This is a genomic window from Corynebacterium sp. HS2168-gen11, assembly GCF_024834075.1.
In the GTDB taxonomy this organism is placed as follows: domain Bacteria; phylum Actinomycetota; class Actinomycetes; order Mycobacteriales; family Mycobacteriaceae; genus Corynebacterium.
The window spans coordinates 57,672-115,342 of the sequence record NZ_JANUXR010000006.1 but is presented as its reverse complement, the minus strand read 5'-3'; the positions used below and the strand labels follow the sequence as shown (position 1 = coordinate 115,342).

The 57,671-nt window shown below is 50.9% G+C and carries 55 protein-coding genes (2 of these 55 cut by a window edge); 32 read left to right on the top strand and 23 right to left on the bottom strand.

From position 1 onward, the window contains the following. Nucleotides 1-759: the beginning of a phospho-sugar mutase gene (locus NXS99_RS05875; RefSeq protein ID WP_259287726.1), read on the bottom strand. It extends 861 nt beyond the left edge of the window; only the first 759 of its 1,620 coding nucleotides appear in the window; its start codon is at nt 757-759; its stop codon lies off the left edge, out of view. A gap of 293 nt (nt 760-1,052) precedes the next feature. Here NXS99_RS05875 and NXS99_RS05870 point away from each other — a divergent pair, with 293 nt between their 5' ends. Both NXS99_RS05870 and NXS99_RS05865 read left to right on the top strand, forming a co-directional pair. After that, nucleotides 1,053-2,195 (top strand): amidohydrolase, encoded by a 1,143-nt coding sequence (locus NXS99_RS05870; RefSeq protein ID WP_259287769.1) that lies wholly within the window; start codon nt 1,053-1,055, stop codon nt 2,193-2,195. A gap of 134 nt (nt 2,196-2,329) precedes the next feature. Continuing rightward, a complete protein-coding gene (locus tag NXS99_RS05865) occupies nt 2,330-3,733 on the top strand; it encodes an NAD(P)H-quinone dehydrogenase (RefSeq protein ID WP_259287768.1) in 1,404 nt (467 codons plus the stop codon). Between the two features lie 49 nt (nt 3,734-3,782). Here NXS99_RS05865 and NXS99_RS05860 read toward each other — a convergent pair whose 3' ends face one another. The 3 genes from NXS99_RS05860 to NXS99_RS05850 form a co-directional block, all read right to left on the bottom strand. Then, nucleotides 3,783-4,136, bottom strand: a complete 354-nt coding sequence (locus NXS99_RS05860) for a hypothetical protein (protein ID WP_259287725.1) — start codon at nt 4,134-4,136, stop codon at nt 3,783-3,785. Nucleotides 4,137-4,164: 28 nt separating this feature from the next. Next, on the bottom strand, nt 4,165-5,937 hold the full coding sequence (locus NXS99_RS05855; RefSeq protein WP_259287724.1) for an acetyl/propionyl/methylcrotonyl-CoA carboxylase subunit alpha: 1,773 nt from the start codon (nt 5,935-5,937) through the stop codon (nt 4,165-4,167). A 267-nt stretch (nt 5,938-6,204) separates the two neighbouring features. Beyond that, entirely contained in the window at nt 6,205-7,086 is an 882-nt protein-coding gene (locus tag NXS99_RS05850; protein WP_259287723.1) for a sulfurtransferase, read from the bottom strand. A gap of 440 nt (nt 7,087-7,526) precedes the next feature. Here NXS99_RS05850 and NXS99_RS05845 point away from each other — a divergent pair, with 440 nt between their 5' ends. Both NXS99_RS05845 and NXS99_RS05840 read left to right on the top strand, forming a co-directional pair. After that, on the top strand, nt 7,527-8,585 hold the full coding sequence (locus NXS99_RS05845) for a Cj0069 family protein (protein WP_259287722.1): 1,059 nt from the start codon (nt 7,527-7,529) through the stop codon (nt 8,583-8,585). Between the two features lie 223 nt (nt 8,586-8,808). After that, complete coding sequence (locus tag NXS99_RS05840) at nt 8,809-11,154, top strand: acyltransferase family protein (RefSeq protein WP_396124825.1); 2,346 nt, start codon at nt 8,809-8,811, stop codon at nt 11,152-11,154. An 88-nt stretch (nt 11,155-11,242) separates the two neighbouring features. On the opposite strand, the gene NXS99_RS05835 is transcribed toward NXS99_RS05840, so the two are convergent. From NXS99_RS05835 to NXS99_RS05820, 4 genes are all read right to left on the bottom strand, one after another. Next, nucleotides 11,243-11,869, bottom strand: a complete 627-nt coding sequence (locus tag NXS99_RS05835) for a nucleoside triphosphate pyrophosphatase (protein ID WP_259287720.1) — start codon at nt 11,867-11,869, stop codon at nt 11,243-11,245. Nucleotides 11,870-11,959: 90 nt separating this feature from the next. Further along, on the bottom strand, nt 11,960-12,208 hold the full coding sequence (locus NXS99_RS05830) for an acyl-CoA carboxylase subunit epsilon (RefSeq protein ID WP_259287719.1): 249 nt from the start codon (nt 12,206-12,208) through the stop codon (nt 11,960-11,962). Between the two features lie 133 nt (nt 12,209-12,341). Continuing rightward, the gene (locus tag NXS99_RS05825) at nt 12,342-13,961 is read right to left on the bottom strand and encodes an acyl-CoA carboxylase subunit beta (RefSeq protein WP_259287718.1); all 1,620 of its coding nucleotides are present in this window, start codon (nt 13,959-13,961) and stop codon (nt 12,342-12,344) included. Nucleotides 13,962-14,212: 251 nt separating this feature from the next. Beyond that, on the bottom strand, nt 14,213-15,850 hold the full coding sequence (locus NXS99_RS05820) for an acyl-CoA carboxylase subunit beta (protein ID WP_259287717.1): 1,638 nt from the start codon (nt 15,848-15,850) through the stop codon (nt 14,213-14,215). A gap of 291 nt (nt 15,851-16,141) precedes the next feature. Between NXS99_RS05820 and NXS99_RS05815 the strand changes: the two genes are divergently transcribed. The 4 genes from NXS99_RS05815 to purE all read left to right on the top strand — a co-directional run bounded on the left by NXS99_RS05815 (nt 16,142) and on the right by purE (nt 19,409). After that, nucleotides 16,142-16,930, top strand: coding sequence for a biotin--[acetyl-CoA-carboxylase] ligase (locus tag NXS99_RS05815; RefSeq protein WP_259287716.1), 789 nt, complete (start codon nt 16,142-16,144; stop codon nt 16,928-16,930). Between the two features lie 61 nt (nt 16,931-16,991). Then, a complete protein-coding gene (locus NXS99_RS05810) occupies nt 16,992-17,450 on the top strand; it encodes a hypothetical protein (protein WP_259287715.1) in 459 nt (152 codons plus the stop codon). Nucleotides 17,451-17,507: 57 nt separating this feature from the next. Then, entirely contained in the window at nt 17,508-18,716 is a 1,209-nt protein-coding gene (locus NXS99_RS05805; RefSeq protein WP_259287714.1) for a 5-(carboxyamino)imidazole ribonucleotide synthase, read from the top strand. 192 nt (nt 18,717-18,908) lie between these two features. Continuing rightward, on the top strand, nt 18,909-19,409 hold the full coding sequence (gene purE / locus NXS99_RS05800; RefSeq protein WP_259287713.1) for a 5-(carboxyamino)imidazole ribonucleotide mutase: 501 nt from the start codon (nt 18,909-18,911) through the stop codon (nt 19,407-19,409). Between the two features lie 390 nt (nt 19,410-19,799). Here purE and NXS99_RS05795 read toward each other — a convergent pair whose 3' ends face one another. The 6 genes from NXS99_RS05795 to NXS99_RS05770 form a co-directional block, all read right to left on the bottom strand. Further along, nucleotides 19,800-20,036 (bottom strand): hypothetical protein, encoded by a 237-nt coding sequence (locus tag NXS99_RS05795; RefSeq protein WP_259287712.1) that lies wholly within the window; start codon nt 20,034-20,036, stop codon nt 19,800-19,802. Nucleotides 20,037-20,040: 4 nt separating this feature from the next. After that, nucleotides 20,041-20,865, bottom strand: a complete 825-nt coding sequence (locus tag NXS99_RS05790; RefSeq protein WP_259287711.1) for a carbohydrate ABC transporter permease — start codon at nt 20,863-20,865, stop codon at nt 20,041-20,043. After that, entirely contained in the window at nt 20,858-21,943 is a 1,086-nt protein-coding gene (locus NXS99_RS05785) for a carbohydrate ABC transporter permease (protein WP_259287710.1), read from the bottom strand. Before NXS99_RS05785 ends, NXS99_RS05790 begins: the two co-directional genes overlap by 8 nt. 261 nt (nt 21,944-22,204) lie before the next feature. After that, nucleotides 22,205-23,494, bottom strand: coding sequence for an ABC transporter substrate-binding protein (locus tag NXS99_RS05780; RefSeq protein WP_259287709.1), 1,290 nt, complete (start codon nt 23,492-23,494; stop codon nt 22,205-22,207). A 162-nt stretch (nt 23,495-23,656) separates the two neighbouring features. Further along, complete coding sequence (locus tag NXS99_RS05775) at nt 23,657-24,361, bottom strand: TIGR03089 family protein (protein WP_259287708.1); 705 nt, start codon at nt 24,359-24,361, stop codon at nt 23,657-23,659. A 242-nt stretch (nt 24,362-24,603) separates the two neighbouring features. Beyond that, nucleotides 24,604-26,187, bottom strand: a complete 1,584-nt coding sequence (locus NXS99_RS05770) for an LCP family protein (RefSeq protein ID WP_396124824.1) — start codon at nt 26,185-26,187, stop codon at nt 24,604-24,606. A 117-nt stretch (nt 26,188-26,304) separates the two neighbouring features. Here NXS99_RS05770 and NXS99_RS05765 point away from each other — a divergent pair, with 117 nt between their 5' ends. The 3 genes from NXS99_RS05765 (at nt 26,305) to NXS99_RS05755 (ending at nt 29,444) form a co-directional block, all read left to right on the top strand. After that, entirely contained in the window at nt 26,305-27,207 is a 903-nt protein-coding gene (locus NXS99_RS05765; RefSeq protein WP_259287707.1) for a glycosyltransferase family 2 protein, read from the top strand. Nucleotides 27,208-27,561: 354 nt separating this feature from the next. Beyond that, on the top strand, nt 27,562-28,653 hold the full coding sequence (locus NXS99_RS05760; protein WP_259287766.1) for an NDP-sugar synthase: 1,092 nt from the start codon (nt 27,562-27,564) through the stop codon (nt 28,651-28,653). A gap of 491 nt (nt 28,654-29,144) precedes the next feature. After that, a complete protein-coding gene (locus tag NXS99_RS05755; RefSeq protein ID WP_259287706.1) occupies nt 29,145-29,444 on the top strand; it encodes a WhiB family transcriptional regulator in 300 nt (99 codons plus the stop codon). A gap of 115 nt (nt 29,445-29,559) precedes the next feature. On the opposite strand, the gene NXS99_RS05750 is transcribed toward NXS99_RS05755, so the two are convergent. After that, on the bottom strand, nt 29,560-30,027 hold the full coding sequence (locus NXS99_RS05750; RefSeq protein ID WP_259287705.1) for a metallopeptidase family protein: 468 nt from the start codon (nt 30,025-30,027) through the stop codon (nt 29,560-29,562). 90 nt (nt 30,028-30,117) lie between these two features. Between NXS99_RS05750 and NXS99_RS05745 the strand changes: the two genes are divergently transcribed. From NXS99_RS05745 to secA, 12 genes are all read left to right on the top strand, one after another. Then, nucleotides 30,118-30,531, top strand: coding sequence for a DUF3499 domain-containing protein (locus NXS99_RS05745; RefSeq protein ID WP_259287704.1), 414 nt, complete (start codon nt 30,118-30,120; stop codon nt 30,529-30,531). An 87-nt stretch (nt 30,532-30,618) separates the two neighbouring features. Then, a complete protein-coding gene (locus tag NXS99_RS05740) occupies nt 30,619-31,995 on the top strand; it encodes a phosphomannomutase/phosphoglucomutase (RefSeq protein WP_259287703.1) in 1,377 nt (458 codons plus the stop codon). A 20-nt stretch (nt 31,996-32,015) separates the two neighbouring features. Beyond that, nucleotides 32,016-32,999: a hypothetical protein gene (locus tag NXS99_RS05735; RefSeq protein ID WP_259287702.1), complete on the top strand. Its 984-nt coding sequence runs from the start codon at nt 32,016-32,018 to the stop codon at nt 32,997-32,999. Nucleotides 33,000-33,048: 49 nt separating this feature from the next. Further along, on the top strand, nt 33,049-34,251 hold the full coding sequence (manA, locus tag NXS99_RS05730) for a mannose-6-phosphate isomerase, class I (protein ID WP_259287701.1): 1,203 nt from the start codon (nt 33,049-33,051) through the stop codon (nt 34,249-34,251). Between the two features lie 242 nt (nt 34,252-34,493). Next, nucleotides 34,494-34,844, top strand: a complete 351-nt coding sequence (locus NXS99_RS05725) for a DUF4259 domain-containing protein (RefSeq protein ID WP_259287700.1) — start codon at nt 34,494-34,496, stop codon at nt 34,842-34,844. 48 nt (nt 34,845-34,892) lie between these two features. Beyond that, nucleotides 34,893-35,513, top strand: coding sequence for a dTMP kinase (locus NXS99_RS05720; protein ID WP_259287699.1), 621 nt, complete (start codon nt 34,893-34,895; stop codon nt 35,511-35,513). A gap of 88 nt (nt 35,514-35,601) precedes the next feature. Continuing rightward, on the top strand, nt 35,602-36,276 hold the full coding sequence (mtrA, locus tag NXS99_RS05715) for an MtrAB system response regulator MtrA (RefSeq protein WP_259287698.1): 675 nt from the start codon (nt 35,602-35,604) through the stop codon (nt 36,274-36,276). A gap of 40 nt (nt 36,277-36,316) precedes the next feature. Continuing rightward, nucleotides 36,317-38,242 carry an MtrAB system histidine kinase MtrB gene (gene mtrB / locus NXS99_RS05710; RefSeq protein ID WP_259287697.1) on the top strand — a complete coding sequence of 642 codons (1,926 nt, stop codon included), beginning with the start codon at nt 36,317-36,319 and terminating at the stop codon, nt 38,240-38,242. Continuing rightward, nucleotides 38,239-39,957, top strand: a complete 1,719-nt coding sequence (lpqB, locus tag NXS99_RS05705) for an MtrAB system accessory lipoprotein LpqB (protein ID WP_259287696.1) — start codon at nt 38,239-38,241, stop codon at nt 39,955-39,957. The genes mtrB and lpqB overlap by 4 nt, the downstream gene beginning before the upstream one ends. A 9-nt stretch (nt 39,958-39,966) precedes the next feature. Continuing rightward, nucleotides 39,967-40,584: a ComF family protein gene (locus NXS99_RS05700; RefSeq protein WP_259287695.1), complete on the top strand. Its 618-nt coding sequence runs from the start codon at nt 39,967-39,969 to the stop codon at nt 40,582-40,584. A 142-nt stretch (nt 40,585-40,726) separates the two neighbouring features. Next, on the top strand, nt 40,727-41,386 hold the full coding sequence (gene hpf, locus NXS99_RS05695; RefSeq protein WP_259287694.1) for a ribosome hibernation-promoting factor, HPF/YfiA family: 660 nt from the start codon (nt 40,727-40,729) through the stop codon (nt 41,384-41,386). Nucleotides 41,387-41,666: 280 nt separating this feature from the next. Beyond that, on the top strand, nt 41,667-44,246 hold the full coding sequence (secA, locus tag NXS99_RS05690; protein ID WP_259287693.1) for a preprotein translocase subunit SecA: 2,580 nt from the start codon (nt 41,667-41,669) through the stop codon (nt 44,244-44,246). A gap of 76 nt (nt 44,247-44,322) precedes the next feature. Here secA and NXS99_RS05685 read toward each other — a convergent pair whose 3' ends face one another. After that, the gene (locus NXS99_RS05685) at nt 44,323-44,829 is read right to left on the bottom strand and encodes a hypothetical protein (RefSeq protein WP_259287692.1); all 507 of its coding nucleotides are present in this window, start codon (nt 44,827-44,829) and stop codon (nt 44,323-44,325) included. Nucleotides 44,830-45,191: 362 nt separating this feature from the next. On the opposite strand from NXS99_RS05685, the gene NXS99_RS05680 reads away from it, so the two are divergent. Together NXS99_RS05680 and NXS99_RS05675 are read left to right on the top strand one after the other, a co-directional pair. After that, nucleotides 45,192-45,602: an HAD family hydrolase gene (locus NXS99_RS05680; RefSeq protein WP_259287765.1), complete on the top strand. Its 411-nt coding sequence runs from the start codon at nt 45,192-45,194 to the stop codon at nt 45,600-45,602. Beyond that, on the top strand, nt 45,602-46,111 hold the full coding sequence (locus tag NXS99_RS05675) for a DUF6912 family protein (RefSeq protein ID WP_259287691.1): 510 nt from the start codon (nt 45,602-45,604) through the stop codon (nt 46,109-46,111). The genes NXS99_RS05680 and NXS99_RS05675 overlap by 1 nt, the downstream gene beginning before the upstream one ends. 193 nt (nt 46,112-46,304) lie before the next feature. Here the strand turns inward: NXS99_RS05675 and rsgA are convergent, their stop codons facing one another. The 3 genes from rsgA to ybaK all read right to left on the bottom strand — a co-directional run bounded on the left by rsgA (nt 46,305) and on the right by ybaK (nt 49,443). Then, nucleotides 46,305-47,324 (bottom strand): ribosome small subunit-dependent GTPase A, encoded by a 1,020-nt coding sequence (rsgA, locus tag NXS99_RS05670; RefSeq protein ID WP_259287690.1) that lies wholly within the window; start codon nt 47,322-47,324, stop codon nt 46,305-46,307. Further along, a complete protein-coding gene (gene aroA / locus NXS99_RS05665; RefSeq protein ID WP_259287689.1) occupies nt 47,324-48,649 on the bottom strand; it encodes a 3-phosphoshikimate 1-carboxyvinyltransferase in 1,326 nt (441 codons plus the stop codon). Before aroA ends, rsgA begins: the two co-directional genes overlap by 1 nt. A 290-nt stretch (nt 48,650-48,939) precedes the next feature. Beyond that, the gene (ybaK, locus tag NXS99_RS05660) at nt 48,940-49,443 is read right to left on the bottom strand and encodes a Cys-tRNA(Pro) deacylase (protein WP_259287688.1); all 504 of its coding nucleotides are present in this window, start codon (nt 49,441-49,443) and stop codon (nt 48,940-48,942) included. Nucleotides 49,444-49,640: 197 nt separating this feature from the next. Here ybaK and NXS99_RS05655 point away from each other — a divergent pair, with 197 nt between their 5' ends. Together NXS99_RS05655 and NXS99_RS05650 are read left to right on the top strand one after the other, a co-directional pair. Beyond that, on the top strand, nt 49,641-50,228 hold the full coding sequence (locus tag NXS99_RS05655) for a sigma-70 family RNA polymerase sigma factor (protein ID WP_259287687.1): 588 nt from the start codon (nt 49,641-49,643) through the stop codon (nt 50,226-50,228). Nucleotides 50,229-50,265: 37 nt separating this feature from the next. Then, the gene (locus NXS99_RS05650) at nt 50,266-50,532 is read left to right on the top strand and encodes an anti-sigma factor (protein ID WP_259287686.1); all 267 of its coding nucleotides are present in this window, start codon (nt 50,266-50,268) and stop codon (nt 50,530-50,532) included. Between the two features lie 229 nt (nt 50,533-50,761). On the opposite strand, the gene NXS99_RS09185 is transcribed toward NXS99_RS05650, so the two are convergent. Continuing rightward, entirely contained in the window at nt 50,762-50,836 is a 75-nt protein-coding gene (locus tag NXS99_RS09185) for a 50S ribosomal protein bL37 (protein WP_096334972.1), read from the bottom strand. A 93-nt stretch (nt 50,837-50,929) separates the two neighbouring features. Further along, on the bottom strand, nt 50,930-51,190 hold the full coding sequence (locus NXS99_RS05645; RefSeq protein WP_259287685.1) for a WhiB family transcriptional regulator: 261 nt from the start codon (nt 51,188-51,190) through the stop codon (nt 50,930-50,932). Nucleotides 51,191-51,830: 640 nt separating this feature from the next. On the opposite strand from NXS99_RS05645, the gene NXS99_RS05640 reads away from it, so the two are divergent. Further along, entirely contained in the window at nt 51,831-52,265 is a 435-nt protein-coding gene (locus NXS99_RS05640; protein ID WP_259287684.1) for a hypothetical protein, read from the top strand. On the opposite strand, the gene NXS99_RS05635 is transcribed toward NXS99_RS05640, so the two are convergent. Together NXS99_RS05635 and NXS99_RS05630 are read right to left on the bottom strand one after the other, a co-directional pair. Beyond that, nucleotides 52,247-53,455, bottom strand: coding sequence for a hypothetical protein (locus NXS99_RS05635; protein WP_259287683.1), 1,209 nt, complete (start codon nt 53,453-53,455; stop codon nt 52,247-52,249). The genes NXS99_RS05640 and NXS99_RS05635 overlap by 19 nt on opposite strands. Before the next feature lie 20 nt (nt 53,456-53,475). Further along, nucleotides 53,476-54,813 carry a DEAD/DEAH box helicase gene (locus NXS99_RS05630; protein ID WP_259287682.1) on the bottom strand — a complete coding sequence of 446 codons (1,338 nt, stop codon included), beginning with the start codon at nt 54,811-54,813 and terminating at the stop codon, nt 53,476-53,478. A gap of 181 nt (nt 54,814-54,994) precedes the next feature. On the opposite strand from NXS99_RS05630, the gene NXS99_RS05625 reads away from it, so the two are divergent. The 4 genes in view from NXS99_RS05625 to NXS99_RS05610 are tightly spaced (at most 39 nt apart) and all read left to right on the top strand, a layout consistent with a single transcriptional unit that may run on beyond the window. After that, nucleotides 54,995-55,231 (top strand): DUF3107 domain-containing protein, encoded by a 237-nt coding sequence (locus NXS99_RS05625; protein ID WP_259287681.1) that lies wholly within the window; start codon nt 54,995-54,997, stop codon nt 55,229-55,231. Nucleotides 55,232-55,261: 30 nt separating this feature from the next. Next, nucleotides 55,262-56,176 carry a DUF3152 domain-containing protein gene (locus NXS99_RS05620; protein ID WP_259287680.1) on the top strand — a complete coding sequence of 305 codons (915 nt, stop codon included), beginning with the start codon at nt 55,262-55,264 and terminating at the stop codon, nt 56,174-56,176. Between the two features lie 39 nt (nt 56,177-56,215). Then, nucleotides 56,216-57,082, top strand: a complete 867-nt coding sequence (locus NXS99_RS05615; protein WP_259287679.1) for a TIGR02569 family protein — start codon at nt 56,216-56,218, stop codon at nt 57,080-57,082. Between the two features lie 2 nt (nt 57,083-57,084). Further along, a protein-coding gene (locus NXS99_RS05610) for an ATP-dependent DNA helicase (RefSeq protein ID WP_259287678.1) crosses the window boundary here: on the top strand, nt 57,085-57,671 show its 5' portion. The gene runs 2,596 nt beyond the window's last position; the window shows 587 of its 3,183 coding nt (coding positions 1-587); its start codon is at nt 57,085-57,087; its stop codon lies off the right edge, out of view.

Genomic DNA, 57,671 nt, shown 5'->3' with positions numbered 1-57,671 from the left:
CGGGTCGGGATATTGTTGCGACTGCACAGGATAAATCTGGGCAAAACCTGCCGTTTGCAGTGCCTGTAGCACCGCGCGCCCGCCAACGCCGTGTAACGCTGTTACTGCAATGGTGATCGAGGCACGTTCATTATTAATGCGCAACAAATCAGCATTATGCGGGATTACCAACTCGGCGATGTCTTCAACGTAGCGGCGCACCAAATCGGTATGCGGACGAACGGTGACGCGCGGAATGTCGACTGCAGGAGGAATCGTGGCAAGTTTTTGTTCCAAGACATGCTCAATATCGGGGGTAACTTGCCGACCATTCGGACCATAGACCTTATACCCGTTGTCGCCAGAAGGATTATGCGAAGCCGTAATCTGCACACCTCCATCTAAGCCCCACGCCCGCACCAACCATGGGATCATTGGCGTTGGGGTTGGCATTGGCATCAAAAACACCTCGAAACCGGCACCTGCGAAAACTTCTGCGGTCGTGGTGGCAAAGACATGTGAGCCATAGCGCGAGTCATACCCCACCGCCACTTTTGGTGCATGGTCATCTTCATGAAAAGCCTGCCCAATCACAAACGATTGCAGACTGTCGTAACCTCGCCGTTGTTCGTCTTGTCGTACATGCTCGGCCGCATGCTCGCGCAACCAGGACGCAACCGCCGAGGTAATCCTCGTGATCTGCCCAACATTTATCTGGTGCGCCGCTGGCCCAATTGGAGCGCGCAGACCAGCTGTGCCAAAGGAAAGTTCATCATTCATGGTGGAATCTTTCTTCAAAACAGGCAACAAGTATGCTGCTCAGTCTACGCTGGATGCTGGTAGTTGCGCTATGGGTAGACGTTTTCGCTGCTTGCTTTTCGACGCCCACCGCCGCACGCCTTGACGCTTCCAGAAACGCTACCGCCTCGCAACCTCATTGAAAATCTGCGTTTCTGCCACTAGTGCGAGTACTATTAATTTCCTTAAGAGATGATTGAGAGGATTCGCTTGTGACCAGCCACCAACTTCCAGATTCACTTCCAGAGTTTGTTGATCAGTGGTTAGCCCAGCATATGGAGCAACTGTTCCAGTGGCGTCGCAATTTTCATCAGTACCCAGAACTTTCCGACCAAGAATTCGAGACCACTGCTACGATCGCGAAGATTTTGCGCGAGCATGGATTAGAGCCACAGCTGTTTCCAGACACTGGCCTGCTTGTGGATATCGGACCACAGACCCAATCGCGTATCGGATTCCGCGCCGATATTGATGCCTTGCCAATTGAGGAGCATACGGGCGCAGCGTTTGCTTCGAAACGAGCGGGAATTATGCATGCATGTGGCCATGATGTGCATACGACGGTGGCCTTAGGGCTTGCATGCGCGCTGGCTGCTGCACATGAACAGGGACTTTTGCGTCTTGGGGTGCGAATTATTTTCCAGCCGGCAGAAGAGGCGATGGATTCCGGCGCGAAAAATATTGTGAAGCTGAATGTGCTGGAGAACGTGCGTCGGTTGTATGCGGTGCATGCCGAGCCGAAGCTGCAAACTGGCATGGTGGGCTTAAAAACTGGCCCGATTACCTCTGCTGGCGACGTCGTGGAAATTACGGTTAGTGGCCCCGGTGGACATTCTTCTCGTCCGCATTTAACCGCTGATGTGGTGTACGCCTTGGCAAAAATTGTGACAGATTTGCCAGCGTTGCTCTCGCGCCGGGTTGATCCGCGCACGGCAACGGTTATGGTCTTTGGTGCGTTGCACACTGGTTCTGCACCGAATGCGATTCCTGAAACTGGTACCGTCACCGGCACCATTCGTACTGGGGATATTCACACCTGGCGCGAGTTGGAGCCACTTTTGGAGTCCTTAATAGGGCAGATTGTGGCGCCGACTGGTTGCGAGTACTCCCTGACCTACATCAAGGGCGTGCCTCCGGTGGTCAACGACCCAACTGCGACGGCAATGCTGACGACCGCTGTGCAGCTACGTGATCCTGCGGCGGTGGTTGCGGCTTCGCAATCGTCGGGTGGCGAAGATTTTTCGTGGTTCTTGGAGCATGTTCCAGGCGCAATGGCACGTTTGGGCTGTTGGGATGGTGTTGGTCCGCAGGGGGATTTGCATAAAGCAACGATGCTTGCCGACGAGAACAGTATTCCAGTGGGTATTCAATTATTTGCTGGGGTAATTGCGGCGGAAGAAGCGTCAGCTGTCAGTTAATTCCACCTGGAGCGGGGGGATAAAATAGTGACTTTTGTAACAACGAACTAGACTAGGGGCAACCGTGGTTGCCTGCATGCGTGTGAGATACGCGTGTTTTACAGTTCTTTGGAGGATTTTTGTCTATTCAAGCGATGCGCATTGTGATTATCGGGGGTGGCCCAGCTGGCTATGAAGCTGCTCTGACAGGCGCGAAATATGGTGCGAACATTACCCTCGTTGAAAACAGTGGGTTAGGTGGTTCGGCTGTGATCCACGACTGTGTGCCTTCGAAATCGTTTATTGCTGGTGCCAATATTAAAACTGACTTGCGCCGCGCCGATGATATGGGCCTGAATAAGGGCATTGGCGAAGCGCATTTGCTTATCGACGTCCTGAATGAGCGCGTGCAGCAACTCGCTGATGAGCAGTCGGGGGATATTCGCGCTGCTGTTGCCAGTGCTGGCGTGCGCATCATTGATGGATATGGCGTGTTTGATGATTACAGCACCAAACAAACTGTGCACTATGTGAAGGTGACAAAGTCGGATGGTTCTGAAGAGACACTCGAAGCCGATCTGGTGTTGTTGGCAACAGGTGCGAGCCCACGTATTTTGCCAGGTGCACAGCCTGATGGTGAGCGAATTTTAACGTGGCGTCAGATTTATCAGATTCAGGAACTACCAGAGCATTTGATTGTGGTTGGTTCGGGTGTGACTGGTGCTGAATTTGTATCTGCATTTGCCGAGCTAGGTGTGAAGGTGACCATGGTGGCCTCGCGTGACCGCATTTTGCCACATGATGATGCTGATGCTGCCGATGTTCTGGAAACCGTGTTGGAAGAACGCGGTGTATCGCTGGAAAAGCATGCTCGTGTTGAGTCTGTCACGCGTACCGAAGATGGTGGCGTGTGCGTGCGCACGGCTGATGGTCGTGAAATCTTTGGCTCGCATGCCTTAATGACGGTTGGTTCTGTGCCGAATACGAAAAACCTAGGGTTGGAAGCAATTGGTGTGGAAACCACCGACTCTGGTCATATTATTGTTGACCGTGTTTCCCGTACATCCGTTGCTGGTGTGTATGCGGCAGGTGACTGTACTGATCAGTTCCCGCTGGCTTCGGTTGCTGCGATGCAAGGCCGTATTGCGATGTATCACGCGCTTGGTGACGGCGTTTCGCCACTGCGCCTGAAAACAGTTGCAACAGCTGTGTTTACACGCCCTGAAATTGCAGCAGTAGGTATTACGCAAAAAGAAGTCGAATCTGGCGATATTCTTGCTCGTTCCTTTACGTTGCCATTGCCGCGAAATCCACGAGCGAAGATGCGTTCCTTGCGTCATGGTTTTGTCAAGATTTTCTGCCGCAAGCATTCAGGGATTGTCATTGGCGGTGTGATTGTGGCTCCAACCGCTTCGGAGCTGATCCTGCCAATCTCGGTGGCAGTCACCAACGGCTTAACTGTCAAGCAGTTAGCTGAATCTTTCGCGGTGTATCCATCCCTTTCAGGCTCGGTAACTGAGGCTGCGCGTCAGCTCGTCCAGTCTGATGATCTCGGCTAAACGCTAGAAGCATTTAAAAACGCCACCTATTGATGCAGGTGGCGTTTTTCTATGTGCGTGGTTGTTGTGCCAGGTAGCGCTGTAATACTGCGTGTCCTTGTTCGGCTGCTTGAGCCACAGTGAGCCTGCTGAGAACCGGATCATTGGGCAGGATGCGGTTGGGATCGCCAATGGGGTAAGTGTGGATCTGCGTGCCGTCGTAAAGCGCAAGCGCGATCATTGCAACATTGGTTTGTTCGCAAATCGCCCAATAATAATCGGTGCTCGAGTGCCGCGCATGTTCGAAGAAGGCGGTTGGGTCTTTGCCAAGCTGGCGTAGTGCAGCACGATCACTAATCCGCGCGTCGTCGTGGAGGGGGCGCAAATAGACGCGCCCACCATTAATCTCCACAACATCGAGCATTGATCAGACTCCTAATATTGCGTAGGGCTTAGCAAATATCCAGAATAACTTGATTCTTTGTCACGCTATCGCCAGCAGCAATAGTTAAGCCGGTAACCACACCTGCTTTATGCGCCTTGACTGGGTTTTCCATCTTCATGGCTTCCAGGACGACAACAACATCGCCTTCGGCAACTTCTTGACCATCAGCAACATTGACTTTAATGACCGTTCCTTGCATTGGCGCGGTGACGGAATCACCAGAAATAGTTGCTTGTGTACCAGAGGAACGACGTTTCTTGGCGCGCTTGCGAGTGTGTGCTCCACCGAAACTGAGTTCGCCAGGTAAGGCAATTTCAACGCGGCGGCCATCAATTTCAACCACCACAGTTTGGCTTGGCAGAGTATCGGGATCCTCAAATGCTTCGGCTGGATCCACATATGCTGGAATTGGGTTATCCCAGGCTTCTTCGATCCACTTGGTGTACACCTCAAAGCCTGCCTGATTGCCAACAAACGCCGGGTTGGACACGATATGGCGGTGGAATGGCAGGGCGGTTGGCATGCCTTCGATGGTGTATTCATCCAGCGCGCGGCGTGCGCGTTGTAATGCTTGTTCGCGGGTTTCGCCAAAAACAATCAGCTTCGCCAGCATGGAGTCGAATTGTCCACCGATAACAGAGCCTGCCACCACGCCAGAATCAACGCGCACACCAGGGCCTGCTGGTTCTTGGTAGCGAGTGATCGTGCCAGGGGCTGGCATGAAATTCGCGCCCGCATCTTCACCGTTAATGCGGAATTCGAATGCATGGCCGCGTGGTTGTGGATCTTCTAGGAGTTTGAGTTCTAAACCTTCTGCAATGCGGAATTGCTCGCGCACCAGGTCAATGCCAGTGGTTGCTTCTGTAACAGGGTGTTCAACCTGCAAACGCGTATTGACTTCCAGGAAGGAAATCAAGCCATCGGCACCGATGAGATACTCGACGGTACCAGCACCGTAGTAGCCAGCTTCTTTACAAATGCGCTTGGCAGATTCATGCAAAGCGTGACGTTGCTCATCGGTTAAGAATGGGGCAGGGGCTTCTTCGACCAGCTTTTGGAAACGACGCTGCAAGGAGCAATCGCGAGTACCTGCCACAATGACGTTACCGTGCATATCGGCCAGCACCTGACATTCCACATGGCGGGCTTTATCGAGGTAGCGTTCGACGAAACATTCACCGCGGCCAAATGCTGCAACTGCTTCACGAGTTGCCGATTCATATAGTTCAGCAACTTCATCCATGGTGTAGGCCACCTTCATGCCACGTCCGCCGCCGCCGAAGGCTGCCTTAATAGCAATTGGTAAACCGTATTCCTCAGCAAAAGCGACGACTTCTGCAGCACTTTTGACTGGCTCTTGGGTGCCAGGGGCCATTGGTGCTTGTGCGCGTTGTGCAATTGAACGTGCGGTAACTTTGTCACCTAAATCGCGAATTGATTGTGGCGATGGGCCAATCCAGATCAATCCAGCATCAAGCACGGCTTGGGCGAAGTCGGCGTTTTCCGACAAGAAACCATAGCCAGGGTGAATGGCATCTGCACCGGATTTCGCTGCAGCATCAAGAATTTTTTCTATGACAAGATACGACTCTGCGGAATTTTTTCCACCGAGAGCAAATGCTTCATCTGCCATTGCGACGAATGGAGCATCAGCATCTGGTTCGGCGTAGACCGCCACACTGGCGATACCTGCATCGCGAGCAGCACGAATCACACGAACGGCAATTTCTCCACGGTTCGCAATCAGTACCTTGGTGATAGTTCTTGGTTCAATAGTCACGTGACGTGCTCCTCATATGGTTCAAGACGGTTCGCCTATTCGCTGTAGTGTGCGCCTGAGCATATCGCAAGTGCATTATCATGCACACGATGTAGCAAAAGATAACGGCAAGGAATCCTTGCCATATACTTTTGCATACAAAAATGCACGAAGCTGTCAGGCGCGCTGCTCCTTTAATTGTTGCACACTTGTTGGTAACACAGGTAGCGGTTGTGTACCGAGCAAGATGGTCATACGTTTATAGCGTCGGTTCAAATATATAAAGTGTTACGACTCAGCTGGCGTACCGTGCTCAATTGGCATCCGGATCATATTGCCCCACTCAGTCCATGAACCATCGTAATTACGAACTTCGTCGCGGCCGAGGAGGAATTTCAGCACAAACCAGGTGTGCGCTGCCATATGACCAAAGGTGCAATAGACCAACGTTTCCTGGGATGTTGGAATCTCGGCATAGAGTTGCTCAAGTTCGGTGAATGAACGGAACCGCGAGTTCGGATACACAGATTTATCCCACGGAATATTCAGAGCACCTGGAATATGTCCATGACGCAAGGTTTCCAGATGGGACTGATTCTCTGGCACAATGCCAGCATAATCGTTGGCATTCCGTGCGTCGAGAAGCGTTGCAGAGCTGTGCGTAATAGCTTCGAGAACTTCTTGCACAAACGCGCGATGAGGTGCATCATTGCGCGTTGGTACTGGGTAATTGGTCTTTGGATATTCAGGCACAACAAAGGAAGTGTCGCGTTCTTCGGCCATCCACGCATCGCGGCCACCATTGAGCAGGCGCACATCTTTGTGGCCAAATAAGCAAAAGACCCAGAAGGTATATGCCGCCCACCAGTTTGACTTATCGCCGTAGATCACCACAGTATCGTCAGGACCAATGCCTTTTGATTCCATCAACTTGGCAAATTCTTCCGGCTGAATAAAATCGCGTTGCAATGGTGAGTTTAAGTCACGCTTCCAGTGGATACGAACTGCTCCTGGCAGGTGTCCAATATCATAGAGCAGGGCATCTTCATCCGATTCAACCACGCGCAATCCGGGAGTACCTAAGCGCGCAGAGAGCCAAGATGCAGACACAAGACGTTCTGGGTGGGCATAGTCTTGCAATAATGGGTGTGGATCAAAAGGGATGGACATAGCGCACCTTCATGAAAATTAAGACGTCTGATTTCTGGTGATTATAGTAGTCACTTTGGAAGACAAAAGGACAACGAAACACGTGCTATCAGTATTACCCCCATATTGTGCGCTTTATTACTAAGTTGGCACTTTTGCGGTAAATGTCACTCTTTTCGGTTACCCTAGAGGTACGTGGGCACAGACGCTGTTTAAGCCTTCGGCACCACAGCTCTTACTACAATAGTGAGTGGCACAGTGACGGTAGCAAGACAGCACTGATACAACAGTTGTTGGCATACTAGCGCAATTTCGGTTTGAGACTGATCTGTTCTCACACAAGCCTGGTTGCTTACCTGAACGTAAGCCCACTGCAGTTTTAATCGCGAGTTTTAATCGCGCCACGCGGAGAACAATTCCTGTTATGGAGTTCCGTGCGGCACAAAGAAGGGAAAATCCATATGCATAAGAGCATTGTTGTATTCGAAGTTGAAGGCGGCTCAGATAAGTCTTTCGACGGACACCGCAAAGACACCATGCCGATCGTGAAGGCAATTCAGGAATCTGGCTGGCACGCAGAGGTCGTCTATTACCGCCCTGAATGGTCTGAGCAGTTGTTCGAATATGTATCTACAAAATTCGATGCATATATTTCCCGCGTGAACCCAGGTAATATCCCAGGTGGCGAAAAGGGCTATTTCGAACTGCTCACCAAGCTTTCCGACGCTGGCCTGGTAGGTATGTCTACCCCAACCGAAATGATGGCCTATGGTGCGAAAGATGCGTTGGTCAAACTCAATGACACCGACTTGGTGCCATCTGATACCCACGCATATTACGATGTCGAAACCTTCCACAACACCTTCCCAACTTCTTTGTCCTATGGCGAGCGCGTCTTAAAGCAAAACCGTGGTTCCACGGGCTCTGGTATCTGGCGTGTGCAGTTAGAAGATAAAGAACTGGCTGCATCAGTTGCACCAGGTACTGCATTGCCATTAGAGACTGTGCTGCGTTGTACCGAGGCTGTGGATAACCACACCGAGATTCGCACCCTTGGTGATTTCATGGACTTCTGTGAGCAGTACATCGTTGGCGATAACGGCATGCTTGTCGATATGCGCTTTATGCCACGTATCGTTGAAGGCGAAATCCGCATCCTGATGGTTGGCCCACACCCAGTATTCGTTGTCCACAAGAAGCCAGCCGCTGGTGGCGACAACTTCTCGGCAACCTTGTTCTCTGGCGCAAAGTACACCTACGACAAGCCAGAAGCATGGCAAGAACTGGTTGATCAGTTCGCTGCTGCCCGCCCAACCATTGCGGAAAAGCTCGGTGGCGATAATATCCCACTGATCTGGACTGCAGACTTCATGCTTGCCGATGGTGAAAACGGCGAAGACACCTACGTCTTGGGCGAAATCAACTGCTCCTGCGTGGGCTTCACCTCCGAGCTGGACATGGGCATCCAAGAGCTCGTGGCGAAGGAAGCAATCGAGCGTGTAGAAAAGAAGTTTGCATAACTGTTCATGTGCAGCTCTAGCGTCTCGAGCTGCAGCGTTTATCGCAGTTTCGAGCGCACAAGCGCCACACTTTCAGACAGATTGTGTGGCGCTTTTCTATGGCTGAGTTCGGATCCAGCTCACGGGTTGCCTACAATAGTCAAGGCGAGTTGTACTCGACTTTGGGCAGAGGCAGGCATAGCTGTGCATAAGTGATACACACTGCAGCTGACCTCTGCGCCCAATGCTTACTGAATATAGAACGTTATGTGGGGGACATTCTTTCGTGGAACAGCACAACAAGCAGCGCTATCGGCACGATCTTGACGGCTTACGCGGTCTCGCTATCGCATTCGTCGTACTCTTTCACGTATTCGTCGGCCGCGTATCCGGCGGCGTGGATGTCTTCTTATTGCTCTCGGGCTATTTTTTCCTAGGCGCGCAACTGCGCTACGCCCACAAACCAGATGCTTCCCTCAACGTCTTTTGGCCTCTCTGGCGCACAATCCGTCGCCTCGTCCCATCACTCGTGCTCGTACTAGGTGCAACCGCAGGCGCAGTGATGCTGCTGACTCCAGAGATTCGGAATCTCGACTTTGGACGACAACTTGAAGCAAGTCTCGGCTATTACCAAAACTGGGAACTTGCCCAGCAAGGTGCCGCCTATGGGGCCGCGTCGAAAAGCGTCAGCCCCTTGCAGCACCTCTGGTCAATGGCTGTGCAAGGCCAGTTTTATCTCCTCGCAATTGGGTTCGCCACCGTTATCGCCTTTGCGTATCGACGCAACCTGCGAAAGAATCGCGAATTTTCCGACACAATTTGGGTAGGCCTGCCATTAGCGACGGTGACACTTGCCAGCTTGAGCTACGCCACCTATTTACATGGCGTGGATCAGCAGCTGAACTACTATTCCACTTTCTCGCGCCTGTGGGAACTCTGCCTTGGTGCGCTGGTCGGCATGATCGCGGCGCGTGTGAACCTTGGACTGCGTCTGCGACAAGTCCTGGGGCTTACAGGTGTGGCGATGGTACTATCTACAGGCTTCATCTTTGATGGCGCGCAAGTCTTTCCAGGGCCTGCGGCACTGTATCCACTTGGTGGCGCTGCCTGCGTGATTTTCAGCTATGGTGCTGGTATTCGCTGGCTGGGAAGTGCGCCAATGCGTTGGCTCGGAAAGATTGCCTATCCGCTGTATCTGTGGCACTGGCCAATGCTGATTATCAGTGCGGTGATTCTTGACCAGCCACGCCCAAGCATCCAAACTGGTTGTGCAGTGATTGCTGTAAGCCTCGTGCTGGCGCATCTGACCCATCATGGTGTGGAGTTGCCTTTACAACAACATGCAAAACGTCCGGTCCGCGGAGAAACTCGCGTTCGTGATGCCGTGATGCAGTTACGCACCACCTGGTCTGCACCACTTCGTGCGGTTGGCGGTCTGGTTGTCATCAGCATGTTTGCTGCAATTTTGACAGTGCCTGCCACCTGGCGTACAGCCGTGGCCACCCAAGCCGCTTTTCGTCTCGACCCTGCCTTATATCCCGGCGCGCAAGCAAGCCGTCTATTGCGCGTGCCAGTTGCAGAGCCGCAGCCTGATCCATACCTATTAGCCGATCTCGTTTCGCCGGCATGGACCGATGGCTGCATGTCGTTCCTCCACGATGATCCACACGAAATTGCCAATGATCACGCTGATCACGATTGTATCTATGGCGATAAAGATGCAGATCTCCTCATGGTGGTTGTCGGTGGATCACATGCGGAGCAGTGGATGGCCCCACTGAATGCCCTCGGCAAGCTGCATCACTTTCAGGTCATACCAATTGTGCGTCAAGGCTGTCCTGCATTTATTACCGAGCGCGATGATGTGTTTAGCCCGGACTGTGAAATCTTTAATGAAGTAATGGTGGAACGCTTAGAGCAACTCCAGCCAGATATTGTGTTCTCGAATTCCACGCGTCCACTCCTTGAGGCAGGAAGCTTCTTAGATGAAGTTCCGAAATCTTATCTCACCTTGTGGGACTACCTTGATAAGCATGAAATTGCCTTTGTTGGTGTCCGCGATAATCCATGGTTCTTAAACCCAGATGGCACCGGCCAAATGGTGTCCCAGTGTTTTGCTGAAACCCAGGATCAAGAAACCTGTGGCCGCAAACGGAAAGATATTTACACGCCTGGTAACCCAGCTGCACAGTATCTTACCGATGAGGATGAAATCGCAGTGGATACCGCTGATTGGTTCTGCCCGAATGATTATTGCTCACCGGTCATTGGCAATATTTATGTCTATCGCGATGGCAACCACATGGGTGATGATTTCGCCCTATCATTAGCGCCACTGTTGTGGGAAGAAATTTCACCAGTCATCGAGGTTGCCCGCACACGCGCTGCCACGCGACCACGTTCAACTGTGAAACCTAGTGCGACAAGGTCGCCGGTTCGTCCCTCACCAGCAACAGCTACGAGCGTGACGACGCTTTCACCAGCACCTACTACAAGGAACAATCCTCGTCCTACCACTTCGGTGCCAACGTCTTCTGCAGTAAAGCCTGCACCAACCACCACCTCAGCAACCTCCAAAACCCGGACGTAGTTGTAGTCTAGAACGGTTACGAGCAGCGCATGCATAAAGCCCTTCCACAACGAGCAGATGTGGAAGGGCTTCGTGCTTCACAGGCGTATTACTTTTCTGTGGTGGAAGTTGTTGGATAGTCCACCCGATTCCAAAACTCATGGACGTTATAGCCAAATTCATACAAACTGTGGCGAATCAACGGCAGTGACAAACCGATCACACTGGAAGGATCACCTTCAATACGATCAATAAACCAGCCGCCGAGCGCTTCTAAAGTAAATGCACCAGCACACCCAAACGGCTCTTCACTGCGAGCATACGCTTCAATATCGGCATCACTGACAGCAGCAAAATGAATATCCGTGGTAGTCGTTGCTACCTTGGTGCCCCGAGGGCTAAGAATACAATGCCCAGTAATTAACTGAGCAGCTTTGCCACGCTGGTATTTCCACCGTTCTACAGTGGTTTCGAAGGTATGCGGTTTGCCTTGCAACTGTCCGTCGATAAGCAGCATCGAATCAGCACCGATCACACAATCATCGGGATAAAGTGACGCGATTGCAGTTGCTTTGGCATGTGCTAACGCCGCAACTACATCTACTGCAGGGGTATCTGCCAGATTGGCAATCAAGGCTGATTCATTAATATCAGCAGGATGAATCAGGGGAGTGATACCAGCAGATTCCAGAATCGCTTTTCTACTTGGGGAAGCGGAGGCAAGAACAATACGCATAGCAAGTCATTCTACAAGCCCACCAACAGCAAACTCCACTGCCAAATGCTGGGATAGCTGACAGCGGAGTGCAACAGTATTCTCAGAGGTTTAAGAGAAATTCACGTTTTGAAACGCGCCGGGATTATACAGCCGAGTTTGCTGGAGGCGCTCTTCGTAATTGCCCCACAAATTGCGCGTGGCAGGCCGTTTTGCCTCCTCAGCGCGGGCTTCGGCGAGCAAACCAGCTAAGACGGTGGTCAACGCGGCAACTTGCTGTGGATCAGGATTGCCTTTAATCACTTCAAACAGCGGCGCTTCGGTACCTGTTGTCACAGCGTGTGCTGATGTATTGGCCATAAGTCTTATTTACCTTTTCAATCTGGGAACACATGGCTGCGAATGATTCGCAGTTGTAGGTTGTGGCGCTTACCATCACACTTGCCATCTTGAACAGATTGGCAAATATGAGGGTATGCGTCGAAAAGCAGTATTACAGCGGAATATTTCCGTGCTTTTTCGCTGGTAAGTTCACAACTTTACGATCAAGCAAGCGTAAACCTTCAATAATATTGCCGCGGGTTTCTGCTGGTGGAATCACTGCATCAACAAACCCACGCTCAGCGGCAGTATATGGATTGACTAAAGTTTGATCATATTCTTGCTCAAATTCTGCGGTCACAGCTGCAATATCTTTGCCTTCAGCAGCGGCTTGTTCCAGCTGCTTGCGGTACAAAACGCTCACAGCACTGGATGCGCCCATAACTGCAATTTGGGCAGTTGGCCAGGCAAAGACTAGATCTGCGCCCATATCCTTCGACCCCATTACGGAATATGCTCCCCCAAAGGCTTTGCGAGTAATCACCGTGATTTTGCCAACGGTTGCTTCGGCATAAGCGTAGAGCAATTTTGCGCCGCGACGAATAATGCCGTTGTGTTCCTCGCTGGTACCAGGCAAGAAGCCAGGAACATCCACGAACTCAACGATTGGGATATTAAACGCATCACAGGTGCGGATAAACCGAGCTGCCTTTTCAGATGCGCGGGTATCCAAGCAACCAGCAAATTCAGTTGGCTGATTGGCAATAATGCCCACCGAACGGCCTTCAATATGGGCAAAACCAGCAATGATATTGCGGGCATATCCAGCTTGAACTTCAAATAATTCGCCATTATCTACCACGCGGCGGATAACTTCGTGCATATCATATGGCTGATTTGGAGAATCTGGAATCAGGGTATCGAGTTCTGCATCGGTGGCAGTAATGTTCTCGCGAATGGAACCAACCATAATTTCTGCATCCACCCGTGGTGCTTCAGAGCGGTTATTCAGTGGCAAATATCCGAATAATTCACGTGCCCAATCGAGTGCATCACGATCGTGTGCCGCAGTATAGTGCGAGGTGCCAGAGGTTTCCATATGGATCGTAGCGCCGCCGAGTGCCTCTTGGTCTACATCTTCGCCAGTGACGCTTTGAATAACATTTGGGCCGGTGACAAACATCTTGGAAGTTTGATCCACCATAATAATAAAGTCGGTTAAGGCAGGGGAGTATGCATGACCGCCTGCACATGGACCCATGATTAAGGAAATTTGTGGGATCACGCCAGAAGCCATGGTGTTGCGATAGAAGATCTTTGAGTACATGCCCAAAGACACCACGCCTTCTTGAATACGTGCGCCTGCACCCTCATTCATACCGATCAATGGCACACCAGTTTTTAATGCCAGATCCATGATCTTGACAATTTTTTCGCCATACACTTCACCCAATGCGCCACCAAAAATAGCGCCGTCTTGGGAATATACGCACACTTTACGGCCATCGATGGTGCCATAACCGGTGACAACACCGTCAGTGACAGGGCGCTGGGCATCGAGTCCAAAATTCTTGGAGCGATGGCGTGCAAGAGCATCAACCTCGACGAAAGAATCATCATCTAGCAGATACTCGATGCGCTCCCGGGCAGTCATTTTCCCTGCCTCATGGATGCGTGCAACAGCCTCTTGTCCTACAGGGATAGCGGTCTCGGAAAGTCGAGCGCGAAGATCAGCAAGCTTCCCTGCGGTTGTTTTGAGATCAGGTTTGTCAGCAGTTGTTGGGGCAGTCATACCAATATAGTTTAGGGGGTTGGAGAAGAAATTGTGAATACACGCATTTGTTTCTTCTCATCAAAGCACAAAAATGTTACATGGCAGTGGTCCTATAGTCGTGCAGATCATCTGCTGGCGGGGTATCGAAGAGTAACGAGGCGTTGGATTCTTGGATTGTTGTGATTGTGCTGTGGTAAGCGCGAAGCTTGCACGTTGTCGGTTTATTTGCAGCAAAACAGCTGAACTGCACTGCAGGTGACCATTAAGGGTTATAGCGGAATATTGCCATGTTTGCGTGCCTGCCGAATAACCCGTTTATACTGTAAAAGCTGCAAATTTTTCGCCAGGAAATACCGTGTTTCATGCGGCAAAATAACAGCGTCGATAAGCCCGCGTTCTGCAGCGAGATACGGATTGAGCATATGATCTTCATATTCTTGTTCGAAACTGCGTTGTAATTCTTCCAGCATTTGGCTTCCGTAACCTTTTTCGCGCGCGGCTTGGAGTTCTTTGCGGTGGAGGAATTTCACCGCACCACGTGCACCCATCACCGCAATTTGGGCTGTTGGCCAGGCTAGATTGAGATCAGCACCGAGGCCTTTTGAACCCATCACACAATATGCGCCGCCATAAGCTTTACGCATGGTCACGGTTATTTTTGGGACGGTAGCTTCGCCGTAGGCATAGAGTAACTTTGCTCCGCGACGCAAAATGCCTGCATGCTCTTGGTCTGCACCAGGCAAAAAGCCAGGGACGTCGACAAGCATAATCAGTGGAATATTAAAACAGTCGAGGGTACGGATAAAACGAGCGGCTTTTTCTGCTGCATCAATATCCAAGCAGCCAGCAACGCAGGTGGGTTGGTTGGCGACAAACCCAACTGGTTGGCCTGCGATGTGTCCAAAAGCGGTGACAATATTTTCGGCACGTGTGGCTTGAATTTCTAAAAAGTCGGCATCATCAGTGAGTGCTTGAATCACTGTTTTGACATCATAGGGGGTCGTTGGGCTATCGGGAATTAATGAGTCCAACATGCAATCATCGGCGGTATAGGAAGCTCCCACGCTTGGCGGGAAAGTGGTGTCGAGCAGGGGAGCAGATTCACGATTATTTGCAGGCAGATAGGTTAAAAGATCAGCCACAAAATCGAGTGCATCACGTTCACTACTTGCGGTGTAGTGAGAATTGCCCGCGATATTCATATGCACATCAGCACCGCCGAGATCTGCTTGGCTCAGCCGTTCGCCAGTGACAGTTTCAATAACATCAGGGCCGGTGACAAACATTTTGGAAGATTCATCGACCATCACCACAAAATCAGTCAGCGCTGGTGAATACGCATTACCACCGGCACAAGCGCCCATAATCACAGAAATCTGTGGAATCACACCAGAGGCGTTGATATTGTGCAAGAAGGTTTGCGCAATCAAATCCAGTGAAACGGCGCCGTCTTGGATGCGCGCGCCGGCACCTTCATACAACCCAATGAGTGGGCGTCCCGTTGTGAGGGCGAGTTCCATGATTTTGCACATTTTTTCGCCATAGACTTCTCCCAGCGCGCCGCCGAAAATGGTGCCATCTTGGGAAAAGATACATACCTCGCGACCATCGATGGTGCCCCAACCGGTCACAATTCCATCGGTTGCCGGGCGTTTTGCCTGCATGCCGAAATCGTGAGTGCGGTGGCGTGCTAATTGGTCGTATTCAACGAAGGAATCTTCGTCGAGGAGATAGTCTAGCCGTTCCCGCGCGGTGAGGCGTCCGTGCGCGCGTACCTTGTCTTGCGCATGACGTCCTAGAGGCGTGGCGGCATCAACACGACGAGCTTTGAGATCGGCTATCTTGCCAGCAGTAGTACCCAAGTCGGGCAGAGATGCAACATCGATCAAAGGTGAGGAAATAGTCATGTTTTGACATGGTAATGGTTTCGATAGAAAGTTTCTAGGGCAAACATACTCGCCGCAAAGTTTTTTGTGAATAAGTTTTTTTAGCAAAACTATTCCGCCAGAATAGACGCAGTTTTTTATAAATGTGTTTTGTATCACTTTTGTAAAAGATGATTGATATTGCGGGTGTACGAGGATGTAGAAATGCCGGTACCAACGCGCGCATTACACATGCTCGCAACTTCTCGGAGCTGCTGTTGAGCCGCGCTGATTGCATCGCGTGTCACTCGCGAAGCAGTTATCATAAAACTCATGAATCCACGGGCACCGTTTCAGCCAGATTTTCTCCACGAGCACCTCGTTGCCACGGGCTTGTATGCACAGGTAACAGTGGTGCACACAACTGGTTCCACGAACAGCGATGTCATTGCCTTGGCGCAACAAGGATGTCCTGCCTTTACAGCTTTACTCGCAGAGCATCAAAGTGCTGGCCGTGGACGCATGGGTCGCAGCTATGCATCACCGGCCTACGCCCAAATTCCCCTCTCTGTGCTCATTCGACCTTCACAGGCCGCGATTGAACGACTTGGCACTATGCCTCTTGCCGCCGGTCTTGCGCTTATCGACGCACTTCCGCCTGCCAGCCAGGTGGGCTTGAAATGGCCGAATGATCTTCAGTGTAATGGGAAGAAACTCTGCGGAATCCTTGCAGAAGCAGTGAGTTTAGGTGAACATCCAGCAGTAGTGATCGGGCTGGGATTAAATACTGATATTCAAGTTGCCGAACTTCCAGTGCCACACGCAACATCGCTATCTCTGGAAGGTATTGCCTTTGACCGTAATGATCTCGCAGTCAAAATTCTGCAGGCATTGCATACCCGCTTATCACAATGGGAAGCTGATGATCCAGTACTGCTTGACGATTACCGTGCTGTTTCAACAACCATTGGCCAAGAGGTAAAAGTGCTATTACCAGATCACACTGAACTGCTTGGCCAAGCAACTGGAATTGCCGATGACGGCCGCCTTATCGTGCGCGATGCTGCAGGCCAGTTGCATGTTTTATCAGCAGGAGACGTCACACATCTGCGACTCCAATAGCGCAGCTACGTAAATAGTGTTCGACGCATGACAACCCCCTGCTCTACACTTAGACACTATTATGGCCATTAGTCTTGACCCCGAAGAAATCGTATTGGTGAACCTCACCGGTTCCATCCGTACGACAGTTTTCCCATTTTTGGAGCTGATTACTTTCACCGGTTTGATCTGGATGGGCATTGGTTTCCTCGACGGTCCTGGGGCGCAATTATTTCCAGATACTGTCATGCGGAATAGCTGCGTTGGCGTGTGGGTCTTTTTAGTACTGTGGCGTTTTGTGCTCCCACTGCTTGCTTCTCGACGCCAACTCTTACTTGTCACGGACCAACGCATTGTGGTTCGACAACCTCGACTGCGCACCCAAATGTCGACTATTCCAATGGACGCGATACAAGCAGTGACTCGTCGAAGGCGATCCTTGGCGTTGTCGCTGTATGGGCAATCACGCCCAATGGTGGTAGCAGAGGTGCCGAAAACGAAACAAGTTGTCAAAGCAATCGAATCTGCTCTGTTCGACTAGAACATCTATGTTTGGAGCGTTCGCTTCCCTGCACTGATATGGCTAAAGTGTTAAGGCGTGACCAATAAAACTGCTGTCGTTGATTCTGTACAATTCCAACCACTTGTCGCGATCATTGGCGATGGCCAATTAGCTCGCATGATGCACACCGAAGCAATTGAACTTGGCGTTCGCGTGCGCCTGCTGGCAGGAGCACTTGATGCTTCAGCTGCTCAAGTTGTGCACGAAGTCCAACTTGGTGATTACACCAACTATGATGATCTGCTTACTGCTAGCGCCAATGCTGCAGTGATGACCTTTGATCATGAGCACGTTCCAACTGAGCATTTACAGGCCTTGCAAGCACAAGGCGTAAATGTGCAGCCAAGTCCACATGCGTTGCTGCATGCACAGGATAAACTCATGATGCGGCAACGCCTGGCCGATCTCGGTGCGCCAGTGCCAGCATTCCAAAGTATTGATTCGGTGGCTGTAGCCAAAGAGTTTTGGCAACGCACCAATGGCCAAGTATGTGTCAAAGCACGTCGTGGTGGCTATGACGGCAACGGGGTATGGTTCCCAGATACCGAGACGGAACTGGTGGCACTCGTCGAAAAGCTGCTTGCTGCTGGAACATTAGTGATGGCGGAAGAAAAAGTGGCACTTGTGCGAGAACTTTCTGCAATGGTCGCACGAACCCCATCGGGTCAAACGCAAGCATGGCCGGTCGTAGAATCGGTGCAGACGAATGGTATTTGCACCGAAGCGATTGCACCAGCACCGCAGCTTTCGGCAGAAGTAGATGCGAAGGTTCGCCTTTTGGCTGCGCAGATTGCAACTGAGTTGGATGTCACTGGTGCACTGGCCGTGGAACTTTTTGAAACACGTGATGCACTTGGCCAGCCGGTGGTATTGGTGAATGAGCTTGCGATGCGTCCGCATAATACTGGTCACTGGACTCAAGATGGATGTGTGACCAGCCAGTTTGAACAGCATCTGCGCGCGGTTTTGGATTACCCATTAGGGGATACCGCATTAACTGCTCCGGTAACAGTGATGGCGAATGTCTTGGGTGGGCCAACAGATCCGCAGCTGCCAATGGCAAAACGCATGCAAGATGTGTGGCAAAAATATCCACAGGCAAAAATTCACTTATATGGCAAGGATTACCGCAGCGGCCGCAAGCTTGGGCATGTGAATGTCAGTGGTGATGATATTGCACAAACTCGGAAAGTTGCTCAGGCATGTGCACATTATTTAGTGCATGCCACGTGGCCGGCTGACTAAGTGCGGGGTGTCTCGCTGCTGCCCGCGGATCTTGCCTGCTGTTCGCTGCTGCATGTGTGATGCAGCAGCGAGTATGCTGATGACAGTGAGAGTGGCCTCGCTACCGATAGCAACATCGTAAAGTTACTGGTAGCAGCCTTGCCGGCACTCACCAACACAGAATCAACAACGAATAAGACAAGGATACACACGATGACTGCACGCGTCGGCCTGATTATGGGCTCCGATTCCGACTGGCCAACTGTTCAACCAGCGGCAGAAGTATTAGCCGAATTTGGTATTCCATTTGAAGTCGGCGTGGTTTCGGCACACCGCACGCCGGAAAAAATGCTGAGCTATGCCAAGCAAGCACATACGCGCGGAATCCAGTGCATTATCGCATGTGCTGGTGGTGCCGCTCATCTGCCAGGCATGGTGGCAAGTATGACGCCATTGCCAGTGATCGGTGTGCCGCGCGCATTGAACCAGCTTGATGGCATGGATTCGCTGCTTTCGATCGTGCAAATGCCAGCAGGCGTGCCAGTGGCAACCGTTTCAATTGGTGGTGCGAAAAACGCAGGCCTGCTCGCCGCGCGCATCTTAGGGGCAAGCGAACCAGCATTGCTTGAGAAAATGGCTGCGTATCAAGATTCCATGCGCGAAGAAGTCGAAGCCAAAGACGAAGCTTTACGACGCAAACTGCTCGGGGAATAATCGCGAATTCCTTCATACAACTTCGCGCACCGAATGACACTTGTCATCGGTGCGCGTGGGTAGTTCTAGGACCAAATATCGTAACAGTCGATATCCATCGCGCAAACAGTATTATTGACTAATTTCGACAGTTCCCTCACGGTTGATCCGGCCAATGAACACTAGCTTCATCACATGTTTTCTGAAGTGATTGATACCGGTGGAAATTGAGAAACTGCTATCCGCAGTGCTGATCCGTGCTTGCCATGTACCTCTGCGCCGGTTGGTACAATGAACATCCAGCTTGAAGAGAAGCCAACATGTGTTTCGGTATTCCCGCACAAGTGACGCTGCTTTCCGCTGCAGAAGCCGCAGAAGTACTACAAGCCCTCGACGATATTGATGCCTCAGTTAGCAATAACGTTGCCGATAGCGGCGAATCAGCATCGTCGTAACCACAATACTTACCAGCGCAAGTACTGCTGGTAACACTTGTGGTTGCGGACGAAACACATTAATCACCGCGAGCAGAAAACACACCATTGCCACAAATGACGCCCCGCCAATAATGGCTTGGGCTACTAATTGCTTCCGTTTGAGATCGCTGTGTGCAAGTTGCTGTGATTGCTGCTTTTCGACGCTGTCCATGTTCTTAAGACTTCACACTTCCTGCCGTTAAACCTGCCACAATGCGTTGCTGGAAGATAAGCACCATCACGATTAACGGGATTGTGACTAACGTGCCGGCTGCCATGACTGCCGCATATGGGAAATCAAATTGGCTTTCGCCTGAAAAACGCGCAATTGCCACGGTTACAGGTTCACTGTTTTGATTGGAAAGCTGATTCGCCAGCATAAATTCGTTCCAGGTGGCAATAAAAGCCAAAATGGCAGTAGTGAATAAAGCAGGTGCAGCAAGTGGCAATAAAATATGCCAAAAGGCTTGGGACTTGCTGGCGCCGTCGAGAAGCGCTGCCTCTTCTAATTCCCACGGAAGTTGGCGGAAAAATGAGGTGAGCGTGTAAATGGTCAATGGCAAGGCGAATGAAATATTGGGGATAATTAGGGCTTTGTAGGTGCCGATCCATGCCAGGTCGCCAAAGAGTTGAAATAGGGGAGTGACCAGCGCAATTCCAGGAAACATGCTGGCAGCTAGGATCACACCAGTAACATATCCTTTGCCGGGGAACTCAAGCCTGGCGAGGGCATAGGCGGTGAAAATTCCGACAGTTAAGGCACACGCGGTGGTCAGTGCACCGATGAGGACGGAATTAAAAATTGCATGCAAGAAATTATTGCCCTTATGCGTGGCTAAGGCTTCCGCAAAATTCGCCAAGGTGAGATGCGTTGGCAACGGATTGGTGGAGAAGGTATAGCGCTTATCGCGAAAAGCGGTCACCATCATCCAATAAAACGGTGCCAAGCCCCAAATGACAATGAATCCAACGCCAAGATAGTGGCCCAAATGTTTACGCATGATGAGTCTCCTTTGGCGCGGTTGCTGGTGTGGTATGTGCTGCTGGCTGTGTCGCAGCACCGCTGATAGAAGCGGTCGGGCTAGCTGTACCAGAGGCAGCGTGCTTTTCGACGAGATCGGTGGTTTCAGTGGTTTCGCTGGTTTCGGTGGTGGCTGCATCGTGTACCTGCGCACCAAGAATCTTGATCATGAACCAGGCAACAGCAAAGATCAACAAGAAAATCATGGTGGACAAGGCACTTGCCGAATGAAAATTATTTTGTCGTACATCAGCAACCACCAGTTGCGAAATCGTAGCGGTTGGCGAATTTGCCGAGCTAGAAATCAAAATAACTGGCAGATCGTACATGCGTAAGGCATCTAAGGTGCGGAATAATAACGCCACGACCACGGCAGGGCGAATCACCGGCATGGTGATATATCGAAACAGTTGGACGGCGTTGGCGCCATCAACTTTGCCTGCTTCGTACAGATCACGCGGTACCATTTGGAGTCCGGCTAAAATCAGTAAGGCCATAAACGGCGTGGTTTTCCAAATATCGGCAATAATCACCGCAGTTCGCGCGGCCCACGGATCAGTTGTCCAGGCAATATCAACCCCAAGAAGTGCATTAATAATGCCTTGATCAGCGAAAATAAACTGCCATAATTTGGCCGTTACTGCGGTTGGAATTGCCCACGGAATCAGCACCGCAGCACGTAAGAAGGCACGACCGCGAAATTCTCGGTTCATAATTAAGGCCATTGCCATGCCAAAGATTAATTCGATGCTGACTGTGATAATGGTGAAGAAAAACGTATTGGCAACGGCTGGCCAAAAATCGGTGGCTAAGACCCCAGGTGGGCATGTGCCGGTGGTGCCATCGGCTTGTAAACAGCGCTGATTGATCCAGTACAAATAATGTTCGAAACCGGCAAAACCACCGTCTTCAAACACGCCGGTGAGCGGATTTAAGCGTTTATCGGAAAGAAAACTTAAATACAACGCTCGCAGGATTGGATATCCGATCACCACAGCAAGCACACTCAATGCTGGAGTGATCAGCACTATCGCGATGCGCGAAGTTTGTTTCGGCATTATTGTCCGTGACCTTTCCGACGACGCTAACTTCCCAATCTTTCACCAAAAATAACCCCTGATCTTTCTCAGCTCTCGATCTCAACTCGCGAGTTGATTGGTGGAACCCCAATATGATGACTGAGTAAGAAGTAAAGGGGAGTACACGTGTTGTGTTATAAGAGAAAAGGTTATACAACACAAAACGCTCAAGCCTCACCACGCCTATGGTGGTAAAAGGCTTGAGCGTTAGCTTAGCAAGAATATGCGGAAAAGTTCGGGCTACTTGCCAGCAGCTTCCATTGCTTTTTGCATATCGGCTGTGGCATCGGCAACAGATTTACCAGCAGTTAAGGCTGCGTAGGCATTATCTTGAATTGCTTTCGAAATTGCTGGGTAGAACGGTGATGCTGGACGTGGAACCGCATGCTCTAAGGAAACCTTCAAAGCAGGTAAATATGGGAACTTCTCAACCAAGGCAGCGTCATCATAGACACTTGCTAATACTGGTGGGAAGGAATGCTCTGCGAAGTACATTTGGTTTTCTTCAGCCAGGATGAACTCAATGAAATCGCGTGCAGTGGCCTTGTGCTTGGAATTGATATTAATGCCGTTGTTATAGCCACCCAGTGTTGAAACTCCAACACCGTTGTCGCCAACAAGCGGTGAAACGTCGAACTTGCCAGCAACCTTGGATTCTTCGCCGCTGGCCATGTCAAACATATATGGCCAGTTAATGGCATAGGCAGTTTCACCGTTGGTAAAGGCAAGATGAGTTTCTTGTTCGGTGGCTGCGGTTGATTTCTTTGAAATCACGCCATTGGTGTAGGCGTCGACAAGCGCTTGCAGGCCAGCTTGTGATTCAGGAGAGGTGACAGCTGGTGTGCCATCTTCGTTGAGGATATGGCCGCCCCAGCCTTCCATGAACCCTGCGGTATTCACCGTCAAACCTTCATATTGCTTCAGCTGCACGGTGAGGCAATCCATTTTCGCCTCGACGGCTTTGCTACAAGAATCTGCCAAGGCCTGGAAGTTCTTTGGTGCTAAATCCATGACTTCGGTATTGCGGAAAAGCAGCTGGCCATTGGTATTTTGTGGGACAGCATACAGCTTGCCGAAGTAGGTGCCAGAAGCAACGGTTGGTTGCAGCAACTTCGAGGTGTCAATGGCCAGATCGCCTTCGAATGGCGCAAGCCACTGGTTCGCTGCAAATTCGGCAGTCCAGATCACATCAAGGGCCATGACGTCGATGTCGTCATTGCCGGCTTGGAGCGTTTGCACCAAAGAGTCGCGCTGATCGTCTGCTTCACCTGCGAGTTCTTTGAACGTGACTTGCTCATCAGGATGAGCCTGATTCCACTTTTCAATGATTGGTAAGAGCTTATCAGCATCATTTTTCCCCATCGCGTAGGTGATAGGGCCTCGGCCAGCAGTATCTGCAGCTTCTTGACCAGCAGATTGTGAGGCTGTTGGAGCATCAGTGCTACTTGAGCATGCGGTAAGCCCGAGCAACGTCGCTGCACTCAGAGCAGACACAGCAGTTAAAGCGCGGACGTGGGAGCGCAACTTCATGAAACAAGACCTTTCGTTGTGATCAGGGTTGCCCTCAAATCTAGTAACTTTGCCGGCAGTTTTCAGGAGTTTAAGCAAAGTCGGAGCTAGATGGGGGTAAAGGGTGAGAGGAAAAAGACAGAGTGTCACAATTCCGAAGTGCTACCGGAAAATGTGAACCAACTAAGACTGATGATGCGTGACTTTCTCAATACTTGCAATGTGTTTCAGCCGTTCCGCAGAGGTGAGGCCATGCACAATGACGATCGAGCCTTGTCGTGCAAGTGGAGTCAAGACTGCACGAGTCAATTCTTCCCAATTCGTCCAGCCAGTTGTGAGTACCCGTGCATGCAGACTGACAGTGGGGTCGGCGAATTGCTCCAGTGTCGGGGTAGTAGCGGTGTATGTATCTGGGTAAAAGCGAACTGTTGGGCCGAAATCGAGTGTCGCTGGTGGTAACTGTTCACCAATTTCTGTGACTCCACGGCCAAACGGATCATTGCTCACAATCACGATGTCACCATCGAAGTCAGTCCAATTGTTTCCGAGTGAAGTAAACAGAACTTCTGCGGCTTCGAGATTGCGATCTGCCGCCGCGGCGTTATCATCTACCGCAGAAGCGTTATATGTGGGTGCAATCGCAACCGTAATATTGCATGCATACGCGCCTAATGCGATACATGCTGCCTGCCAGGAGGCTGGTAAATCCAGCAGAATCGTATCGCCTGCCGTGAGATCTAACTCATCGTGTAAGAAATGCGCGATCTTGGCGACCCAATTTTCAAGGGTCGTGGCAGAAAAATCTATGCGTGCACCGGTGGTTTCATCGTAGTAGGTGACACGTGGGGTACTGGGATCATCAGCAAGCAACTCGGCGAGAAGTTTCATATCTCTAGCATGACGTGCTTGTCGAAAGCAGTGTCCAAGCCACGCCGTAAATACACAGTTTTCCACATGCTATCGCATCTGTAGCTTGACGACGCACCATAGTTCACCGCTTGAGCTCATGCCAAGGCATGTGGTTTCACATGTGGCATGTGACGATATACAAACAGCGGGGTGCACGTTCAACCGTGCTCCCCGCTGTAGAGTCTTTTCACAGCATTATGTCTGGTTAGTGAATGCTTTGGTTAGTTAATACAACGTGGACCAGTACCACCAGCATCAATCACAGGTGAACGATGTTCTTCAGATAACGGTGTTCCTGGTTGTCCAATAGTCGATTCTGGAGATGTTTCGGCAGATGGTTTTTCGGTAATCGGAGCATCCTCGACAGGGCCTGCATAATCAGCGCCAGTCACGATGACAATGCTTGTTTCATCTAATCCAGCGTGGGCCACCACAGGTACGTCGCCAAGCAAATGTGCTATCTTGCGTGCTTCACGGTTAGAAGTATCAGCGGCAAGCACCTGCGTGCGGTTATAGAGCCCTTCTTGGGCATTGCCAGTGTGGACGATCTGGTAGCCAGTTGCTGCAAGCGCGGCGCTCACTTGAGCAGCAAGGCCAGTCGTTGCCGAAGCATTGAGCACGTGGAGTTCGACATCTGGAATTGATTTTACCGTTGAAGTTGCAGCGGCAGACGTTGCTGGATTCGGATGTTCTTTATCGCCTAATAAGGTCTTGAAGAACTCGCGAACCTCCTGTGGATCAATCGTGACCACAGATTCGCCATGATCGCCAACACCATCAATGCTGGTCACCGGAATAGTGTTAAAGGTGACGCGGCCGCCAGCTAAGTTTTGCAGCTGAGTAGCAAAGCCCATGATGTCCCAGTCATCATCGATCACAACCGAACGCGTTACCGCTTCGCCGAGGTCAGACAGTTTCGTTGGGGAGGTCAATGTGCCAGTCGAAAGCACTTTGTTCACCAACGACGCAACAAAGGCTTGCTGCCGCACAATGCGGTCAAGATCGCCACGTGGCAGACCATGACGCTGACGCACGAAGGCAAGTCCTTGACTGCCGTTGAGCGTTTGCACACCAGCTGGGAAGTCGGCACCAGAAAATTCATCATAGACTGCATCATTTAAGCAGATATCAACACCACCGACAGCGTCGGTAAGTAATACGAAGCCAAGCAGACCAATTTCGGCATAGTGATCAACCGTAATGCCAGTTAAATCCGAGATCGCTTGGATCAAGCCTTGCCGACCCGCCTCTTTGGATTCTTGTAAGAGGCGGCGCTCATCGGTCACGCCACGGTTCAACAATTCCGAGCGCTTCATGGTTTTATATCCCAGATACACGCCATTGATCTTGGTGTTTCCAAGCTCTGGATCAGCAATATAGGTATCGCGTGGAATCGAGATTGCGGTTGCTGATGAACCATCGTTTGGAATACGAATCACCATAATGGTGTCGGTGTTGTCGGCTTGTTCATCTCCTGCGTGCAGTATTGCGATTTCTTCTGGAGTCAGTGGATTGCCTTGGGCGTCGGTACGCGAATCGGAACCGACGAGCAAAATATCGACTGCGCCGTCTTTCCGCTGCTCAGTGACTGGGGTGGAATCACCAAGTTGGAGAGAACCTGCAGACGCCACGGAATTGCCCACTCGGCCGACGGTGCTGTAACCGATGCCGGAAAAGGTTAAAGCAAGGACGGATAATATAACCACAAATGCTTTTGCTGGAGCAGACCCTTGTTGCACCAGGGACGGGACAAATTGTGGCGCGGGGTTGATATTACGAACGGATCGCTGCTTCGGGTCACTCACGTTACTAGGTGCCAATCTTCTCAAAAGCCGATATTTTCTATCTTTGTCTCCCGAGTTTAGCGGACACGACACGCCGACTACGAGAAGCACAGGCGGTGCGCCACTAGACTACAAGATATGAATAAGCCAATAGCTGTGGTAACTGTAACCTACTCGCCGGGGAAATATTTAGATGAGTTCCTCGCGTCATTAGATACTGCAACCAATGTTGGCACTCATGTGATTCTTGCTGATAATGGTTCCGTCGATGGTGCACCTCAACGTGCTGCTGCCGAATATGAGCATGTGCACTTCTTTCCAACCGGTGGCAATCTAGGATATGGTCGCGCAATTAATAAGGCAGTGGCGTCTTTGGCGCAGTTGCGTGACGACGCAGTCATCAATCCCGATTACTTTATTTTCGCAAACCCCGATGTGGTGTTTACACCGAACAGCATTGACGCTATGGTCGAGTGCTTGCAGCGGTGGCATGACCGTGGTGAAAATATCGCTGATGTTGGTCCGATGATTCTGCAGGCTGATGGCAGTATTTACCCTTCAGCACGGGCAGTGCCGGAATTGGTCAATGGCATTGGGCATGCACTGTTCTCAGGAATTTGGCCGCAGAATCCGTGGAGTAAATCCTATCGTGATGATGCCGTGATGGATCAAGAACGAACTGCGGGCTGGCTTTCAGGATCGTGCTTGCTTGTGCGCTGGGATGCGTTTGACGCCATTGGGGGATTCGATGAACGCTACTTTATGTATATGGAAGATGTGGACTTAGGTGATCGCTTCCAAAAGGCAGGGTATGTCAACGTCTATTGTCCTGATGCTGTGATTACCCATGAAGTTGGTCATGCTGCTGGGAAGTCGCCTGAAAAAATGTTGCCGGCGCATCATGAATCCGCATATCGTTTCCAAGCTGATCGACATCCGCATTGGTATCAAGCACCGATTCGAGCCGCATTGTGGGTGGGCTTGAAATTACGGGCTGCGATTGCGGTGCAGCTCGCGAAGAAACATGCCGACTCAAAGTGATGCGCAGTCGCCTCTTGAGAGTTGCGATCAGAAGCACATAGATTGCCGATACTCAGTATCTCGCGAGTATGGAAACGCTCAAGAGTATGCTGAGTGAGGTAACGCTGGAAAGCAGAATGCTGACTCGAGAGTGCTGTGCAGTGATGCCTGGGCGGCTAGCGACATGTTGGAAGCCACCAGCACTGCGCTGGAAACCACCAGCAACGTGTTGGAAGTCGCCTGCAGTTTGGGCGCGCGCACTGCCTGTGATAACAACGATTATGCTTGAACATTGCCTGCACGATCGTAGAAGAATAACAATATGGAAATACCAACAGCCACGACAGGAGCAAGAACGTGGAACGTGAAGCAACGATGACGCCAACAAACGCTTGGGGAGAGACCACTGATGCCGTGATTCTTGTCGGTGGCAAGGGCACTCGATTGCGGCCTTTGACAGTTTCAACTCCGAAACCGATGCTGCCAACTGCTGGCGTACCATTTTTGCAGCACCTTTTAGCTCGTATCCAAGCTGCAGGTATTAGCCATGTGGTGTTGGGAACGTCATTTCAAGCTGAAGTCTTTGAAGAGTATTTCGGCAATGGTGAAGCCTTCGGCCTCGAAATTGAATATGTGGTGGAAGAAACCGCGCTTGGAACCGGTGGCGGTATTCGCAACGTCTATGACAAACTTCGCGGTGATACCGTCGTCGTGTTCAATGGCGACGTCTTAGGTGGTATGGATCTTGATGCGTTATTAACTGCGCACCATACCAAGCAGGCTGATCTGACCATGCACTTAGTTCGTGTATCAGACCCACGTGCTTTTGGCTGTGTGCCAACTGATCCAGACGGTCGTGTATTGGACTTCTTGGAAAAGACGGAAGATCCACCAACTGATCAGATCAACGCAGGTTGCTACGTATTCCGTAAAGATCTGATTGCTGAAATTCCACAGGGACGTGTGGTAAGCATCGAGCGTGAAATCTTCCCGCGCTTTTTACAAGAAGGGCGGAAATTTTACGGCTACGTTGATAATTCCTACTGGCGTGATATGGGCACTCCGGAGGACTTCGTGCAAGGTAGCGCGGATCTGATTCGCGGTATCGCACCATCGCCGCTATTAGCAGGTACCACTGGCGAGTCCAAAGTGGATCCATCTGCAATGGTCAAAGATGGCACCTTGTTACTGGGCGGTACGGTTATTGGCCGTGGCAGCGAGGTCGGTGCAGGTTGCCGCCTTGATAGCGTGGTGGTCTTTGATGGTGTCACGATTGAACCAGGGGCAATTATTTCGAATTCGATTATTGCGCATGGTGCAAAAATCGGTGCGAATGCGCGTATTAAAGGTGCCGTCATTGGCGAAGGCGCACATATCGGGGCACGATGTGAATGTGCCGAAGGCATGCGCATTTGGCCAGGTGTCATGATTCCAGACGGTGGCATTCGCTTTTCCTCAGATGCCTAGCGCTCGTATACATAAAGCTTCACGACGCGATCTGTGCTGCTGATGTTCGTAGTTGCACCCCATTTGTGTTTCTCGACGGAGCCTATTCCAATGCGTGCAGCTGGGTAGATCGTGGTGAATCGTGGATAACAGGTGGAGTGTAGTGGCAAAATTGCGTGTCTGAGGAAAGTCGGGAACGACACGCCCAGGCATGCAACTTGCGTCAATAATGGGGGGTAGCCACTATATGTAGTACCCCCATTACATGCACACACAAGAGTACCTTTGTTACGCATGTGAAAGATGTGAAACGTGAACTGGCTGTATGGCTTTTGAGTGAAAAAATATTCCGTCTGGGCTTGACGACATCTTGTGTTTGCGTGTTCAATTTCAATTATGTAATTTCGCTCTGGAGAGCAGTGCCCTTAAAATAGGAACAATGCTTGGAAAAGATGCACTCATGCAGCTTGGGCGAGAAGTGTAAATATTTTAAGAGTTTTAAGGAGACTAGCGTGGAAGATATGGCAAGCAATGCTGTGCCTCGCACTCGTGCGTCCCTAGAGCTCACAATTGATGAACTATTTGGCGCAGTCGAACAGGAGTGGCAAGAACAAGCCCTCTGTGCACAGACTGATCCAGAAGCCTTCTTCCCTGAAAAAGGCGGTTCGACCCGCGAAGCCAAGCGAATTTGCCAAGCCTGTGCCGTTCGCGACGAATGCTTGGAGTACGCATTAGAACATGATGAGCGTTTCGGCATCTGGGGCGGACTCTCCGAACGTGAACGCCGCCGCCTCAAGCGCGATATCGGATAAGAAGCATCTTTTATATCTTCGGAAAAATATTTCCACCATCTGCGAAGGTTTCCCTGATCTGGGAAGCCTTTTGTTGTATCTCGGCACAGAAACCAAGTAGTTTCGACCGCGTGTGTTAAGAAAACCGTTCGAAATTCGGCTGAATCATTTCCGGTTCTATATTGAGATAAAAGGCCACGAGTTGAACGAGAATCGCCTCCAAGAGTTGCTGGCGTTCTGCAGTATTGCTGCTGCGCTGCTCAATAGGCATGCGAAAGAGTACAATTCGAGCACGCGTAGGCCGGCCTTGCGGATCCACGCCAGCAGATATCACTCTGCCAAGCGGCACTGGTCCATCGGCCACAATATCGTCGGCAAAATTCACTGCATCGGCGTGCACTCGCATGCGTGGAATCGTATCGACTGCCAGATCAAGAGTTTGTAACTGCTGGGAAAATCGTTGTTGTAGCGGCGCGTATGCTTCTAAAGCAGCGTGATCAAACTGTTCGCGTCGTGAAGCAAAGCGGGGCACGGCCTGTGGTAATAATGGGCCGCGCACACCACGATCATGACGGGAACGCTGTCTGCTGCTCGGAGTATTCATGGCATTAAGACTAATGATTCTTCGCGTTTCAAAGGGGCGTGGCGCGCCGAACTCGAAAAAACCTCAAGTAAGAGTCTAGACTTTGTTGCTGTGAATCAGATTCGTCGTTGCTCTCGTCCAACTTGCGTGCGTCCTGCCGTTGCAACATTGACGTATGCGTATGCCCAGTCGACGGCCTATATTGGCCCATTGAGTGAAAAGCCTAATCCACATGCGTGGGATCTCTGTGATCCACATGCCACCAGTATTACTGCACCTGTCGGTTGGGATTTGTTGCGCGTTGAAGCAGAAGATACGGACGAAGAAGATCTCACGGCTTTAGCAGAAGCCGTGCGCGAACAAGGTCGCATTCATTCCGGACTGTTGGGGCAGCCGCAACTCAACGGCAACCCAGAATCTGAAATTGCGCCGAATCATCCGGCGAAACGCCATGCGAAACAAGCTGCGCAAAAAGCTACACGACGTGCGCATTTATCGATTGTTCCAAATAAAACCGCTGACTAATTCGTGACTGTTTGTTGTCGCGGGTATGCTACCAACGATAAGCTATCGAGACGTATCCGATGAAAGTTGTTGGTGAGAAAGGTCATTATGCGAACACGAGAATCTGTTGCAGCGATTATCAAAGCTTATGATGTGCGTGGCGTTGTAGGCACCGATATCGATGCAGCGTTTATTACCGATGTTGGGCGTGCCTTTGGCTTGCTTATGCGAGCAGAAGCTGCAACTAGCGTCGTCGTTGGCTATGATATGCGCCCAAGCTCTCCAGAATTCGCACAGGCCTTTGCCGCAGGTGTTACCGAACAAGGCCTTGATGTGATTATCGCTGGCCTCACTTCGACAGATCAACTGTATTTCATCTCTGGCCAGCAAAACATTCCAGGGGCCATGTTTACCGCCTCACACAATCCAGCACAATACAACGGCATTAAGATGTGTCGCTCCGGCGCACGTCCGGTGGGCCAAGATTCTGGCTTGGCTGCGATCACTGACATGCTTGTCGACGGCATTCCGGCCTATGCGGGAACTCCAGGAACAATTCGGGAACAAGATTTCCTCGTGGAATACGGCGCGTTTTTGCGCGAGCTGGTTGATTTACAACAGATTCGCCCGTTGCGAGTTGCCGTCGATGCGGCAAACGGTATGGCAGGACATACTGTGCCAGAAGTGTTCGCCGGACTGCCAATTACCATTGAGCCATTGTATTTCGAGCTTGACGGTACCTTCCCGAACCATGAAGCCAATCCGCTTGAGCCAAAAAACTTAGTGGATCTACAAGCCTTTACCCAAAAAGTTCACGCTGATATCGGACTTGCATTCGACGGCGATGCAGACCGTTGCTTTGTGGTTGACGAACTCGGGCAACCGGTGAGCCCTTCTGCGATTACTGCGATCGTGGCGCAGCGTTATTTGGAAAAATTCCCTGGTGCGACGATTATTCATAATGCTATTACCTCGCAAACCGTGCCGGAAGTTATTGCAGAACATGGTGGGCATGCTGTGCGCACGCGAGTCGGCCACTCCCTGATTAAGGCGAAAATGGCCGAGCATCAAGCAGTGTTCGGTGGCGAACACTCTGCACATTACTATTTCCAAGAATTCTTCCATGCCGATTCCGGCATTTTAGCCGCTATGCACGTGTTAGCAGCTCTTGGTTCGCAAGACAAGCCGATGAGCGCCTTGATGCAGGAATATACCCGCTATGCCGCAAGTGGCGAGATCAATTCTGCGCTGGAGTCCAAGCAAGCGCAGCAGGAACGAACGCTCGCTGTGAAAGCAGCCTTTGCAGATCGTACTGCCCAAATTGATGAGCTTGATGGTATGACCATCTTCTTGCGGGATTCTGCAGCTTGGTTTAATGTTCGTGCGTCGAATACCGAACCACTGTTGCGCGTGAATGTCGAGGCACCAACTCAAGCAGAAGTTGATGCCTTAACTGCAGAAATCTTAAATATTATCCGTGCTTAACTACGGTGGATGCCAAAGTTATGACTGCCTATGATCCCTTGGCGGTAGCCTTTTATGATATTGCTCATGAAGGCGCGTATATTCGCGCCATCGCCGAGCAATTCATACACGCTGATAATCGCCGGAATCTGGCAGCTTTTCACGGCACGGCTGTCCGCAGCATTGTTATTGTGTGGGATAGTCATCTCGGTGCCAAGGCGGCAGCGTTAGCTGTTGCTTTATCCCACGATATGGCAATGCCAGTGATGATCACTCCCGTTGTGCCAAGCTATGTTGGTGCACTGGATCTGGTGATTGTGCTCAGCGATACCGGTTATGGTGACGCTGGTATTGAACAGCTGGTGCGCAGTGCCCAGCGTGGTGTTTCACTTGTGGTGGTGGCGCCGCCTGAAACTCCACTTGCTCGCGATCTGGCGGAATACGCGGTGATGATTCCACAGCTGCCTACACATGAAGGCAGCTCGGTGATGCGTATGCTGGCAACCGTGTGGGCAGTGATCCAGGTTTGTACCAGTGATCCAGAAGTACTTGCCGCGACACTCTATCAGCTGGCAGATGCTGTTGATGAAGAATTAGCGCAGTGCCATCCGCAACAAGAAGCATGGTTGAATCCAGCTCAGATACTTGCTGAGGTTGATGGTCGCATCCTGCATACCTTTGCAACTGAGTCCGGTGTGGTCGATGCACATTCCCAGGCTGCTGCAGCACTGACGGAACTTATTGCAGCGCTATGGGCAACGCGCGGCAAGATAAGTGCGGCTCTGACTGCCGATGAGCAACGATGGGTGCAACTGCATGATCGAAGTGCTCTAACTGACAATTTTGATGCGGCGTTGGAAATCCCACGCCAAAGCCTGCTACCGTTAAAAACCATTGTGTGGTGTATGCCCACAGGACAGGCGCCGACTGGATATTTCCAACCGTTGCCAGTTCCTGGCATCACCGGAATATTCCGGTTGGTGGTTCGTGCGTATGCCGCCACTGCTTTCTTCACAGCTGAATAACCAGCTGAATTGGTTGAGAGTTCTTTTTTGGAGACGTGAAACGATCGTTATGTACTTCTTGCAGCCGAAAACTCAAGCCTATCCTTGGGGATCCCGTTCGCTTATCGCGAAGCTACGTGGCCAAACTACGGATTCTGAGTATCCTGAAGCAGAATTGTGGTATGGCGCACATCCGGCGCTTCCATCAGACGTGGATGACACAACTCTCGAACAACTCATCGCCGCTGATCCTGACTACCACCTCGGCAGTGAGATCAATCAGCGGTTTTCGGGTCGACTGCCATTTTTGCTGAAGATTTTAGCGGCAGGTCAGCCATTATCCTTACAAGCACATCCAAGCAAACAACAAGCCGAAGACGGATTTGCACGCGAAAACGCAGCCGGAATCGATCTGCGCGCACCGAATCGAAATTATCGCGACGATAATCACAAGCCAGAGCTCTTAGTGGCATTAACAGAGTTTCGTGCGATGGCAGGATTTCGCCCGCTCCATGAGATCAGCGCGTTATTAGCAGCCCTTTCCACCCCAGAAATGGATCGCTATGCTGCAATGCTGGATGCAGAATCCGAGGACGCAGCCACACAACTTCGTGCGCTGTTTACCACGTGGATTACCATTCCCACTGCAGTTCGCAAGAGCTTATTAGAGCAACTGGTAGCAAAATGCCATGAGATTTTGGAGCATAGCGCTGAGTATCCGGAATGGATCGTGCAAACGGTTGAAAATATTATTGAACTCAACCACTATTATCCAGGCGATACTGGGATTCTAGGCGCCTTGTTATTGCACTATATAGTGTTGCAACCAGGTGACGCGTTGTATCTCGATGCAGGAAATTTGCATGCCTATTGTTCTGGACTAGGCGTGGAAATCATGGCGAATTCTGATAACGTGCTGCGCGGCGGCTTAACGACGAAGCATATCGATGTGCCTGAACTCGTCAAGGTCTTAAGTTTTGAGCCGTTAGACGACCCACGACTACATGCCAATCACACGCAATTTTTGGTACCAAATGAGGAGTTTCAGCTGCGAATGCTAGACGTTCGCAAAGAAACGACCTATGAGATTCCAGGACCACGCATTTTGGTTGCCACAGCGGGTGCTGTGCAGGTGACGCACGAGCAGGAAACAGTTGTACTGCATCCAACCCAAGCACTGTGGTTACCAGCAGGATCTGCAGCAGAACTGACGCTAAACGGCACCGGACAGGTCTTTTTGGCAAGTTGTGGTGAGACGCATTGTTGCAAGTGATAATGCGTACACCGGAACCTACTATTCAAGAGTAGAATCAAGATCACATCTGATTCCATTCCTGCACGGAAGTGTCATATGCGTGCAGAACCACGAGTGTAATCAGGAAGAAGCTGCAGATACGCGGTTGCGCTCGACACAATATGTTCGTGTACAGCGAACACTTCTACAAGGGCGATCGAGTTGAGGTAGCGAACTGTTGATTCAAGAATCATCACGAAAGGCATAAAGGATACCTTGCTATGACGACATGGGCACGTGAAATTTTCACTGAAGAGGTCAATGCAGATTTCTTCGCCGAAATTACTGATCTTGACCATGACGATATTCTCGAAGCTATTCGTGATGCCGTCGTCTTAGGCAATAGTGAGACTGCCAGCAATGATGAATTTTATATTGGTCTTGCGGCTGCAACTGTGGTGGCAATTTGGGCAGGTGCGCCATATTCCGATGCCGATGTTATTGAAGAATATCCATTTATTCGAGAACTCATCGGCACCAGTGACGAATCTTTAACAGAACTTGCGTTGGAATTGCTGGAAAGCGCAGAGACTGAGTTGGATCTTGATTTTTATCTCGAAGCATTAAGCTAGCTTCCTGCATCTCTCGCTGTGCCAAGTTGAAAAGAAAGGCAGTTCAGAATGATTATTGCAATCGAAGGTATCGATGGGGCCGGCAAGAACACCCTCGTGCAAGCTTTAGTCAATCGCCTTGATGCAACGGTGTTGGGGTTCCCGCGCTATGACACTTCTGTGCATGCGCAACTGGTACAACAAGCACTGTATGGCAACATGGGCGATCTCACCGATTCGCTCTATGCGATGGCAACCCTCTTTGCCCTGGATCGTCATGGCGCCCGCGAGATCATTGCCGAATATACCAACAGCCCTAAGGTCCTCCTCTTAGACCGTTATGTAGCTTCGAATGCTGCCTATTCTGCTGCGCGTGCTGAAGACGATGCGCTGTTTGAGTGGGTGGCGGCGTTGGAATTCGACCAGCTTGCCATCCCGCGTCCTGATTTGCAGGTGCTGCTGGGAACTTCACCTAGGTTAGCAGCACAGCGAGCTGCGAATCGAGAAGCTGCCGATGCCTCGCGCAAACGTGATCGCTACGAATCCGATGCGTCATTGCAGCAGCGTACGTCCGATGCTTATCGACGCCTTGCACAACAGCAATGGCAATCACCTTGGCTTGTTGTCGAGCCAACCGACGATATACAGGTCGTGGCACACCAGATTCAAGCGATGGTGCCGCTAGGCTAGAAATGGTTGAATGCTCTTGCGAAGTAAGGCATGATATAACCACACGCTAGGCCAACATCTATTGTGGATGAGACAGGGACAAATAATCATGGCACACAAAATTCTGGTGGTTGACGACGATCCAGCTATTTCTGAAATGTTGACACTTGTGTTGCAATCTGAAGGATTCGACGCAGTAGTGGTCAATGACGGTGCTCAAGCCGTAGATGTATTCTTTCGGGAAGAGCCTGATCTCGTATTGCTCGATCTAATGCTGCCAGGAATGAATGGTATTGATATTTGCCGTGCCATTCGACAACGTTCAACCACCCCAATTGTGATGCTGACTGCCAAAACCGACACGGTAGATGTAGTCTTGGGCCTAGAATCCGGTGCAGATGATTATGTGCCAAAGCCATTTAAGGCAAAAGAGCTGGTTGCGCGAGTTCGTGCACGTCTGCGTGGAACTCATGAAACGAATCAAGACTCAGTGGAAATCGGTGATTTATTCATCGATATTAAAGGCCACTCTGTCACTCGCGGTGGCGTTGAAATTGCACTGACGCCACTTGAATTTGATCTCTTATTCGAACTTGCCTCGAAGCCTGGTCAAGTGTTTAGCCGTGAGCAGCTGCTCAAGCGAGTGTGGGGATATCGTAATGCTTCAGATACCCGCTTAGTGAATGTGCACGTACAGCGACTGCGTAGCAAAATTGAAAAGGACCCAGAAAATCCACAAATTATTGTTACTGTTCGTGGTGTGGGTTATAAAACCGGCGACTAACAGATAAAGGATTGCCACAATTACTGTCTATTCCCAGTCGATGTTTGGACGTATTCGACGCAAGCTCACAGAAAATTGGCGCACCTCACTGCAATATCGCGTTATTAGCTCCATTTTTGCAGCATCAGCTGTTGTGATGATCATCCTGGCCTATGTGTTGGTGTCATTGGTCACGAGCCGATTAATCGAAGCCAAACTCGATATTGCAAACTCTGAGATTGATCGTGCGCGTTTAACCGTGGAACAACAAATTGAAGCCACGTCAACGTCGTCAAGCTTGCAAACTCGGTTAAATTCCGCGCGTGCTGCTTTAACGGCGCGTAGTGCCAGCGAAGTTCAAACGGTATATGAACCCGTGCTGGTGGTGGAAGGGCCGGATCATAATGTGGTTTTGTCGCCAGAAAACTACCGGATTCCGGAACGGCTGCGTTCATTTGTCAGCCAAGATCAGATTTCGTACCAATTTGCCACGATCTCGCGTGCAGACGGTTCCACCTATAAAGCGATGATCATTGGCAGCCCAACTCAATCGGATATTCCAGGGCTGCAAGTCTATCTAGTACTCTCGATGGAATCCGAGCAGGCCACCTTATCACTGCTGCGCGGTGTATTTTCCGCAGCTGGCATTGTGCTGGTGCTGCTGCTGGTGGGCATTACCTGGTTGGCAATTCAGCAAGTCATTACGCCTGTGCGCTCTGCAAGTCGCATCGCAGAACGCTTTGCCTCAGGACATCTACGCGAGCGCATGAGCGTGGATGAAGAACACGAAATGGCTCGTCTGGCCATGAGCTTTAACGCAATGGCGGAATCGCTCTCCAAGCAGATTCACCAGCTACAAGAATACGGCAGTTTGCAGCGGCAATTTACCTCCGACGTTTCCCACGAACTGCGCACACCACTGACGACCGTGCGCATGGCAGCGGACATGATCCAGGCAAATAATGAAGAATTAAGCCCAATGATGCAACGCGCGAGCGAGCTAATGGTCAATGAGCTTGATCAATTCGAAGCTTTATTAAATGATCTTCTGGAGATCTCGCGCCATGATGCAGGCGTGGCAGACTTGGCAGAATCCACCCTGGATATGCGTGCGATTGTGAAATCAGCCGATGAGCAAACCAGGCATCTAGCAGATGCGTTAGGCATTGAGATGCGCCTGCGGATGCCAGATCAGCCAGTCATGCTCTCTGTTGATCCACGTCGTATTGAACGTATCTTGCGTAACCTTTTCGCCAATGCCATTGACCATTCCGAAGGAAACCCAGTAGAAGTGACCGTCGCAGCAGGAGATGATGCTGTGTCTGTGACAGTGGTGGATCACGGTGTCGGCTTAAAACCTGGCCAAGAAGAACTCGTATTTAACCGATTCTGGCGCGCAGATCCTTCGCGCGTGCGTCACTCCGGAGGCACTGGACTGGGTCTTGCAATTTCTCACGAAGATGCAGTTCTCCACGGTGGAACCTTGCAAGCAATTGGTGAAATCGGGGTTGGATCCTGTTTCCGCCTCACCTTGCCGCGCACCCCTGGTATGCGATACGACGAAGACCCGTTGCCGCTGCAGATCACACCACTGCATGCGATTGCCGCACTCAATGTTGGGCACTCTGATGCCAGCGTGATTGATGCAGCAGATGCCCTAGCGGATAACGATGCAGTGCTACCGCAAGCAGATACTGCACCTGATCACAGTGCTGGCGCGGCACTTCTGTGCGAGGAGGTCAGCGATGATGACTTCGAAGGTGATGAATATTTGGCATTCGATCCAGATTTTGATGCTGACGAAGCTGCCGCAATCCAAGCGAGCTATGCCACACCAGCAGTACAGACAGACCAGGATCGTGAAAGAGTAGAAGACGCGGGTGCTGCAAACAGTGACTCGCACAATCACGATGGACATGACGCTGCCGATCCGGCGACCAGTTCGCACCCACATACAGCAGCACAACCATTCAAGGATGAGTCATGAGCAAGCAGACACGTTCATTTCTTGCGCTGAGCCTGGTAAGTACCATGCTCACAAGCTGTGCAAGCTTGCCGTCTACCAGCGAACCACAAGCGTTACGATCAGTAACTGTCAGTGTTCCGAGTGAACAATCAGGCCCATTGCCAGATAGGGAACCTGACTTATTAGTACGTGACTATTTTGCAGCGAATGCGAATCCTACGCAGCAGAATCAACAAGCTCGCAGCTACCTCACACCAAAATTTGCACAACAGTGGGCACCGCAACCGGAAATTATCGTCCTTGATCGCATCGACATGAGCTCGATTGCAGATAGCAGTCCAGATGAAATTTCCTATGCCATTAACGGCACTTGGATTGGCACAGTCGGTGAAGGTGGCGCCTATAATCCACGCAAAGAAGAATACTCAGCCAAAGTCAGTTTGAAGAAAATCGACGGTCAGTGGCGTATCTCGCAAGCACCACAACAAATCATTGTGGAACGAACTGAGCTACGCAATCGCTATTTACCGTACGATATCTACTATTTCGCGCCAAACGGCAGCTCACTGGTAACCGATCGCCGCTGGATGTACGCCGGCATCGGAGCGCTTGACTCTGCCTTAATCTCCTTAGTCACTGCCGGGCCAAGTGGCGTGATCGCACCAGGTGTCTTAGACGAAATTCCTGAAGGTGCTTCTTACGCGGGAACTGAAGACGGCATCTATCAGCTGGTTGGTTTTTCCGGCTTCACCGAAGACGCACGGCGTCGATTAGCAGCACAATTGGTCTGGACCCTCGCACGCGCAGGTATCAACGGACCGTATCGATTCAATATCGACGGGGTGCCACTGCTTTCCGATAAAGGCGAACCCACCTTATCGATTGACGATTTCCCAGAATACAACCCACAAACTACATCTTCGACCTCAGCGACGCTATATGGCTTAGTCGGCGGCAAAGTGGTGAAAATCAGTGCCGGCGTTGCTACCCCTGCACCAGGTGGGATCGGCTTTGAAACAGGAGTGGAATCGGTCGATATTTCTACCACTGCAGAAGCCGTTGCCGCAGTGCGTAGCCGTGGGGAAGGGCCAGAGAAAACTGCCGTCCTCTACGTCGGGCAACTCGAAGAACCGTTGACAGAAGTATTCGAAGCGCACACGCTCTCGCGTCCAACCTTTGAAATCTATGCCCCTGCTGTCTGGGTAGTGGTCAATAACAAAACCATCACGCGCGTGGCTCGTTCAAACGCTACAGACGAAATTGCCCAAACTGAAGTCGATATTTCCGAACTTGGAGAAAACTACGGCGATATTACTTCCTTCCGGTTATCATCGTCGGGCGTGCGCGCCGGGTTTATCATGGATGGCCGTGTGTATACCGCAACTGTGGCAAGACCTGCTGCAGGCGAACGCAAATTGGTCAATATTAAAGAAACTGTACCTTCAATCGGGGCGACTGCACTTTCCATCGAATGGGGCAATGACGCAACCTTGTTAATCGGAACCTCCAATGCCGATACCCCTGTCTGGCGCGCTGAAGTTGATGGCTCATCTGCAAGTCCTCTGGCCAATGGCAATATCGTGGCACCAGTGGTCAGCATTGCAGCGAGTGCCTCAACGTTGTATGTCACCGATGCACGTGCCGCCTTGCAAATCAGTACCACAGGTCAATCTACCTATTGGCGTGAAGTACAAGGCCTCGAAGGTGCGCGTTCCTTGACGATTGTGCCACGCTAAGGCCTTGCCATGTTTCGCGACGTTGTGGAACTGCTGTTTCCGCGCAGCTGTATTGGCTGCAATCAACCTGGCTGCACCTTATGCGAAGACTGCCAGCAGCAGTGGCGTGCTATTCCGCAACAAATATCCGTTGCGGTGGATCCAGAAGTTCCAATTTGGTCACTTGGGGTATTAGGCGGCGTGCGTCGTCAAGCAATTATTGCCATGAAAGAGCGCGGCCGCCACGACGGGTGTGCATATATTTCTCCGGTATTATTTGCTGCCGTGCGGTACTTACAAGCACGTGGCGAGCTGGATGAACCGATCACCTTAGTACCAGCGCCTTCGACGGCACGTGCCATTCGTCAGCGTGGCTTGTTTCTCGTCCGTGAAATCTGTCGCGGTACCGGACTGCCCACCGTTGATGCATTACGCATGGCAAATAACACCGTTGATGCAGTTGGCTTAAGTGCAGCCCAACGCTTAGCGACGCGCACCCGTGCCTTGTCTGTCCGCAAACGGCCAAGTGGTTCGGTGGTGATCGTTGATGATGTTATTACTACTGGTGCCACGATAACTGCCGGAGTTCGAGCCTTGACCAGCGCGGGAGTACGTGTGCGGGGGGTCGTGGGGTTAAGTCACGCCTAGAACTTTTGGATAGCTATGGCAAAAGGTTATGACCAGAGTTACAATGGGTATGGAAGTTGATTTCCGCCAAGTTTAGACAGGGAAGTGAGTAATCCCTCTCACGGTTTCCTGTGTGGCGGCTGATACAGGAAGGTACGTGATTATGACCACGCCTGCTGGTAACGAGTCCCTAAACCCTGACGTCAAAGTAACCATTACTGGACGCAACGTTGAGGTTCCTGAGCATTTCGCAGAACGCGTCAACTCCAAACTTGCGAAAGTTGCTCGTCTTGATCCAACCCTGACGTTCTTCCATGTGGAACTCCAGCATGAACGCAATCCACGTCGTGCCGATGAAAGCGATCGTATTCAGATCACCGCAACCGGCAAGAAGCACGTTGCTCGCGCAGAAGCAAAAGAAGATTCCTTCTATGCTGCACTTGAAACCGCACTTTCTCGTATGGAGCGTTCCCTGCGCAAGGTAAAGGCTCGCCGTTCCATTCCATTATCTGGCCACCGTGCACCAAAAGGCACTGGTGAAACCGTTGCTGGATTGCTCACTGAAACTGCTGAAGCTGCGCCAGCTGAAAGCCTCTACGATAATGATCCTTATGCGGATCAAGTCGAAGATGTTTTGCCAGGTCGAGTCGTGCGTGAGAAGTCTCACCCAGCAAAGCCAATGACCGTTGACGAAGCACTTTCGGAAATGGAACTTGTGGGTCACGATTTCTACCTCTTCTTGCATGAAGAAACCGGCAAGCCATCTGTGGTCTATCGCCGCCACGCTTATGATTATGGTTTGATTTCCTTAAGTGATGATTAATCCATAACGAAACGTTCATTTTCCCCGTACTTGCTGGAAGTAGTGAGTACGGGGATTTTTATTGCGATCAAAGTAAAAGGGGGAGAAAATATCCTAAGTTCTGCAAACTGATTTGTTTCCGAGTACAATTAAAAAGTTACTATCTATCATCAGGTACCGTTGATGTTTATCTGGAAGTACTCGCAGGAGTCAGCAGAACAGATGAAGCGACGACCGCAATGTTGTTGTGATCGAGGTGCTGATGAGAGCAGACTAGAATCAAGTAAAGGAAAATTATCTCGTGTTTGGACTTTCTAAGATGCTTCGCATCGGTGAGGGGCGCAAGGTAAAGCGCCTGCAAAAAATCGCAGAGGAAGTCATCGCGCTTGAGTCGCAATATTCCGACCTTACCGACGAAGAGCTCAAAGCCAAGACCGTTGAGTTTAAAGAACGTATCGCCAACGGAGAAACGACGGATGATATTTTCCTTGAAGCGTTTGCTGTTGCGCGTGAAGCTTCGTGGCGCGTGCTCGGTCAAAAACACTACTTGGTACAGATCATGGGTGGCGCGGCACTGCACTATGGTTCGGTTGCCGAAATGCGCACCGGTGAAGGTAAGACCCTGACCTGTGTGCTTCCAGCATATTTGAATGCGCTGGAAGGCAAAGGCGTGCACGTTGTCACCGTGAACGATTACCTGGCAAAGCGCGACGCTGAGTGGATGGGTCGCGTACACCGCTTCTTAGGCCTTGAGGTTGGCGTGATCCTTTCCGATATGCGCCCTGAGCAGCGTCGTCGCGCATATAATGCGGATATTACCTATGGCACGAATAACGAGCTGGGCTTTGACTACCTGCGCGATAACATGGTGCATTCCTTAAGCGAACTCGTGCAGCGTGAGCACCACTACGCGATTGTTGACGAGGTTGACTCGATTCTGATCGACGAAGCGCGTACGCCACTGATTATTTCTGGCCCAGCTGATAGTGCATCGCATTTGTACAATGTCTTTGCCGCTCTTGCGCCAAAGATGAAAGAGGGCATCCACTACGAAGTGGATCACCGTAAGCGCACTGTGGGTGTGAAAGAAGAAGGCGTAGAGTTCGTTGAAGATCAACTTGGTATTGATAACCTCTATGCTCCAGAGCATTCCACTTTGGTGTCGTATTTGAACAATGCTATTAAGGCAAAAGAGCTGTTCGCCCGCGACAAGGACTATATTGTTCGCAACGGTGAAGTCATGATCGTGGATGATTTCACAGGTCGTGTGCTTGATGGTCGTCGTTATAACGAAGGTATGCACCAGGCGATCGAAGCAAAAGAAAATGTGGAGATCAAGAACGAAAACCAGACCTTAGCCACGATTACGCTGCAGAACTATTTCCGTCTGTACGACAAGCTTGCGGGTATGACTGGTACTGCAGAAACCGAAGCTGCCGAGTTGCACCAGATTTACAAACTCGACGTTGTGCCAATCCCAACCAACCGCCCTCCACAGCGTGAAGATATGACCGACTTGGTCTATAAGACACAAGAGGCAAAATTTGCTGCAGTGGTTGACGACATTTTGGAGCGCGTCGAAAAGCAGCAGCCAGTGCTGGTCGGTACCACCTCGGTGGAGCGTTCGGAATACCTTTCGCGTCTCTTGCAGCGCAAAGGTGTCAAACACAATGTGCTCAATGCGAAGTACCACGCCGAAGAAGCTCAGATTGTGGCAAAAGCTGGTTTGCCGGCTGCAGTGACTGTTGCAACCAACATGGCTGGTCGCGGTACTGACATTGTGCTTGGTGGCAACGCCGATATTATTGCCGATATTGAGTTGCGTGCGCGTGGCCTGGATCCAGTTGAGACTCCGGAAGAATACGAAGCAGCTTGGGATGAGGAACTGGCACGTCAGAAGGAAAAGTCCAATAAGCTTGCCGAAGTTGTTCGCAATGCAGGTGGCTTGTATGTGCTTGGTACTGAGCGTCACGAATCGCGTCGTATTGACAACCAGTTGCGCGGTCGTGCGGGCCGTCAGGGCGATCCTGGTACCACCCGTTTCTACCTTTCGATGCGCGATGATTTGATGGTTCGATTTGTTGGTTCCACCATGGAAAACATGATGAACCGCTTGAACGTGCCAGATGATGTGCCAATCGAGGCGAAGATGGTCACCAACTCTATTAAGGGTGCCCAGGCGCAGGTGGAAAACCAAAACTTCGAAATGCGTAAGAACGTGTTGAAGTATGACGAGGTTATGAATGAGCAGCGCAAGGTGATTTACCGTGAGCGCCGCGAAATTCTGGAATCTGCCGATATTGCTTCGAATATTCAGCTGATGATCGATGACACCATTTCCGCATACACTGACGCTGCAACTGCCAATGGTTATGTTGAAGACTGGGATCTAGAATCCTTGTGGCATGCACTGGAATCCCTCTACGGACCATCGATGACCGCAGCTTCGTTGATCGAAGGCTCCGAGTATGGCAATCCAGGTGAGCTTTCCTCTGCTGAGTTGCGCCAAGCAATTCTTGACGACGCACACAAGCAATACCAGGAACTCGAAGATCTCGTTTCGACGATCGGCGGTGAGGAACAAATGCGTAACCTCGAACGTCAAGTTATCCTGCCGATTATTGACCAGAAGTGGCGTGAGCACCTCTACGAGATGGATTACCTCAAAGAAGGTATTGGCTTACGCGCAATGGCACAGCGTGATCCTTTGGTGGAGTACCAAAAAGAAGGCGGCGATATGTTTAATGCCATGAAAGATGGAATTAAAGAAGAAACCGTCCGCCAGCTGTTCATGATGGGACGTTCATTTAAGGCTCAAGCTGCTGCCGCAGAAGCAGCTGCTGCCGAAGCAGTAGAAGGCTCAACCGAGGTTGAATCTTAAAAACAGTATGCTCCTAAGGTTATTGCAATCTTAGGAGCATCTTGCTGTTCGCCAACGTATCAGCAAGAATTGCTTTTCACATTCGTGCTGGAGGCAAAATTACCCGCAGTGAGTGCATCATCAGGTGCTCTGCTGCGGGTATTGTTGTATACAACGCCCAGAATGCAAACACATCCTCGCCTTGCTGCACGCTGCCACAAATATCAAAGGTGTATGTCTGTGTGGAGGAATCTGTTTGCGTGATCGGCGTTGTTGCTGGCGTGGTCGGCATGTCTGTAGGCATACTCACTTGCATAGCCGCCTGTTCTGACATCCGGCCTGCTTGTGCTGCCTGTACGCCTGCCTGTGCGGCTGCTTGGGCGGCTTGTGCTGCCTGTACGATTGTCTGTACGCCTGCCTGTATGCTCGCCTGCGTACTTGCTAGCCGCGGCACTATATGACATGACTGCACACGTATTGGCTGCGTATATCCACCCGCCACAAAGCTTTGAGACGTGCGTCGAGCATAGCGACGCACCTGATCCGCGTAACGATCAGGATGTAAATAGCGGAGTGGAGTATGCCCAGTAAGACAGCGAAACACTATTTGACTGCTTTTCTGAATCTTTCGCTGCAGGTGCTCTGTGACCAACGACTGCGCAGTGACAATCTGTGTGGGGTGGTGTGCAAAGGCGCGTCCAGTAAACGTCTGGAGAATACTGCACCCTGGAATTGGGGCATAGCAAAGTGTGCTCATCGATTCTGGCTCATTTCTGATGTCTTCGATGATGCAGCTGTGGTAGATGTTGGAAGAAAGTTTAATGCAAGATTGGCGCATGCGCAGGTGTATTTTGCCAAACGGGTGTGCAACAATAGAACACAATACGAAACTAGCGCTTGTAAAGTACACCCTGCTTTTGAAAGCGCACGCAACTATTAAGAACTATAAAGGATGCACACATGGCAATGCGTGGCTTAATCGTGGACTATGTTGGAGTCCTCGATGGAACAGATGAGGATCAACGCCGCTGGCGCAATTTATTTGCAGCACTGCGCGCAAAAGAAATCCCAACGGCAGTGCTCTCGAATGATCCTGGTGGTCCTGGTGCAGAGCCAATTAAAGTGCTTGCTACACAAGGCATCGTCGATGCGGTATTACTTTCTGGCGAAATTGGTACCGAGAAACCAGAGGCTGCAGCCTTTCAAGTTGCTGCAGATGCCTTAGACGTACCGCTACGGGAATGCGTGATGGTAGATGATTCCATTTTGAACATTCGCGGTGCTGTGGAAGCCGGATTAGTGGGTATCTACTATCAGCAATTTGATCGTTGTGTGGTGGAGCTGCAAACACTTTTTGATCTTGAAGGAGACTTCTAGTGCGAGTGTATATTCCAGCAACCTTTGCCATGCTGCGTGAATTAGCGACGCAGCCGCATATGAGTGTGCGTTCTGGCTATGGTTTTGCAGTGACAGCTGCAATGCGGGAATTTTATGATGAGGGCGACGAAGAAGACTTTGCTGAATTCGCGTTCGACGATGCCGCCCGAGCATCGATTCGCCTGCTCGCAACTGGTGATCACACTGGCGAGTTCCCACACCGTCGTGTGGTGATCTCCGTTGATCTACCGGATCAAGCGGTCACCCTCCGCGATGATTTAGGCGAAAGCGTGGTTAGCCTTGAGCCACCACGAATCACCAAAGACCAGCTGGCAGCTATCCACGTGGATGTAGCAGCAAGTGAGCCTACCACTGCCAAAGCAATCGAGGTCATCGATGCTGCCGATCTCGGTGATGAAGATGCTGAGCTGACCGTCGGGGATGCAATTGCGAATTATTTAGCATGGTATGACCCTTCTGAACTCGACGCATTAATCGAGCTGCTATAGCACCATTTTGATGCTGCAGCTGCGACATGCTTGACGACGCTGCCTCCTCACCGCAGCGTCGAAAAGCTTATCCGTGCTGCCCGCGCAAGACCGCAACGCTGCGCGACGTACCACTTTTCAAGCATAAAGCCTGCCACAATAGTGAAACTATATGGTGACAGGCTTTATGTGTATGCAGCAAAAGTTTGGGAAATTACACCCAGTCTGGTTTCGAACGCAGTGCGGCAAGAAGTTTGCGTACTGCTTGTATGCGACGTCCAGTAGGGGTTTCGTGCGGAAATTGATCAAGTGCACATTCAGGATCGGCAGGAGGACCACTATGGGTGCATCCACGCGGGCAGTCCTCAATTGCGGTGGCAAGGTCTTCAAAAACGTTAATGACGGTAGCATCATCAACATGGGCTAATCCGAAGGATCGAATACCTGGGGTATCGACAATCCATCCGCCTGCGTCAAGATGCAACGCTACTGCTTGAGTGGAGGTATGCCGGCCCTTACCAACGCCTGATACTTCACCAGTTTCGCGTTGTGCATCTGGCACAATCCGATTAACCAGGGTTGATTTTCCAACACCAGAATGGCCGATTAAGGCGCTTATAGAATGATTGACAACCTCTAACACAGGTTCAAGTGGATCCTCGACACCACAGACAATCACTGGTACATCAAGAGCTGCAAATTCTGCGGCAAATTCACTTGGATCGGCTAAGTCTGATTTCGTTAAACAAATAATCGGCCGAAGATTGCCAACAAACGCGGCGACTAATGCACGCTCTACAAACCCCGAGCGTGGGGGTGGATCGGCAACCGCGCACACGATCAGCAGTTGATCGGCATTGGCCACCACAATGCGCTCATAGGGGTCAGTATCGTCAGCAGTTCTCCTTAATACAGAACTGCGCTCTGCCAGTTTCACAATCCGCGCTAATGAGCCAGCTCGACCGGAAGTATCACCCACAATGCCCACACGATCGCCGACCTCAATAGCGGTACGGCCTAATTCGCGGGCACGCATGCATACAATCGGAGTTTCAAGGTCTTCTTGTCCGTCTAAAACCACACCCCATCGGCCGCGGTCTTTGGTAATAACCATGCCGAACTTGGCATTGTCATGGGTTGGCCGATCTTTGGTACGCGGCCGTGACCGCTTGCTTGGGCGAATCTTGACATCGGATTCATCCCACGATGATGTTCTGCCGCTTGGACGTGCCACTACGAGTGTTGTCCTCCTTCGAGCATGCGCTCCCACATCGCTGCAAAATCTGGCAGCGTTTTTGCTGTTGTTTCGATATTTTCAACGGCTATGCCTGGCACAACCAGGCCCAAAATAGCACCTGCCGTTGCCATGCGATGATCCGCATAGGTCGACCATCTGCCACCATGAAGCCTAGCAGGAAGAATACGCAAGCCGTCGCCAAGCTGCTCGCAATGGCCACCAATATTGCCAAGCTCACGGCTTAATGCGGCAAGACGATCCGTTTCATGCCCGCGCAGATGCGCAATGCCGGTAATTCGAGACTCTGAATGTGCAAGTGCAGCAAGTGCGGCAACCGTTGGAGCCAGCTCACCAATATCGGACATGTCAATATTAATGCCACGTAAGGCACCGCCTGCAGGGCCAGTGACCTCCAAATCATAGCTTGCGCCTGTGCGAATCAGCTCAACACTGCAACCCATCGCTGTTAAAATACCGCGAATTGCATCGCCTGCCTGTGTGGTTTCGATTGGCCAGTGGCGGATGCGGATCGTGCCGCCAGTGACTGCAGCTGCTGCTAAAAACGGCGTGGCATTGGAGCAATCAGGCTCGATTGACCACTGACGTCCAGGAATTTCGGCAGGAAAGACCGTCCACTGATGCTCAATGGAAGTATCAACGCGAACGCCTGCTTTCCGCAGCATATCGACGGTCATCTCAATATGCGGCATGCTTGGAAGCTGTGCGCCTTCGTGGCGGACCGTAATCCCCGTGCGAAAACGCGGTGCGGCTAACAGCAATCCAGATACAAATTGTGACGATGCTGAAGCGTCAATCACAACTTGGCCACCTGCCACATCACCTGCGCCGCGAATTTGGAACGGCAAACGAGTGCCGGCAACCTCAATGCCTAAGGCCTGAAGCCCTGCAAAGGTACCACTCATTGGGCGGTTGCTGGCGTATTCGTCACCATTGAAGAAGACGGTTCCGTTGGCAAGGGCGGCCACAGGAGGCATAAAGCGCATGACTGTTCCAGCCAAGCCACACTCAATTTCACCGCCATGTAATGCTGCAGGTGGCGTGATTGTGATGGTGGTATTGGCAGGGTGAGTGGACTCTGGATCCATCGTCGCGGTTACCCCGAGTGCGCGCAGAGCATCGACCATTAAGGTGGTATCGCGGCTACGCAGCGCCCCATGCAAGATCGACGGTTTGCTGGCAAGGGCGGCAAGAATCAATGCGCGATTGGTCATAGATTTCGAACCAGGAACGGTAACCGTTGCGTTGATCGGTGCTAACGCGTATGGAGCCTGCCAATAAGAATCATGCGAGGTCTGTGACATATTCCTATCCTAAAGGTAAGCTGCGGCTTTGAAAACACTTCGCACGAGATTTTTCACTTGTCTCTTAGCTGCAAGCTGCTTGTCGACGCAGTTCGGGACAGTTTGCTGAGGCTTTTAGGCGAAGATTACTCGCGGAAATTTTCACAGCAACGCCGCAGCGGTGAGGAATTGACGAAGCCCCGCTGCAGCCCCGCTGCAGCCCTGCCGCAGCGATAACGCAGCATCGCTCCAGCGTCGTGAATCCGTTAGGAAGCCCTGCCGCAGCGATAACGCAGCCCCGCCGCAGCCCCTTAACCTGCAACGAGATCAACAAACTCTGCATTCAGGAGTGCTGCAAGATCCGTCGGCGCAATTTCCACATCAAGTCCTCGCCGACCACCTGAAACAAAAATAGTCTCGAATAACAACGCAGTTTCATCGATCACTGTCGGCAAGAGGTTTTTCTGACCAAGCGGGGAAATGCCTCCTGGAATATACCCAGACGATTTTTCAGCATCATGCGGATTCGCCATTGTCGCTTTAGAGACCTTGCAAGCAGCCGCTGCTTTTTTCAAACTCAGTTGAAAAGAAACCGGAATACAGGTAACCGCCAGCTGTCGTTTCGGACCCTTGCCAGCTGTGAGATCAATAACAAGTGTTTTAAACACTTGGTCAGGATCAATCCCAAGTGCCGCAGCCGCTTGTTCCCCAAAATTATCGGTGCCAGATTCAAAACTATGCACGCTATAAGACACATTTGCCTGATCAAGCAGAGCCAGCGCAGGGGTAGCCGCATGAGGTTTCTTTTTTCCCATGCATTCATTCCTACACGCTTTTATGCCAAATGCAACCTTGGGCATCGTTGGAACTTACCCTAAACAAAGCAGAAAAGTCTAAGATCGATTGCGGAACCACATTGAGACGCGAAGCCACACAACTCTCACTGTGGTCCTCAGACGTCAAACAATGACGTCGCATTGTGAACAGCAGTAGGGAGGTGGACACTACCGTAATGGCAACATCAAAGCATACTGAGCGTAAGCTCAAGCAACGCTTCGAACAAGAAGCACTTCCGCTGCTCGATCAGCTCTATGGCGGTGCGCTACGCATGACACGGAATCCTGCAGATGCAGAAGACCTGGTGCAAGAAACCTTTATTAAGGCATACCAAGCATTTGGTTCATTTACCGAAGGCACGAATTTAAAAGCGTGGCTGTATCGGATTATGACCAACACGTACATTAACTCTTATCGCAAAGCGCAACGCCAACCAATTCAAACCAGCGCTGATGATGTCACCGATTCACAGCTGCTGAATTCTTCCACGCATCGTGCAGTTGGTATGGAATCTGCCGAGGTTGAAGCACTGAAGCATATTCCAAACGAAACCATCTTGGAAATGATGAATGCGTTAAGTGATGATTATCGCATGGTGGTCTATTACGCCGATGTTGAAGGATTCGCCTACAAAGACATTGCAGAAATCCTCGACATTCCATTAGGCACCGTGATGTCGCGCCTGCATCGAGGAAGAAAACAACTGCGAAATGTGTTGAAGGATGTAGCAAAAGAATATGGCATCGCTGTTGAGAAGGATTAACAGCCAAAATAACGAAGCGAAACAATGGTGAGCAGGTATGACTGAAGAGTATGGGTTGCCCGAGACAGGTGGAGATCCGCGCGTAGACTGTGAGGATATTCATGTCTTCTTGTATCAGTTTGTTGATAAAGCAATGACTCCTGCTGAGCAAAAGCGTTTAGAAGCACATCTTGATATGTGCCCAGGCTGTGCAGAGGTGGTTGCAAATGAAGCGCAACTACGTGGAGTCTTGCAAAAGGTATGTGAATCTTCGGCGCCTTCGTCGTTGTGCGATCGCATTTTACAAGCCTTAAAGTTGTCGTAAGAGCGATCCTGGATAACAGTGGTGTAGCAGTTGCTGCACCACTTTTTGCGTATCACAGCTCTTGCTTGACGACGCTCACTGCGCCGCCAACAGGGCATAGGTACGTCTCGTGAGCATACGCATCGTAGATGCACAAAAGCCATGTGAGTGGCGTCCTCGAAATGAGAATGCCACGCACATGGCTTTTATTGAAATAGTCGTGGTAATGAATTACCAAACCGAGCATCGCTTAAGAATTTGGACGCTTACCGTGGTTTGCCTTCTTCTTACGACGATCCTTGCGCTTACGGCCACGCTGGCTCATAATTGTTCTCCTTTTTAAGGGTTATGGAGGGATGAACAGGACTCCACTTTACTTGTTAGGAGTAAAGCGTGGAAATCGCTGGGGACTTTAATCTTACACCGTTGTGCGGGAACGTCCACGAGTGCGGTTGTTCCGACGCTTCAAAGCACGACGCTCGTCCTCGCTCATGCCACCCCATACGCCAGCATCTTGGCCAGTTTCAAGTGCCCATGCTAAGCATTGTGATGTGACAGGGCAGCGGTTGCAGACCAATTTTGCGTTTGCAACCTGCGCTAATGCAGGACCTGAGTTACCTACTGGGAAGAATAACTCTGGGTCTTCGTCACGGCAGACGGCTTTGTGGCGCCAATCCATAATAATGCACTCCTTAGTACATGAAATGTCAGTTCTAGGTGAGGGCAGCAGTTTTATAAGCGCTGTTGCGAAAGATGCGTGCCACAGCGGATCGTCAAGGCTTGAAAAGTCGAGGCTTTATACAACAACGAATCCGGAAAGTGCTGACCTGTCGAGAAACCGTCTCGTTGTGTGATCTGTCCATGAATATTTCCATGTATTGCTAAATAAAGCTAGAGTTTACCGCTAAATTGTGACCAATGTCATATATGCATTATGGAAATATGGGCCATAACTTTCTCATTCCCCAAAAGGCTTTACCTGTAAAAAAACTTGCAAATAGTGATTTTCCTGCGCAAACGTAAAACACATTTTACTAACGATAAATCTTTAATTCGTCAAATTGTATCACCCCCAATCCCTCCCACTTTCCTATGTGCATATGTAGCATCGCACCATGATTCATTCTCCTGCTTTTTCTGAGGATGGGGGTAATCTTTGGTTTAGGGAAACCTGTAGATACCAGCAGTAACCCAAAAAATCTTCAATATTTATAATTACCCCCATTTCGCAGGTTTATCCCACTAAATAGTTGAAACTAGGGGGAGTATATACACAGACGCTTCCAGCTTTCTTTCAATCCCGACTACACTTGCACAGTATGAATACACCTGCCTCACGTCCTCCAACCCCAGTCTTGGCAGCTGTCGGCATTGCTGCAGTGCAATCACTGCTTGGCATCGCATACGCACTCGTGCTGATCGTGCGTGAATTACGTGGCTACCGAGATCCTGCATTAGTCTACGAATCCACCCAAGCGCACACATTTGTCGGCTACGGCTCAGCGATTTTCTTCCTCATCGTCTTTGGGACCGTCTTAATCGGCGGCTGGCTTTTAACAAAAGGACATCGCTGGGGACGCGGCCCTATCATCATGCTAGAAATGATTCTCGCCTTAAACACCTATTTCATGATCGGTGCCGGCCAGTACTTCCTCGCAGCTATCGTCGGGTTCAGCGCCGTAGCTGCACTCGCCCTGATGTTTAGTCCACCAGCGTTGGTATGGGCTTCGGAAACCTATGGCACAGGCAAATAAGTCACAACGGTTGTGCCTTGCTTTTCGACGAAAGCATCGCCAGCCAACTTCAACCCAATAGGGCCGTGATATCCACCGCGATCAAGCGGGATCTCACGGCTTTTTTCACCTGTATCCCATGATGCCATTGCAATACCTGCAGCAGTTGGATAGGCAAATTCTGCACCAACTGCAACTGGGGAACCGACAGCGTCGTCAAGCACATGCTCGATCTCTAATGTCAGCGGATGCAAAATATACAATCGCACACCATCAAACCAGGTAATATGATGTGGCAAATCACCACCATGTGCAATAAATACTGCATCTTCAGCAGTAGTCACCGCTGGCGCAGACGCTACTTCGATACTGCCAAGGAGTTCGCCCGCAGTGGAATAGCGTGAAATCGTCGGCGTTGGCCCAGGTGAATAGACCGCCACCGCGTCGGCACTTAGGGCAATGACCACCGACTGCGGAGCAAGTTCTGTTTCATGGGCAATTTCCGGTTTGCGAGAATCTTCAGGTGAGGTTTGTAACTGCCGCAACCACAATGATCCATCACAAATTTCAGTGAGCGCAAGATCTTCACTGCGCGTCCACGCCGATGTAATCGTGCAATCTTCATGCGGTTGCATATTCGGTTCCTGTTTGGCCTCTACCTCGCCATATTCAATAGTGCGCACCAAATCAGAGCGCCACAATTCCAGCCGCTGCGGTGCAATCGTGCCAACCCGATCATTTGATTCGAGATTCAAGGCTTCACTCGGAGCATTCGCAGATCGCGTATAGGCATACTGACCAGTATTTGCCCGCAGTGCCACAACATCGCCACAACCAACACCAGTGCGATAGGTTGCCACCACAGTGTCCCAAGCAGTGCCAAGCGAGCATAGCTGGTAATTACGCGAATATTCCCACACCACTTCACCTGTGAGCGGGTGATGAGCCTGCAAGCGCGAACCTTGGTCGGTGTTTTCCACTGTCATGACCAATCCGCCGGCAACTACCGGATTGGCGTTGGAGAAATCACCTGGATACCGTGCAGCTTCGGTATAGGCTGCTTGTGCTTTGGTCGCTGCCGGATATTCCACAAACGCCGTCGCTGCTGGCACCAGGTGTGACTGCCGAATCGGCGCACTCCACCAAGCTCCAGCAACAGCGAGCGTACTTACAACAACCAGACCTGCAGCAATACGGCGGTCACGAGACATACGTGAAGAATAATCAAGCATTAGCGACGAGTTGAACGGTTTCGAGTCGAACGGGATCGGGAAGTACTGCTACGTGTCGAGCGCTGGCCTGAGCTGCGCGTTCTGCTGGCAGGCACACGATTGCCAAACACCTTGCGCGCAGATCCAATATATTCTTGCGCGCTGTCTGGAATCGCCAACGCTTCATAAAACTCAGGTGAGGTACTAAACCAGCGTGGAGGTTCAGGGCGATCGAGCTCTAATTCGGTATCAATGGCCTTCCACTTGGACAATTCATCGTATCCAACTAGAGTCACCGCGATACCAGTGTGGCCAGCTCGACCAGTGCGCCCAATGCGATGCACATAGGTCATTGGATCATCTGGAGTCTGATAATTGACCACATGGGTGACATCATCAACATCGATACCGCGCGCAGCAACGTCGGTGGCGACCAAAATATCCACCATGCCCGCGCGAAATGCTTGTAGTGCTTGCTCTCTCGCGCCTTGACCTAAATCGCCATGCACTGCACCAACTAAGAAACCGCGCGTTGCTAAATCTTCGGCAACAGATGAAGCTGAACGCTTGGTGCGAGTGAAAATAATTGTCTTCCCACGGCCATGCGCTTGCAAAATGCGAGCAATGCAGGCAGGTTTATCCATCTGGTGTGATTGAAACACCACTTGTTCGGTGGAGGCATGCGTCGCTTTCGCATCTGGTTCTTCGGCGCGAATATGCACCGGTTGACGCAAGAAGGTCCGTGCTAATGTCAAGACCGGCCCTGGCATGGTGGCAGAGAACAGCATGGTTTGGTGGTCATGCGTTAATGCCGACAGCAGTTTTTCAATATCTGGGAAAAATCCCAAATCTAGCATTTCATCGGCTTCATCGAGCACTAAAATCGCTACCTGATCCAGGCGCAACACTCCACGCTGATGTAAATCTAACAGACGCCCTGGGGTACCGATTACCACATCAGTGCCCTTGTTCAGCAAGGCTTCTTGCTCTTCAATCGGGCGACCACCATATAACGTCGCAATGCGCAATGGCGTGTATTTTGCAGCTTTTGTAAAGTCGTCACTTACTTGCACCGCTAATTCGCGCGTTGGCACCACCACCAGTGCTCGCGGCGTCCCATCAAGCTCGGCAACGTCTGCTGCATCAAAGACTCGATCAAGCAACGGAACACCGAAACCATACGTCTTGCCCATACCGGTGCGCGCCTGCCCAATGAGATCACGCCCATCAAGTGCAATCGGTAACGTCAATTCTTGAATCGCAAAGGTCCGCGTAATACCAAGTTCTGCGAGTGCGCGGGTAATTTCAGCTGCCACACCAAGTTCAAAGAACGTCGGTTGGGTTCCTAAAGTATTCACCTTTTCGATAGTACTGTTTTTATGAGGGATTTTGTAAGTAACTACGGTTAGTATTGCCCCCAACACTGCCATTTATGACTAAGATCGTAATATCAGTGCACTTGCTGCCCGAACTGCAGGCGCATTGTCGTACACACGCAACACCTTGTGCATAACAGGTGTAAGAGAAAAGGAAACGCTTATGGTCATCACAATTGGATTTATCGATTCACCACGTGAACTGATTATTAAAAACTCCCAAACCCAAGAAGAAGTCACCGCGACTGTGCAAGAAGGCTTGGCCGACGCCGCCAGCGTATTGCAATTCCAAGACGATAAAGGCCGCCGTTTCTTAGTGCGCAGCAACCAGGTTGCGTATGTACAAATTGGTGAGGATGCACAACGTACCGTTGGCTTTGCTGGCGTTACCGAATCCTAACACCACTTTTCACCGACGAGCGAGACCATAATGCGCGATCAACAAGTACCTCAGCACTTCTCACTACGCACTGCGTTTGCCGAGTTCGTGGCACTGTATGGCTGGCGTGCGTATGCCATCCCAGTGCTCACAATTATTACGATTTGGGTGCTTGTCGACGTTTTCACCAGTCCAGCTTCTTCCACTTCCGCACAATCAGGCAGCACAGTTGTCACTCAAACTGTCACCGAGCAGGTTGCGGCAGAGCACGATCATGAGCACGGTCCAAATCCAGCGACGATGACTCAAGAGATCCGTAATAAAACCGCTTTGCCGCCAGGAGATCCTTTTACCATTAAAGGGGCAGGGAAATTCCGCGTCGTCGGCACGCCTGGGGCAGCAGCAGGGAAGGGCGAAGAACGGACAATCCGTTATATTACTGAGGTCGAAGAGGGCATTGATACCTCCGCCTATGGCGGTGATGAGGCTTTTGCCAAACTCGTTGATGCCACACTTACCAGCGTGAATGGTTGGACGCATGATCCGAGATTCCGCTTTGAGCACATCGAACTTACGCCAGGAGTTGAACCAGACTTGCGTATTCAACTCACCAGTGTACAAACCACTCACGAAAGCTGTGGTGTGAGTATTGATATGGAAACTTCTTGTTTCTTTGGTATCGGCAACCGTGTGATTATTAATGAATCCAGGTGGGTCCGTGGTGCTGGCACTTTTGAAGGTGATCTTGGACGCTACCGTCAATATCTGATTAACCACGAAGTTGGTCATGGAATTGGCTACGGCCTGCATGAACCATGCGGTGGTCAAGGCGAATTAGCGCCAGTGATGATGCAACAAACAATTAGTTTGAGCAATTCTGAACTCTTTACTATCGACCCAAATGAAGTTTATAAAGACGATGGACTTGTCTGCCGTGCAAATCCATGGCCATATCCATTGATTTAACCTCGCGACATCCGTGCTAGCTTGAAGGAAGCATCCGCTATGGTAACCGATCCACAGATACCAGAAATTACTCCGCATGGAGTTCCCGATGCTGTGCGAGATGTCTTCCATCTCGCACCACATATCCCAGCTCAGCGCATGGGAGTCGCGTGGGATTACGGCTGGCGCATTGCTGATACCGTGATCATGCCCGTGATTCACACCAACCGTGCGGCGCTAAGTTCACGCATCCGCGAACATTTAAGCGTGCCAGGAGTTCGCATTGTTCGCCCAGTGCGTACCTCAGATGGTCGATTCATCAACGGCGGCTGGCGAGCATCGACCTGGGTTGCGGGATCCATTGCGCGCCGGGTAGATGAAACTGTTGCAGCGGCATTACGGCTTGACGAAAGTTTTGCAGAACATGCAATCCCTGAAAGCCTCCAAAATGTGCATGGTAACGATGCATTTACTCGGGCTGATCAATGTGCGTGGAATGAGCATGACGATGGATTAGCCGACTTTGATCCGGAAATTCCTGCGCAAGAAGCAGCCTATGATTTGATTCGTAGACTTCGGCGTCGTCTGCGCCCACTTGCTGATGTACCAGTCCAGCTGACACATAGTGATATGTTTGCTACGACTATTTATTCTGGCCAGCACGCACCCACGGTGACGGATTTTGCCCTCAGCCTGCATCCATTCGGTACGACAGCGGCACAAACGATGATTGATGCCTTATTGAATAATGCGGTCGATGTTAATATCTTACGCAGGTATCGACACCTGGCACACCTTGATCAATTACTTATTCGCGCCTTATTGTATCGGCTCTATGTTCATGCCTTTCACCCCGGCGCAACTGCAAATACTGGAACGAACCTGCAGTGGCTCACCCCAATTGTCCTGCAGCATATTGATGGATAATCATGCACCTACCACCACATACTGATGCACCGCCAAGCGGTGCTGTTACGACTGTCACTAATACCGCTGATACCGCTGGGAATGATCACCGTGTGAAACTCATTCCACCTGTCCCAACGGTGCGTCTCTACCGTGAACAGCACAACATTCCCGAACACCAGTGGGACAACGATTTGTATCGTCTCCGCACTGGCCATTGGAAACTTACAGGTGAGGCAGGCACGGGCGTATCATCCCTGCTCATCGATACGGCGATTGCGTGTCTTGATGATGGTGTTTTGCCTGACGAAATTATGATCATTGCGCCTTCAAAATCGTCTGCATCACGATTACATGCGCAGCTCGTGCAACGACTGGGCACACGCCACTATGGTGCTGCTCAAACAACTGTGCGCAGTGTTCACTCCGCAGCGTTTGAATTGTTGCGTAAATTTGAAGGCGATTCTTTACGTCTGCTGACAGGTGCTGAACAAGACGCCATTATGGGCGAAATGCTGCGTAATGAGTCGAAAATACGGCAAGTTAGCCACTGGCCGGCAGAGATCCGAAATGCCGTTCCGTTAAAAGGATTCGCTCTCGCAGTTCGTGA

Excerpts from the sequence above, each read along its gene's own strand:
- NXS99_RS05810 (WP_259287715.1), top strand. The coding sequence starts at position 16,992 with ATGGCCATTAGTCTTGACCCCGAAGAAATCGTATTGGTGAACCTCACC.
- NXS99_RS05795 (WP_259287712.1), bottom strand. The coding sequence starts at position 20,036 with ATGGACAGCGTCGAAAAGCAGCAATCACAGCAACTTGCACACAGCGAT.
- ybaK (WP_259287688.1), bottom strand. The coding sequence starts at position 49,443 with ATGGGAAAAAAGAAACCTCATGCGGCTACCCCTGCGCTGGCTCTGCTT.
- NXS99_RS05625 (WP_259287681.1), top strand. The coding sequence starts at position 54,995 with ATGGTCATCACAATTGGATTTATCGATTCACCACGTGAACTGATTATT.
- NXS99_RS05650 (WP_259287686.1), top strand. The coding sequence starts at position 50,266 with ATGACTGAAGAGTATGGGTTGCCCGAGACAGGTGGAGATCCGCGCGTA.
- NXS99_RS05785 (WP_259287710.1), bottom strand. The coding sequence starts at position 21,943 with ATGCCGAAACAAACTTCGCGCATCGCGATAGTGCTGATCACTCCAGCA.
- NXS99_RS05620 (WP_259287680.1), top strand. The coding sequence starts at position 55,262 with ATGCGCGATCAACAAGTACCTCAGCACTTCTCACTACGCACTGCGTTT.
- mtrB (WP_259287697.1), top strand. The coding sequence starts at position 36,317 with ATGTTTGGACGTATTCGACGCAAGCTCACAGAAAATTGGCGCACCTCA.
- purE (WP_259287713.1), top strand. The coding sequence starts at position 18,909 with ATGACTGCACGCGTCGGCCTGATTATGGGCTCCGATTCCGACTGGCCA.
- NXS99_RS05815 (WP_259287716.1), top strand. The coding sequence starts at position 16,142 with ATGAATCCACGGGCACCGTTTCAGCCAGATTTTCTCCACGAGCACCTC.
- NXS99_RS05845 (WP_259287722.1), top strand. The coding sequence starts at position 7,527 with ATGCATAAGAGCATTGTTGTATTCGAAGTTGAAGGCGGCTCAGATAAG.
- NXS99_RS05655 (WP_259287687.1), top strand. The coding sequence starts at position 49,641 with ATGGCAACATCAAAGCATACTGAGCGTAAGCTCAAGCAACGCTTCGAA.
- NXS99_RS05835 (WP_259287720.1), bottom strand. The coding sequence starts at position 11,869 with ATGCGTATTGTTCTTGCCTCCGCTTCCCCAAGTAGAAAAGCGATTCTG.
- manA (WP_259287701.1), top strand. The coding sequence starts at position 33,049 with ATGTACTTCTTGCAGCCGAAAACTCAAGCCTATCCTTGGGGATCCCGT.
- NXS99_RS05680 (WP_259287765.1), top strand. The coding sequence starts at position 45,192 with ATGCGTGGCTTAATCGTGGACTATGTTGGAGTCCTCGATGGAACAGAT.
- hpf (WP_259287694.1), top strand. The coding sequence starts at position 40,727 with ATGACCACGCCTGCTGGTAACGAGTCCCTAAACCCTGACGTCAAAGTA.
- NXS99_RS05640 (WP_259287684.1), top strand. The coding sequence starts at position 51,831 with ATGAATACACCTGCCTCACGTCCTCCAACCCCAGTCTTGGCAGCTGTC.
- lpqB (WP_259287696.1), top strand. The coding sequence starts at position 38,239 with ATGAGCAAGCAGACACGTTCATTTCTTGCGCTGAGCCTGGTAAGTACC.
- NXS99_RS05645 (WP_259287685.1), bottom strand. The coding sequence starts at position 51,190 with ATGGATTGGCGCCACAAAGCCGTCTGCCGTGACGAAGACCCAGAGTTA.
- NXS99_RS05720 (WP_259287699.1), top strand. The coding sequence starts at position 34,893 with ATGATTATTGCAATCGAAGGTATCGATGGGGCCGGCAAGAACACCCTC.
- NXS99_RS05865 (WP_259287768.1), top strand. The coding sequence starts at position 2,330 with ATGCGCATTGTGATTATCGGGGGTGGCCCAGCTGGCTATGAAGCTGCT.
- NXS99_RS05840 (WP_396124825.1), top strand. The coding sequence starts at position 8,809 with ATGCTTACTGAATATAGAACGTTATGTGGGGGACATTCTTTCGTGGAA.
- NXS99_RS05735 (WP_259287702.1), top strand. The coding sequence starts at position 32,016 with ATGACTGCCTATGATCCCTTGGCGGTAGCCTTTTATGATATTGCTCAT.
- NXS99_RS05760 (WP_259287766.1), top strand. The coding sequence starts at position 27,562 with ATGACGCCAACAAACGCTTGGGGAGAGACCACTGATGCCGTGATTCTT.
- NXS99_RS05780 (WP_259287709.1), bottom strand. The coding sequence starts at position 23,494 with ATGAAGTTGCGCTCCCACGTCCGCGCTTTAACTGCTGTGTCTGCTCTG.
- NXS99_RS05850 (WP_259287723.1), bottom strand. The coding sequence starts at position 7,086 with ATGTCCATCCCTTTTGATCCACACCCATTATTGCAAGACTATGCCCAC.
- NXS99_RS05830 (WP_259287719.1), bottom strand. The coding sequence starts at position 12,208 with ATGGCCAATACATCAGCACACGCTGTGACAACAGGTACCGAAGCGCCG.
- mtrA (WP_259287698.1), top strand. The coding sequence starts at position 35,602 with ATGGCACACAAAATTCTGGTGGTTGACGACGATCCAGCTATTTCTGAA.
- NXS99_RS05775 (WP_259287708.1), bottom strand. The coding sequence starts at position 24,361 with ATGAAACTTCTCGCCGAGTTGCTTGCTGATGATCCCAGTACCCCACGT.
- NXS99_RS05765 (WP_259287707.1), top strand. The coding sequence starts at position 26,305 with ATGAATAAGCCAATAGCTGTGGTAACTGTAACCTACTCGCCGGGGAAA.
- NXS99_RS05740 (WP_259287703.1), top strand. The coding sequence starts at position 30,619 with ATGCGAACACGAGAATCTGTTGCAGCGATTATCAAAGCTTATGATGTG.
- NXS99_RS05750 (WP_259287705.1), bottom strand. The coding sequence starts at position 30,027 with ATGAATACTCCGAGCAGCAGACAGCGTTCCCGTCATGATCGTGGTGTG.
- NXS99_RS05615 (WP_259287679.1), top strand. The coding sequence starts at position 56,216 with ATGGTAACCGATCCACAGATACCAGAAATTACTCCGCATGGAGTTCCC.
- NXS99_RS05790 (WP_259287711.1), bottom strand. The coding sequence starts at position 20,865 with ATGCGTAAACATTTGGGCCACTATCTTGGCGTTGGATTCATTGTCATT.
- NXS99_RS05870 (WP_259287769.1), top strand. The coding sequence starts at position 1,053 with ATGGAGCAACTGTTCCAGTGGCGTCGCAATTTTCATCAGTACCCAGAA.
- NXS99_RS05860 (WP_259287725.1), bottom strand. The coding sequence starts at position 4,136 with ATGCTCGATGTTGTGGAGATTAATGGTGGGCGCGTCTATTTGCGCCCC.
- NXS99_RS05725 (WP_259287700.1), top strand. The coding sequence starts at position 34,494 with ATGACGACATGGGCACGTGAAATTTTCACTGAAGAGGTCAATGCAGAT.
- NXS99_RS05820 (WP_259287717.1), bottom strand. The coding sequence starts at position 15,850 with ATGACTATTTCCTCACCTTTGATCGATGTTGCATCTCTGCCCGACTTG.
- NXS99_RS05825 (WP_259287718.1), bottom strand. The coding sequence starts at position 13,961 with ATGACTGCCCCAACAACTGCTGACAAACCTGATCTCAAAACAACCGCA.
- NXS99_RS05635 (WP_259287683.1), bottom strand. The coding sequence starts at position 53,455 with ATGTCTCGTGACCGCCGTATTGCTGCAGGTCTGGTTGTTGTAAGTACG.
- NXS99_RS05700 (WP_259287695.1), top strand. The coding sequence starts at position 39,967 with ATGTTTCGCGACGTTGTGGAACTGCTGTTTCCGCGCAGCTGTATTGGC.
- aroA (WP_259287689.1), bottom strand. The coding sequence starts at position 48,649 with ATGTCACAGACCTCGCATGATTCTTATTGGCAGGCTCCATACGCGTTA.